This is a genomic window from Novosphingobium sp. ZW T3_23 (assembly GCF_044987305.1).
Lineage (GTDB): Bacteria > Pseudomonadota > Alphaproteobacteria > Sphingomonadales > Sphingomonadaceae > Novosphingobium.
Window position 1 is genome coordinate 1 of sequence record NZ_JBJDRF010000044.1, and the last position, 42350, is coordinate 42350.

Sequence of the window (42350 nt, forward strand, 5' to 3'; positions counted from 1 at the left end):
TTCGAGCAGCTTGTGGACCAGCGTACCGCGCCGCAGGGCATCGCGCCCGGCGCCGGGCGCGATGCCCTGCGGCGCGGTACGCTGGTCCACAAGCTGCTCGAACGCCTGCCGCAAGTTGCGGCGGACGAACGCGAGGAAGCGGGCTGGCAATGGCTGGCGCGCAATGCTGCCGATCTGCCGGAACCGTCGCGTCAGGCCATGCTGGAGAGCGCCATGGCGGTGCTCGGCCATCCCGAATGGACCGAACTGTTCGGCCCTGCCAGCCTGGCCGAAGTGCCGGTTGCGGCAGTGGTCGGCGGGCAGGTGGTGGCGGGCACGATCGACCGTCTGGTGGTGGAACCGGAGCGCGTGCGCCTGGTCGACTACAAGACCGCGCGCCGTCCGCCCGAGCGTCTGGAACAGGTGCCGCGCGGGGTGCTGCGCCAGATGGCGGCCTATGCCGCGGCGCTGGAAGTGGCCTTTCCGGGCCGCGCCGTGGAAGTGGCCTTGCTCTACACCACCGTGCCCCGCCTGATCGCGGTTCCCGCCGAAGTGCTGGCCGCCCACAAGCCGGACTTTTCCCCGGCCCAGTAAAGCTATGGCCGGGCAGGCGTTGCCTCAGGGCAATTCGTCCCTAGATTGCGTTCAACCGAGATACCCGAGGAGTTTCAATTCATGGCGACTATCGCTGTTACCGACGCCAGCTTCGAAGCGGACGTACTGAAGTCCGACAAGCCGGTGCTCGTCGATTTCTGGGCCGACTGGTGCGGTCCCTGCAAGATGATCGGCCCGGCCCTGGAAGAGATCAGCGAAGAGCTGTCCGAACAGGTGACCATCGCCAAGATGGACATCATGGCCAACACCGGCATCCCCGCCGAGATCGGCGTGAAGTCGATCCCGCTGATGGTCCTGTTCAAGGACGGCAAGCCGGTCGCCCAGAAGCTCGGCGCCGCGCCCAAGAGCGCGCTCAAGGGCTGGATCGAAGGCGAACTCTGAGGGTTCGCTTACGGTTTTAGAGCCGGAATTCAAAAACCCCTTTCGCCGTGAGGCGGAAGGGGTTTTTCGTTGCGCGGGGGCTTTTGCCGTGAACGCATGACAGCGTTGCAATTATCGACAATTCCCTCATATTTCCAAACCGTTCGCAGGCAGCGACAGGGAGGATCGGCGATGCAGTGGTACCGTGCGGTTCCGGTTTTCCTGTTGGCCGCTTCCGTCTGGTCGACACAGGCATGGTCGACTCAGGAGGTCGATGGCTCCCCGAAGGATATTGTCGTCGAAGGCCTGCGCGAGCAGAGGACGATGCAGGGCGGGGATTGGCTCGTCACGATTTCGCGCTCCTATCGCACCGGCAAGAGTATCGACCTGGGCGACACGGCCGTCGCTTTGGGCAAGGACCGCACCTGGCACTTCTGCCTTGCCGATACGCAAGTCGAGGATTTCGTTCGCCTGCTCGTCGGCGAGGGCCGTTCGCAGGCTGCGGGAACAACCCTCTGTCGTCCGCTGAAAATCCGCTTTGGCGACGGGCAACTGCGGGCGACGCAGACCTGTCAGGGCGGCTATGCGAATTCCCGGGATGAGGCGACGGGCAGGGTGGGCACCTTCCCGACGCAGCTTCGGATGCAGGTTACCGGGAGTTATGGCGGCTCGGCGTTGAAGCTCGATTTTCAGAACCACAGGGAACCGCTGGGTTACATGCCTGTTCCGCCAGCAAACGGTCAGCCAAGGACTCCGCCGGATATCATGCGGTGGTCCGTCAAGGGCGAGCGGATGGGCGCGTGTGCGCCCGGCAAGGCGCCATAGGTCCGCAAGCCGCTATCCCGGCGTTCACCCTCGAGGTACAGATTTTTCGGGGTAGCAAAGGCGCCGAGCCGAACTTAGCCCAGCGGATATGAACATGCCGGTGAACGATATTCTCTGGGGGCTTACCGAAAAGGAGAAGCAGACCCTTCGCCTGATCGTGCGCGGTCATGATGCGAAGTCGGCGGCGCGCAGTCTGGGCCTTTCCGTTCATACGATCAACGAGCGCCTGCGCGAAGCGCGGCGCAAGATGGCGGTGTCGAGCAGCCGGGAGGCCGCCCGCCTTCTGCTCGACGCGGAAGGCGAAGGCGTTCCGGCTCATCCCCCTATTTTTCTGGAGGACACGGTAATCGGGGAAGACGCGGCCCCGCCGAAGATGGATCAGCCGGGTGCGCCGTTTGGCGGCGCGGGGCGCACACATCGCCGCCCCTGGATCATCACCGGAGTATTGCTCATGTCGATTGCTCTAGGCCTTCTGGCGCTGGCCACCCTGTCTCAGGTGTCGACGACGCCGCCTCCCGTGCCGGCTACTTCGGCCGCGCCGGAAAGTTCGGAAGTGGTGCAGACGGCTCGCCAATGGCTGACCTTTATCGATCAAGGGCGCTGGGAGGAGAGTTACAAGGGCACCGGCTCGGCATTCCAGAAGCTGAATACCGGGCAAGTATGGGCCGAGACCAACGAGAAAGTGCGGGTGCCGTTGGGGGCGGTCCTTTCCCGGACGTTTCTTCGTCAGGAAAACCTTCCCGCACCGCCGCACGGTTATGAGGTGGTCAAATTTCGCACAAGCTTCGCCAACAAGGCGGACGCGATAGAGACGGTTTCGCTCTCGCACCAGAACGGCGGCTGGCGGGTCGAGGGCGTTACGATCGAATGATGTGCGTCGTCCCGGACTTGATCCGGGACCGCTGGCCGTGAACAGCCCACCGCTCGGCAAGGCGCCCTGACGCGCTCTCGCGCCTAAAGCTTCGCCAGCGGTCCCGGATCAAGTCCGGGACGACGAGTTTGCTTAATCCCCCAGTGCGGACAGGCGCGTCGCCAGGTCTTCGAACAGCGCGGGCGAGGCAGCGCCGATCAGGCCGGTGCGGCCAATCTCGTCCACCCGGTAGGCGCTGCCGTCGGGGCGGGCGCATTTGCCGCCCGCTTCGTTGAGGAACAGAGCGCCCGCCGCGTGGTCCCAGGGGAGGGTGCGTTCGAACACCGCCACGTCGTTCTGGCCGAGCGCGAGGCGGGGGTATTGCTCGGCGGCGCAGCGGGGGATGTCGACCATTCGGTAATGCGGGGCGACTTCGGCGCGCAGGCGCTCGCGGCGCGATTCCTCGGTGAAGATCAGCGAGATCGCGGCGACGGGTGGCTGTTCTCCGGTGGCGCGGGCGGTGAGGCGCTCGTCGTTCACCCAGGCGCCGCCGTTCGCGGAAGCACGGCAGAAGCGGCCGGTCAGGCAGTCGAGGATCCAGCCGCCCAGCGTTTCGCCCTTGTCGGCCAGCGCGATGAGCATGCCGAAGGGGGCCTTGCCCGAGGCGAAGTTGTTGGTGCCGTCGAGCGGGTCGACGATCCAGCACAGCCGGTCCTTGAGCTTCAGCAGTTCGCCTTCATCCGCGAAAGTCGCTTCCTCGCCCACCACCGAGGCGTCGGGCAGCAGGGCGGTGAGGCGTTCGGTGAGGATAGCCTCGCTCTCCTGGTCGGCCACGGTGACGACGTCGTTCACCGCCTTGCTGACGATCTGCTCGCTCGACAGCGACTGGTAATGCGGCAGGATCACATCGCGAGAGACCTCGCGCATGATCGTTTCGACGGCGGCGTTGAGCGTGGGCGTGATCATGCGGGAGGCCTTTTGCGGGAATCAGGTGAGCGGAATCATGACCTGCTGGGCATAGCCCTTGCGCTCACGGATGCGGGCGTACCATTCGGCAAGGGCGGGGAACTCCGGTCGCTCCAGCCCGAACTGGTCGAGCGGCAGGCTGAACCATGTATAGGCGTAGACGCCCATGGGGATGTCGCCGATGCCGAACTCGCCGCCGGAGAGCCAGGGCTTTTCCGACAAGTAGCGTTCCAGCACGGCGAGGTGGGCGGCGCAGGCCTTCACGTCGCGTGCGATGGCGGGCATGTCCCATTGTTCGCGCGGGGTACGGGCCATGGCCAGGAAGGGCAGGCGCTGGGCGTCGGCATAAGTGATCTGCCAGTCCATCCAGCGGTCTGCCAGGGCGCGGTCGATGGGGTCGCGCTGGAACCAGCGCTCGCCGCCGTATTCGGCCGCCATGTAGCGCAGGATCGCGTTCGATTCCCAGAGCGAGAGCTTGCCGTCCTCGATCATCGGCACCAGCCGGTTCGGGTTCTTCGCGAGGTACTCCTCGGTATAGCCGAACTGGCCGCCGATATCGTGGCGGACGTAGTTCAGCCCCAGTTCCTCGGCGAACCATGCGACTTTCTTGACGTTGTGGGAGTTGAGGCGACCCCAGATCGTGAACTGCGGACCGGCCATCGTCAGCTCCGGTAATCGGCGTTGATCGAGATGTAGCCGTGCGTCAGGTCGCAGGTCCACACCGTCGCGGCGCCTTCGCCAAGCCCCAGGTCGACCTCGATGGTGACGTCACGGCCCTTGAGGTGGGCGGCGACGGGGGCTTCGTCATAGTCGGCCAGCGGCAGGCCTTCGCGCGCGGCCCAGGTGCCGCCGAAACCGATGGAGAGCTTGTCGCGGTCCGCCGGTTCGCCTGCCTTGCCCACGGCCATGACCACGCGGCCCCAGTTGGCGTCCTCGCCAGCGATGGCGGTCTTCACCAGCGGCGAGTTGGCGATGGCCATGCCGACCTTCCGCGCGCTTTCGTCCGAGACGGCGCCGGAGACGGCCACTTCGATGAACTTCTGCGCGCCTTCGCCGTCGCGCACGACGAGGTGCGCAAGCTGGCGGCAGACGTCATGGATCGCGGCGGCAAAGGCATGGGCGCCGGGCGAGGCGATCGAAGAGATCGGCGCGTTGCCGGCCTTGCCGGTGGCGAAGGCGAGCACGGTGTCGCTCGTCGAGGTGTCCGAATCGACGGTGATGCAGGAAAACGTGCGGAAGTTCGCGGCGGAGAGGCACTCCTGGAGGAAGGCAGGCTCCACGGCCGCGTCGGTAAAGATGTAGCCGAGCATCGTCGCCATGTCCGGCGCGATCATGCCCGAGCCCTTGATGACGGCGGCGAGCGTGACCTTGGTGTCGCCGATCATCGCCGTGGCCGTCGCGCCCTTGGCGAAAGTGTCGGTGGTGGCGATGGTATTGGCCACCTCTTCCCACGAACATGGCTCTGCGGTGAGCGCCTTCTCCACGCCCTCGCGCGCCTTGTCCTTGGGCAGGGGCACGCCGATCACGCCGGTGGAGGATACGAAGACCTGTTCGCGCGGGCATCCTATGTGCGCGGCGACCTGGTCCATGATCTGCTCCACAGCCTCACGCCCGCGATAGCCGGTGAAGGCGTTGGAATTGCCCGCGTTGACGACGAGTGCGCGGGCGTGGCCTTGCTTCACGTTGTCCCGGCCGAGTTCCACTTCGCTGGAGCAGCACAGGTTCTTGGTGAACACGCCTGCGACGGCGGTGCCTTCGTCCAACTCCACATAAGTCAGGTCGCATCGGCCCCAGTCCTTGTACCCGGCGCGCACGACGTGCGGCGTGACGCCGGCGATCGGCGGCATGGCGGGGAAGGGCGAGGCGAGCGGGGAGGTGGGATAGGCCATGGCCGGTGCGTAGCGCGTGGGTGTGACAGGTCAAGCATCCCTGGGCGGTTTACGGAGGGAGATCGACGGGGCAGACTGCCTGGCATGATTTCCGTCCTGCTGATCGCGGCGCTGGCCGCTTCGTCTCCCCAGGGATTGCCGACGCCCGAAGGGAACCCGATCAAAACCCAGGCAATCAAGGCCGAGGCGATCAATCGGGGAGAATGGGCCTATTCGACCGATTTGCCGGTTTCCCTGAGGAACGAGCCGATCGTCAAGGTCGATTTCCGGCTGAAGATCGACACGCGGGGGCGCGTGTCCGAATGTCAGGTGACGCGAAGCAGCGGTTTCACCGATGCCGACGAGGCAGTTTGCGGCGCCGTGACGCGGCGCGCCCGCTTTCGCCCCGCGCGCGACGCCAAAGGCGCTGCCATCCCGAGCGAGTATTCTGGCTTTGTCACCTTTACGGCCTAGGGTGTGTGGGGATTCAGCCCATGCGGGCCGCGCTTCCGGTGCTCACGTACTCGAAGTACGCTGCGCTCCGGGTCGCGGAAGTCCACCATTCTCGGCTCCGCCTGAACTGAATCCCCACACACCCTAGGGCAGGTACTCGGGACGAAACTTGCGGCCCTTGCGATGGGTTGTGGACTATTCATCCTTCGCCGCTTATCTGATCCGCCATGGCAAACCGCCTGCTCCTAACCCTGCTGGCCCTGCTTACGGGTCTTGCCGCGCAGATCGGCCCTGCCGAAGCGCGCGCTTCGCAGGTGGCCAGCTTGCAGGTGGTGCTGACCGAAGCTGCCGTCGCCGCCAAGGCGCCGCGTGCCCCGGAGGCCCTTGCCCAGCTTCCCGAACCCGGATTGCGCAATACCCGCCGTCACGCGCCGCCTCTGGCGGTAGCGCCGGTTTCGCGCATGGTTCCTGCGGTTCTCACCGGGATAGACCGCGCGCGCGAGTAAGCGCGCCGCGCCATTCGCAGATTCGCGAAACCTTTCCCGTGCCTGCGCGTATCGCAGGCGCGCTCATCCGATATACGCATTCACGAAAAACAGGGATCTCCGCCATGTTCGGCGCCATCGCCAAGTCCATTTTCGGCTCGTCCAACGAGCGTTACGTCAAGTCGCTCGACAAGATCGTCGCCCAGATCAACGCTTTCGAACCCGCTTTCGAGGCCATGAGCGACGAGGAACTGGCCGGGCAGACCGCCAAGTTCCGCGAAATGCTGGCGAACGGCAGCACGCTCGACCAGATCATGCCCGAGGCGTTTGCCACCGTGCGCGAAGCCTCGAAGCGCGTGTTCGGCATGCGCCATTTCGACGTGCAGATGATCGGCGGCATGGTACTCCATCGCGGCGAAATCGCGGAAATGCGCACCGGCGAGGGCAAGACCCTGGTGGCCACCACCGCCACCTACCTCAACGCGCTTGAGGGCAAGGGCGTCCACATCGTCACCGTCAACGACTATCTGGCCCGCCGCGACGCCGAGCAGATGGGCAAGCTGCACAACTTCCTCGGCCTGACCATCGGCGTGATCGTGCCGAACCTCAACGAGTACGAACGCCGCGAGGCCTATGGCGCCGACATCACTTACGGCACCAACAACGAATTCGGCTTCGACTACCTGCGCGACAACATGAAGCACGAGCGCAGCCAGATGGTGCAGCGCCCCTTCAACTTCGCGATCGTCGACGAAGTGGACTCGATCCTCATCGACGAGGCGCGCACCCCGCTCATCATCTCGGGTCCGACTGACGACAAGTCGGAACTCTACATGCAGGTCGACGCGGTCGTTAAGCAGTTCGTCCCCGAAGACTACGAGATGGACGAGAAGACCAAGAACATCAGCCTGACCGAGGACGGCGTCGAGAAGGCCGAGCGTATGCTCGAAGCCGCCGGGCTGCTGGTCGGCTCCAATCTCTACGACGTCGAGAACACCCAGGTGGTCCACCACCTCGACCAGGCGCTCAAGGGCGTGGTCATGTTCAAGCGCGACATCGACTACATCGTCAAAGACGGCAAGGTCGTCATCATCGACGAGTTCACCGGGCGCATGATGGACGGCCGCCGCTGGTCGAACGGCCTGCACCAGGCGGTCGAGGCCAAGGAAGGAGTCCGCATCGAGCCGGAGAACCAGACGCTCGCCTCGATTACCTTCCAGAACTACTTCCGCATGTATCCCAAGCTGTCGGGCATGACGGGCACGGCGGCCACCGAGGCGGCCGAATTCTACGACATCTACAAGATGAACGTAGTCACCATCCCCACCAACGTGCCGGTGCAGCGCGTGGACGAGGAAGACGAGTTCTACAAGAACACCCACGACAAGTTCGGCGCCATCGCCAAGCTCATCCGCGAGCGTTACGAAACCGGCCAGCCGGTGCTCGTCGGCACCGTGTCGATCGAGAAGTCGGAACTGCTGTCGGACTTCCTCAACAAGGAAGGCGTCAAGCACTCGGTGCTGAACGCGCGTTTCCACGAGATGGAAGCGCACATCGTCGCGCAGGCGGGCAGCCTTGGGGCCGTGACGATCGCCACCAACATGGCCGGTCGCGGCACCGACATCCAGCTGGGCGGCAACGTCGAGTTCCGCGTCGAGGACGAGCTGCGCGACATGCCCGAGGGGCCGGAGCGCAACGAGGCCATCGCCCGCATCAAGATGGAAGTCGCCGAGCAGAAGCGCCTCGTGCTCGAAGCCGGCGGCCTCTGCGTGATCGGCACCGAGCGCCACGAAAGCCGCCGCATCGACAACCAGCTGCGCGGCCGTTCGGGCCGTCAGGGCGATCCGGGCCTTTCGAAGTTCTACCTCTGCCTGGAGGACGACCTCCTGCGCATCTTCGGCCCGGACACGCTCTTCGCCAAGATGATGAACAGCAATCTGGCCGATGGCGAGGCGATCGGTTCGAAGTGGCTGTCCAAGGCCATCGAGACCGCGCAGAAGAAGGTCGAGGCGCGCAACTACGAAGTCCGCAAGCAGGTCGTCGAATACGATGACGTGATGAATGACCAGCGCAAGGTCATCTACGAGCAGCGTGCCGACATCATGGATTCGGAAACGGTCGACGAAGTCGTGGTCGACATGCGCAACGACACCGTCAATGCGATCGTTGCCGATGCCTGCCCGGCCGGTTCCTATCCCGAACACTGGAATATCGAAGGCCTCAAGGACAGGGCGCTCGACATCCTCGGCATCGATGTGCCGCTGGAAGCGTGGATCGAGGAGAACGGGGTCGATCCCGAGCTCGTCGAGGAACGCATCGCCGCCATGGCCACCGAGCACATGAACGCGAAGATGGCGCAGGACGATCCGGCGATCTGGCGCCAGGTGGAAAAGTCGATCCTGCTCGACCGCCTCGATCACTACTGGAAGGAGCACCTTTCCACCCTCGACGCGCTGCGTCAGGTGGTGTTCCTGCGCGCCTACGCCCAGAAGACGCCGATCAACGAATACAAGACCGAGGCGTTCAGCCTGTTCGAGCGCCTGCTCGACCAGATCCGCGAAGACGTGACGCGCATCCTCTCGGTCAGCGAACTGCGCATGCCCGAGCCGTCGGGACTGCCCGAACTGCCGGACTTCCTGACCGGACACATCGATCCGCTGACCGGCCTCGACAATTCGAACGACGGGGACGGTTCGTCCTTCATGCCCGAACTGTTCGGCACGCTGGCGGGCAGCCCGCAGGCCGGTGTCGGCACGGGCGCCTCGGGCGAGAATCCCTATGCGGACCTGCCGATCAGCCGCAACGCGCCTTGCCCTTGCGGTTCGGGCCAGAAGTACAAGCACTGCCACGGCGCCCTGGCGTAACGGGGCACTGACCCCATCGTCGTCCCGGACTTGATCCGGGACCGCTGGCAAAGCCACGCGCGCTTTCGGGACAACCGGAAGCGCGCGTTTTGCTTTTTTTTTAGGGTAGTGCCTCGCGCTTAAGGTTGCGCCTAAAGTATTGCCAGCGGTCCCGGATCAGGTCCGGGACGACGGCAAGCTCATTCGCCGCCGACGCGCGCCAGCTTGGCGAACATCGCCACCGACATCGGCTGGGCGCGCAGGAAGCCCTGGAAATAGGCGCAGCCTTCGCGCGCGGCGACGTCCCGCTGTTCTTCCTCCTCGATCCCCTCGGCGATGACCTCAAGGTCCAGCGCCCGCGCCATGGCGACGATGGCGCGCAGCACCGCTACGTCGCGGCGGTCGGTGGCGACGCCTTCGATCATGGTGCGGTCCAGCTTGAGGTAGTGGATCGGCAGGACTTTGAGATAGCGGAAGTTGCAGAACCCCGCGCCGAAATCGTCCAGGGCGATGCGGATGCCCTGCGAGGAGAACTCCGCCATCATCTGTGCGGTCTGCGTGATGTCGCTGATCAGCGATTGCTCGGTGATCTCCAGCGTCAGGCGGCGCGGCGGAAAGCCGCTTTCACGCACGAGGTCCAGCATCTGGCGTACGTAAGTGCCGAAAGCGAGGTCGGCGGGCGTGACGTTGATCGAAAGGCGCAAGTCCCCCGGCCATTGCCCCGCCGCCGCCATCGCCTTGGCGGCGATGTGGCGGGACAGGGGGCCGATATGATCGGCGCGCTCGGCAATGGCGAAGAGGGCGCCCGCGCCGATACGGCCGAGCACGGGGTGGTTCCAGCGGGCAAGCGCTTCCGCGCCGGTAAGCGAATCGTCAGCAAGGCTGAACTGCGGCTGGAACAGGATCTCGATCTCGTCCCGATCGATCGCGCTGAGCAGGTCGGCTTCCAGCTGCGCGGCCGAGCGTCCCGGCACCGTGACTTCGCCATCGGCCCAGCCGAGCCGCGTGGCGGACTGGTCCTGAAGGCCTGTCAGCGCATGGCCGAGCCGGTCCAGCATCGAATCGACGCTTTCGCCGGTGAGCGCTCGAATCAGCGCAATGCGCGGAGAAAGGCGCAGCACGCCGGTGGGCAGGGCGATCGGGCGGGCAATGGCGTCGGCCAGCTGGTCGGCCACGAGATGCCAGCGTTCCCGGCTGCATGCCTCGTTGGCGGCCAACACGAAGGAGCCACCGCCCGCACGCGCGACCAGCCAGGGGCCGTCGAGTTCCTCGCCCGCGAAATGGGCGATGCGGCCTGCTACTTCCTCCAAAGCGCCGTCACCGGCCTCGGCGCCATAGGCCATGTTGATCGTGTCGAGCCGCCGCAGGGACACGAGCATGGCGTGGACATGGGCGTGCTGCGGTGCGCTTTCGGCATCGGCGCGCCATCCGGCGATGCGTTCGCGCACGGCCTCCAGGCCGGGAATCCCGGTCAGTCTGTCTTCCAGCCGGCGGGCATGGCCCCGCGGCGGACCTTTGCGTCGTTCGCCCATCGCCGCTGCTATAGCCAAAGGCCTTGCCAAACGATGCAAAATTCGAAAGGTCGCGGAGATGAAAAGGGCTTCAAAATGAGACGCGGCCTCAAGAAATCTTCCCTTTCGCGCTCCAATCCGGAGCGCGCGCCTCTTCACGTCGGGAATTGCAATGGCTGACGAACCCAAGCTGGGCCTCATCGTTTCGGACAGCGCCAAGGCGCAGGACGGAGCGGAGGAGCTGCGGCGCGCCCATGACTGGGTCGATCTGGTCGAGGCCGACGTGCTCGTGGTCGTCGGCGGGGACGGCTTCCTGCTGCATGTCCTGCATGAGATGCTGGACCGGGACTGGATCAAACCGGTCTACGGCATGAACCTGGGCACCGTGGGCTTCCTGATGAACGGCCCGCATGACGGCGTTCCGATCGCCGAGCGTATCGCAGAGGCCCATCCGGTGCCGGTGCGACCGCTTCAGATGCATGCCACCAGCCATGACGGCCGCAGCTTCGTCTACTACGCGATCAACGAAGTCTCGCTGCTGCGCGAAACCCGCCAGACGGCCAAGCTGGAAGTGACGATCAACGGCAAGGTGCGGATGGAGGAGCTTGTCGGGGACGGCGTACTGGTGGCCACTCCGGTAGGGTCCACCGCCTACAACCTGTCCGCCAACGGCCCGATCCTTCCCCTCGGTTCGCGTATGCTGGCGCTGACCCCGCTGAGCCCGTTCCGTCCGCGCCGCTGGAAGGGCGCGATCCTGCCGGAAAGCGCGGAGGTCGAATTTCGCATTCGCGAGCCCGGCAAGCGCCCCGTGGCTGCGGTGGCCGACCAGAAGGAAGTGCGCGATGTGAAAACCGTGCGCATCGTCGCCAATGCTGAGAAGGAGCTGACCCTGCTGTTCGATCCGGGCTTCACGCTGGAGGAGCGCATCTTCGCCGAGCAGTTCCAGGTCTGAGGAAATGCCCTGAAGTGGCGGTTTGCTCTGTGGAAAAGTTTTCTCGACATTTTCATGACTGAGTGCTTGCCAACCCCGATAACCCCTTTTATAGGCGCACTCCTGCCCGGCGGTGGTAACACTGACAGGCTGCTCCCCGATAGCTCAGCGGTAGAGCATTCGACTGTTAATCGAATGGCCGTAGGTTCGAATCCTACTCGGGGAGCCACTTTCTACCTTCCGGAAACCGGAAGCGGGAAAGGCGCTCTGCAAATGATGCAGATGCGGCGGACGGCTCCGCAAGTATCAAAATGTTTCTCGTCCAGACAGAACATTGACGAACGCCTCATCCGGTGAGAGCGCTCTTTCAGGACGCCCCGGCATATCGCGCAGAACAATCGGGCATCCCGCGAGAGGAAACGTGACCCGAATCAGTATTCCGCGTCTGGCAGTCCTGGCTGCGGTCGTTTTCCTCGCACTTTGCGTGGCGCAACTGATCGGCAGCCTGCTGTTCTATCAATCCATCGACCGGCAGACGATTCGCGCGGATCATGCGCGGCGGATTGCCGAGCTGATCGTGGTCAGCGATCGTATCCACGCGCTCCAGCCCAATCTCGCCGCGCCGATCATGACGACGGGGCATCTCAAGGCGGAGTTCTCGCCAGAGCCGGCGGTGCGGGGGATGGCGGATTCCGAATCGCTGCGCCGAATCGCGGGGCAGGTAATCGAATGGGAGCCGTCGCTGGCCAACCGTCCGCTCAACCTGACCATGGCGGACGCCACCGGGGGCAAAAGCGATCTTGTCGGGTCCGTCCGCCTTGCCGACGGCAAGTGGCTTAATTTCCGTTCGCGCGACATTACCTCCATGTGGCCGATCGCCTTGCGTGCCAGCGTGCTGATGCTGTGCACGGCGCTGGCCTGCATTGCGATCGGGCTTATCCTGCTGCGTCTGCTGACGAACCCGCTGCGCCGCCTGACGCGGGCGGCCGATGCGATCGGCCATGGCCAACAGGTGGAGATTCGCGAGAGCGGCCCCGAAGACTTGCGCAATCTCGCCCATTCGATGAACGTCATGCAGGAACGCATCGCGCGGTTGCTGGAAGATCAGGCGCGGTCCTTCGAGGCGATCAGTCATGACTTGCGCACGCCGCTCTCGCGCCAGCAGATTGCCGCCGACCTCATCGACGATCCGGAGATTTCCGAGATCGTGCAGGGCAGTATCGACGAGATGGAGGGCCTGCTGGCGTCCCTGCAAGGCTATCTGCGTGCCCAGCACCTTTCGTCTGAGGCAGAGCCTGTGGATCTGGGTGAACTCGTGGCCGCGGTAATCGCGCCTTACGAAGGGCGCGCGCGGCTGACACAGGCGGGCAAGGCCGTGGTCGAGAGTTTCCCCGAGCCGCTGGCGCTGGCCACGAGTGCGCTGGTGGAAAACGCGATCCGCTTCGGCGGCCGCGCGGAAGTCGCGGTTCGCCGCGAGGGGGCGGACTGGATTATCGAGGTCGAGGATACCGGGCCGGGGATTCCGCCGAGCCACTTCGAGGACGTGTTGACGCCGTTCTTCCGGCTGGACGAGGCAAGAACGCGGGATACGCCCGGATTCGGTCTCGGCATTCCCACCGCGCATCGGCTGATGATGCGCTTCGGCGGAGAGCTTTCCTTCGCGACCTCGCCCTGCGGCGGGTTGATTGCGCGGATCAAGGTGCCGGTGATGTAGGTTTGGTTGGGGGCAAAAGGCGGCGCCGACCACATACGTCATCCTGAACTCGTTTCAGGATCCATCTCGCCGATCAACCGGACGCTGATGGTCAAAAATGGGTCCTGAAACAAGTTCAGGATGACGGTGGTTTTTTGGCGAGGTGTCAGCCCTTGCGCGCTACGGCTGCCAGCCCCTTCGTCAGCTGCAGGAGCCCATTCAACCGGCTCTTCGGATCGCCCCAGGCGCGCGCGAGCACCAGCTTGTTGTCGGGCCGCAGCTTGACCGTGCCGTGGAGACGCTCGGCATAGGCGATGAGGCCGGCCGGGTTGGGGAAGCTGTCGTTGTGGAAGCTGACCAGCGTGCCGCGCGGACCGACGTCGACCTTGGCGATATGCGCCGCGATCGCCTGCCGCTTGATCTGGATGAGCTGGACGAGGTTCGCCGTGGCCGGAGGCAGGGGGCCGAAACGGTCGATCATCTCGGCCGAGAGCGATTCGATCTCGTCCTTGCTGTCGGCGTCGTTGAGGCGGCGATAGAGCGCCATGCGAACGGCCAGATCGGGGACGTAATCCTCCGGGATCATGATCGGCGCGTCGACGGTGATCTGCGGGCTGAGCCCCGATGTGTTCTTCTCAAGGCCGACGCCGCCCGCGCGGGCTTCAAGGATCGCGTCCTCCAGCATCGACTGATACAGTTCGAAGCCGACCTCGCGGATATGGCCGGACTGTTCGTCGCCCAGCAGGTTGCCCGCGCCGCGAATGTCGAGGTCGTGGCTGGCAAGCTGGAAGCCCGCGCCCAGCGAATCGAGGTCGCTCAAGACCTTGAGGCGCTTTTCGGCCACTTCGGACAGGGCTCGCCCGGCAGGCGTCGTCAGGTAGGCATAGGCGCGCAGTTTCGAGCGGCCTACGCGTCCACGCAGCTGATAGAGCTGGGCCAGGCCGAAGCGATCGGCGCGGTGGATGATAATGGTGTTGGCGCGCGGAATGTCGATGCCGCTTTCGACAATCGTGGTGGAAAGCAGTACCTCGTACTTGCCCTCGTAGAAGGCGCTCATGCGTTCTTCCACTTCGCCCGCGCTCATCTGGCCGTGGGCAGAGATGACCTTCACTTCGGGCACATGCTTGGCCAGCCATTCCTCGACTTCGGCCATGTCCGAGATGCGGGGCACGACGATGAAGCTCTGGCCGCCGCGATGGTGTTCGCGCAGCAGGGCCTCGCGCATCACCATCTCGTCCCATTCCATCACATAGGTGCGCACCGCAAGGCGGTCCACCGGCGGGGTCTGGATGGTCGAGAGTTCGCGCAGGCCCGACATCGCCATCTGAAGCGTGCGCGGGATCGGCGTGGCGGTGAGCGTCAGGACGTGGACGTCGGTGCGAAGCTGCTTGAGGCGCTCCTTGTGGTTGACGCCGAAGCGCTGCTCCTCGTCGACGATGACCAGGCCGAGCCGCTTGAAGTTGACGGACTTCGCTAGGATCGCGTGGGTTCCGCAGACGACGTCCATGGTGCCTGCGGTCAGGCCTTCGCGGGTGGTCCGGGCTTCCTTTTCCGGCACCAGTCGCGAAAGGCGGCCGACTTCCAGCGGGAATCCGTTGAAGCGTTCCGCGAAGCTCGAATAGTGTTGGCGCGCGAGCAGGGTGGTCGGCGCGACCACGGCGACCTGCTGGCCCGCCATGGCGGCGACGAAGGCCGCGCGCAGGGCGACTTCGGTCTTGCCGAAGCCGACGTCGCCGCAGACCAGGCGGTCCATCGGCTTGCCCTCGGCAAGGTCGCCCAGCACGTCGTCGATGGCGTGTTCCTGGTCCTCGGTTTCCTGCCAGGGGAAGCGATCGACGAACTGGTCGTAGGACGATTTTTCGGGCAGCAGCGCCGGCGCGACGCGCAGGGCGCGCTCGGCGGCGGTCTTCATCAGTTCGCCCGCGATCTCGCGGATGCGTTCCTTCAGCCTGGCGCGGCGCTTCTGCCAGGCTTCGCCGCCCAGTTTGTCGAGCGCGACGCCTTCCGCCTCGCTGCCGTAGCGCGAGAGGACGTCGAGGTTCTCGACGGGGATGTATAGCTTGTCGCCGCCCGCATAGGTCAGCATGACGCAATCGTGCGGGCTCTGGCCGACGGGGATCGACTGGAGGCCTTCGTAGCGCCCGATGCCGTGGTCCATGTGGACGATCAGGTCGCCCGGCGTCAGTGCCGCCAGTTCGGCTAGGAAGGCGTCGGAATCCTTCTTCTTTTTCTTCCGGCGGACCAGGCGGTCGCCCAGGATGTCCTGCTCGGTGACGACTTCGACGGACTCGTTGGTGAAGCCGGTTTCCAGCGGCAGCACCAGCGCGGCGGAGCGACCCTGAACGGCAAGGCCGAGCGCTTCCTGCCAGGTGTCGGCCAGCTTGGGTTCCGGCCCCTGAGCCTCGCCGAGGATCGAGACGAGACGCGCACGGCTGCCGGTGGAATAGGCGGCGAGGATCGCCTTGCGACCTGATTTCGCGACGGCGTGAAGATGCTTGGCGGCGGCTTCATAGGCATTGTCGCCGCGCGCGCGTTCGGGGGTGAAGTCGCGGGCGTTGCCGAAGCCGAAATCGATGACCGTCTTCGATTCGGGCTGCGCGAAGGGATCGGCGCGGTGGACCGGGAAAGCGGCAACGGCCTGCTCGAACTCGTCGCGTCCCAGATAGAGCGCGTCGGCGGCCAGCGGACGATAAGATCCCGCCTTCTGGCCCGAGGTTTCCAGGCGGGCCTTGTGATAGTCCGCGATGTCGGTGAAGCGCTCGTCCGTGGCGCCGAGCGCAGAGCTGTCGATCACCAGCAGGTCGTCGTCGGACAGGTGATCGAACAGGGTGACCAGCCTGTCCTCGAACAGCGGCAGCCAGTGCTCCATGCCCGCCAGGCGACGACCATCGCTGACCGCCTGGTAGAGCGGATCGGCCGTGGCGTTGGCGCCGAACATCTCGCGGTAGCGGCTGCGGAAGCGCTTGACGCTGTCGTCGTCGATCAGGGCTTCGCTGGCGGGGAGCAGCAGGTGCTCCGGCACTGAACCCGTGGTGCGCTGGGTGCCGGTATCGAACAGGCGCAGGGTTTCGAGTTCGTCCCCGAAGAAGTCGAGGCGCAGGCCGCCTTCCAGACCGGAGGGGACGATATCGAAGATCGAGCCGCGCACCGCGAACTCGCCCGCGTCGATCGCGGTATCGCTGCGCTGGTAGCCCTGACGGCGCAGCAATGCGATCAGGCTCTCGTGGCCGATCTCGGTATTGGGTTTCAGCAGGCGCACCGATTCGCGGATGCGGAACGGCGTGAGCACGCGCTGGAGCACGGCATTGGCGGTGGTGACCAGAAGCTGCGGGCCGCTGCGCTTGAGCTGGAGCCGGTGCAGGGCGGCAAGGCGGCGGGCGCTGACCGAAAGGGCCGGGCTGGCGCGGTCGTAGGGGAGGCAATCCCACGCCGGAAATTCGAGAACGTCCAGCTCCGGAGCGAAGAACTGCGCGGCCTCGGCCACGGCGCGCATTGCGCTTTCGTTGTCGGCGATGAAGACCGCACGGCCGGCCTTGGCGGCACTGGCTGCGGCGCGGGCGAGGTCCGCCATAACCAGCGGCTGGGCGCCGCGCGTTACCGAAGCGAGCGTGAGAGGCGAAGTCGCCGCGAGAATGCGTTGGAAATCGGTCATGCCGGCGTCAGGTCAGCCCCTGGTGAATCGGGAGTTCAGCGTGGAATTTCGACGTAATCGAGCTTCATCATGCGGTCCATCATCGGGCCGCGATAGTCTTCGGGGATGCTTTGCGTGCCCAAAGCCCACGCCATGATGTCGACATCCTCCTCGTCGATCATCCTTTCGAAGAGATCGAGGTCGGCGTCGGTCCATTCGCTGTGGAAGCGGTCGAAGAAGCAGCCGATCATGTAATCGGCCTCGCGCGTGCCGCGATGCCAGGCGCGGAACTTGAGGCGGGCGAGCCGCTCCTGCCTCTGGGGTGAAAGTTCGGTCATGCCCGCGCCGTTACGATACGGCGCGGGCATGGGCAAGTTCGGGTTGTTCAGGATCGGGCTGTTCAGGATCGGGCTGTTCAGGTTCGGGCGGGCTGGAACACCTTGATGATCTCTTCGCCGCGCCGCCCGGTCATGGTCTTGGGGACTTCGGTGAGCAGGGCGCTCTTCAGTTCCTTGTGATAGTGCCGCCGCATCTCGCCCAGCGAGCGGGGATCCGCCACGATCACGAGCTGGTCGATCTCGCGGTCGAGCACCTGTTGGTTGAGCCAACCCGCCACGGCGGCGGCATGGGCGCTTTCATCGAGCGAATCGTTGCTGCCGTCGCCCGTGCGGGCCTGGTGACGCGAGACGGCATCGTCGCGGCGGCGGAAGCCGGCGCTGAAGTTGGTGGCCTCGAGGTCCGGAGTGTCCAGCGCGGTGAGTTTCGGCGCGGCTTCGCGACCCGCGTTGCGATAGAGTTCGAAGTTTTCACCGTCGACGATCGCAAACACGGTTCCGTGCGGAAGAAGCATGCATTTCTCCTATGCTGGTGATGGGGGACATCGAACCAACGTGGCTGTCCGCAAATCCGTTCCCCAACGGTCTGGCGAAACGAGAGGTAGTCGCGCTAAGAGGCTGCCCATGCGGCCCGAAGCTCTGAATTGCCTGTTCACCGAGACCGATTCCCTGGATGGCGTGGGCCCCAAGCTCAAGCGTCCGCTGGAGAAACTAGGGCTGACCCGCATCCGGGATCTGCTCTATCATCTGCCGGATCGCTTCGTGGAGCGGCGCGCCGTCACCAATCTCGACGATGCCGGCGTGGGCGAGAACGTGATCGTCCAGCTTGCCGTGCGCGAGCATCGCTCGCCGTCAGGGCGCGGGCCATTCCGGGTAATAGCCGAGGACACGGCCGGCAACATTTGCACGATCACCTATTTCGGGCGCGCGTCCTACACGGCGAAGAAGCAGCTTCCCGTGGGCGAGACACGCTGGGTGGCCGGGCGCCTCGACCAGTATGGCCAGATGCTCCAGATGGTGCATCCCGAACATATCTCGGAAAGCAGCGCCGCGCCGGTGGGCCAGCTGTGCGAGGCGGTCTATCCGCTGTCCGAAGGGCTGACGCAGGGGCGCGTGGCGGGGCTGGTGCAGCAGGCGCTCAAGGCGGTGCCCGCACTGACCGAGTGGATCGAGCCGGGTTTGTACGACAAGATGAAGTGGCCCGGCTGGCACGAGGCCGTGCGCGAAGTCCACCGCGGCACCCATGCCCAGGCGCGAGACCGGCTCGCCTATGACGAGCTGCTGGCCAATGCGCTGGCGCTGATGTTGGTGCGGGAGAGCAACCGCAAGCAGTCCGGCACGCCGCTGAAGGGCGACGGTGCGCTGCGCGCCAGGCTGAAGCTTCCGTTCGCGCTGACCGGCGCGCAGAAGCGCTCCATTGACGAGATCGAGGGCGACGTGGCGCAGAACGCGCCGATGCTGCGTCTGCTTCAGGGAGATGTCGGCGCGGGCAAGACGGTGGTCGCGCTCAACGCCATGCTCATCGCGGTGGAGGCCGGGGCGCAGGCGGCGCTGCTCGCGCCGACCGAGATTCTCGCTCGCCAGCATTACGAGACGCTGGCCAGGATGCTCCAGGGCACCGGCGTCGAAATCGCGCTGCTGACCGGGCGCGACAAGGGCAAGGCGCGCGAGGCTATCCTGATGGGGTTGGTCGGCGGCTCCATAGATATCATCGTCGGCACTCACGCGATTTTCCAGGATACCGTGTCCTATCGCAATCTGGCGCTGGTGGTGATCGACGAGCAGCACCGCTTCGGCGTCGGCCAGCGGCTGATGCTGGCGCGCAAGGGGCGCCGGACGCCGCATACCCTGGCAATGACCGCCACGCCGATCCCCCGAACGCTGACGCTCGCCCAGTATGGAGAGATGGAAGTCTCCAAGCTCGACGAACTGCCGCCGGGGCGCCAGGCCATCGATACGCGCGTGGTATCGGTGGAGCGCATGGCCGACGTGGTAGAGGGCATCGCTCGCCATATCGAGACGGGCCAGCAGGCCTATTGGGTCTGCCCGATGGTCAGCGAAAGCGAGAACGACGATCTTGCCGCCGCCGAGGCGCGCTATGCGACACTGAAGGAGCGTTTCGGGGATCGGGTGGTGCTCGTCCACGGCCAGCTCAAGCCCGAGGCGAAAGACGCGGGCATGGAGCGTTTTTCCAGCGGCGAGGCTGCGGTGCTGGTGGCGACCACGGTGATCGAGGTTGGCGTCGACGTGCCGAATGCCACGCTCATGGTGATCGAGCAGGCCGAGCGCTTCGGCCTGGCGCAGCTTCACCAGCTACGCGGGCGCGTGGGGCGCGGCAGCGAGAAATCGACCTGCCTCCTGCTGCGCGGCCAGCAGCTCAGCGAAACCGCCCGCCAGCGCCTTGCCCTGATGCGGGAAACGCAGGACGGCTTCCGTCTGGCCGAGGAGGATCTGCAACTGCGCGGCGGCGGCGAACTGCTGGGCACGCGGCAGTCGGGCGACACCCCGTTCCGCATCGCCAGCCTGGAACAGATCACCAAACTGCTACCGCTGGCCCACGACGACGCCCGCCTGCTGATCGAACGCGACGGCGGCCTGGCCGGCCCGCGCGGCGAAGCGGCACGCTTGTTGCTCTATCTGTTCGAACGCGACTGGGGCGTGCAATTGCTGCGCGGCGGATGACGCAGTCTCGTCGTCCCGGACTTGATCCGGGACCGGTGGCCGGGCCCGCCTTGCTCGCGGCGTGGCGCCTCAAGAACTGCCAGCGGTCCCGGATCAAGTCCGGGACGACGGCTGTTCAACATCCCGTCGGCGTCACCCGTCCCGCATAAACAGGCGAAAGCGGAAAGTTCAGTTCAGCCAGCAGGGCCGCGTCGGCATGGCAGTATTTTTCCTTGGCCGGAAAGTCCTGCACCGGAGCGAAAGTGAAAGCCCCGCCCTTCCTCACCAGCGCGAAGGACTGGATGCGCGTGAGCGCGGCCTCATAGGTCGAGGCACCGATGTCGCGGCTGGCCGTCAATATATAGAGTGTCGAGACGCCGCGATATTCGCCGCGCGCGAAGCGGACGGAGCGGATCATGTCGTCACCAACGTCCGGCCTGTCCTCGATCTGCTCCCGGCCTTCGAAGCTGGCGGTGGCCTCTCCCACTTTCACCAGGAAGACATGCTGCCCGCGCACCTTGTTGTTCTGCCGCCAGAGCTGCGCGATCGACCCTGCCTCTCCGGTTCCGGCGATATCGGGCATGGGGTTGATGCCTGCCGCCAGCGTGACGGGCGTCAGCCGGACGGGAGCAGGCGGCGCTCCGGAGGCGAGAACCACGGACGGCAAAGCGAGGGCAAGGAGTCCGGGCAGGTTGCGCCGGGCCAAGGCGCTGAACGTTCGCAGATGTCGCATCGTCACTCCTGAAGCTTTTGCCGACAATGCATCCCTCGTCGCCGTTCTGCCGGGGCGGCGCGACTGCGACAATAGGGCTGGCCGAAAGGGGTAAGGTGAAGGCGGAAATCGGTCCGATTCGCCTGAATTGACGCTTCACATGACAAGATTCGCTTGGGAAAACTCACCGCCGCAGGCACGTATCGTGGAAATGCAGCCTGTGGAAATTTTTGTTTTTGCTAGGATTTTTGAGAGTTTTCGGTGCTCTGGCGGCCGTTCTTGCAGCTTGCGGGCCGATAGCCCGAACAAAAATGAGAATGGCCCCTTGCCACCCCCGGAGTCGCCCTATATAGGCGCGCTCCTGCCCAGGGCGCTCTTCGGAACGCCCACCCGGTCGGGGAATAGCTCAGCCTGGTAGAGCACTGTCTTCGGGAGGCAGGGGCCGGAGGTTCGAATCCTCTTTCCCCGACCATTTCACCTTCGGGTGAGGCTTAGAAACCCAGCGGAAACGCTGGGTTTTTTGCTGTCTGGGCTCCTTCCTCTTGTGAACCCGATGGTGCGCATGGGTCTCACCGGCGACGTCTGGCGGCCATGACCGCGGCGATCGAGCAGGTGACCACGATCGGCCCGATCCAGTCCATCCATTGGTCGAGCTTGGGCCAGACGCGAAGGTCGAATGGACCCCACCAAGGCATGTTCGCCCTCAAGCCGCCGCCGAACCACTCGATCCAGCGGTATTCGGCCTGCGCAACCTCGCGGCCGACGAAATAGGCGGAGGCCACGGCCGCTCCCGACCACCAGTTTCCGGCGGCGAGGCGCAGGACGAGCTGGATCAGGATCGCGAGAAAGGCGTGCTGCAACAGTGTCATGATATTCGAACGTGATGCCGGACGCTCATATCCCCGGTCAAGCGGGACGCTGTTCGTTTGAACCTTTCCCGCGATCGGCTAGGTTTCGCGCATGACCGAAATACTGACAGCCGATTCCACCGCTTCGATCACACCTGCCGGGCAGAAACGCCACTGGGAGTGGCAGTACCTCGATCTTATGCGCCGGATCTGGGAGGAGGGCGACGAGCGGGTGGACCGCACCGGCGTCGGCACGCGTTCGGTGTTCGGCGCGACGATCCGCTTCGACCTGTCCGGCGGCGCGATGCCCCTGCTTACCACCAAGCGCGTCTACTGGAAGACCGCCACGCGCGAAATGCTGTGGTTCCTGACCGGGGACACCAATATCCGGTCGCTCTGCGCGCAAGGCGTTGAAATCTGGACCGACTGGCCGCTGGACCGCTATCGCCGCGAAACCGGCGAGACGATCGAGCGCGCCGAATTCTCTCGCCGTATCGTCGAGGACGCGGCCTTTGCAGAGAAGTGGGGCGATCTCGGCCCGGTCTACGGCAAGCAGTGGGTCGATTGGCCGGTCTACGAGGATGCGGGCGAGGGGCTCTATCGCCGGCGCGATGCCGGGGTGAACCAGGTCGCGCAAGTGATCGAGAGCCTGAAGCAAAATCCCGGCAGCCGCCGCCACATCATCGAGGGGTGGAACGTCGCGGAGCTGGATTCGATGGCGCTGCCGCCCTGTCACAAGAGCTATCAGTTCCATGTGGCCGATGGGCGCCTTTCTTGCGCGCTCTATCAGCGCAGCTGCGATCTCGGGCTGGGTTTCGCCTTCAATATGTGGTCGCTGGCGCTGCTGACCCGCATGTTCGCGCAGCAATGCAACCTTGAGCCGGGCGAGGTCGTTTGGATGGGCGGTGATGTCCATCTCTACCTCAACCATGCCGGCCTGGTCGAAGAGCAGCTCTCGCGCCAACCCGAAGGCGAAGCGCGGCTCGAAATCGGCCGCAGGCCCGATTCGATCTTCGACTACCGGATCGAGGATTTCGTGGTTTCCGGCTACGCGCCGCAAGCGCACATCGCCGCGCCGGTGGCTGTCTAGGGCCGGTTTAGCGGCTCTCATCTGTGGATTGACATTGCCGGAGGTTGAAATAATATGACCTGACCGTGGAATTTTGAAACGCGCCAGGTTCGTCCCTTTTTCCTGGCTCGGTTCGGCTTTCCATGGCCCGGAAAGGCGGGAGAGGATAACCAGAATGGCCGAAGGCCCGGTTCGTACAGGTAAATCGCGCGGCAATTTGCCGCCACTCGATCTCTATGTCCCCGAGCCGAAGTATCGGCCCGGTGACACGGTGGATTACTCTCACCTGCAAATCCCCGAACCGGGCCTTCTGGCCCGGCCGGACGAGGCCTGCGAAGCGGGGGCCACCTGGCCGCTTACCCTCGACATGATCCGCGTGCTGGATGACGATCATCGCGCCACGGGGCCCTGGGATCCCCACCTGGACCCCGAGACGCTGCGGCGCATGCTCTCCACGATGGCGCTCACCCGCGCGTTCGACGATCGGATGTATCGCGGCCAGCGGCAGGGCAAGACCAGCTTCTACATGAAATCCACCGGCGAAGAGGCGATCTCGATCGCCTGCGCCCACGCGCTTGCGGCGGATGACATGGTGTTCCCCAGCTACCGCCAGCAGGGTATCCTGATCGCGCGCGGCTATCCGCTGGTGGAGATGGTCAACCAGATCTACTCCAACCGCGCCGACCCGCTGAAGGGCCGACAACTGCCGATCATGTATTCGGCCAAGGACTACGGGTTCTTCTCTATCTCCGGCAACCTTGCCACCCAGTTTCCGCAAGCAGTTGGCTGGGCGATGGCCAGCGCGATCAAGGGCGATACGCGCATCGCCACCAGCTTCGTGGGCGAAGGCTCCAGCGCCGAGGGCGATTTCCACGCGGCGATGACCTTCGCGGCAGTCTACAACGCCCCGGTGGTGCTCAACGTGGTCAACAACCAGTGGGCGATCTCCAGCTTCTCGGGCTTTGCCGGGGCGGAGCGCACGACCTTCGCGGCACGCGCGGCGGGCTACGGCATTGCCGGGCTGCGGGTGGACGGCAACGACATCCTTGCAGTCTATGCCGCCATGGAATGGGCCGCCAACCGCGCCCGCGCCAACAAGGGCCCGACCCTGATCGAGCACTTCACCTACCGCGCGGAAGGCCATTCGACTTCGGACGACCCCAACGCCTACCGCTCCGCGCGCGAGGCCGAGGACTGGCCGCTGGGCGATCCGATCATGCGCCTCAAGAAGCACCTGATCGCGCTTGGCGAATGGTCGGAGGAGCAGCACGAGGCGATGGACCGTGACCTTGCGGAGCAGGTCAAGGCGGCCACCAAGGAAGCCGAGAAGAACGGCATCCTCGGCCACGGCCTGCACCATCCGTTCCACACCATGTTCGAGGACGTCTTCGAGGAATTGCCCTGGCATCTCCAGGAGCAGGCCGATCAGGCGATCCGCGAGCGACAGACCAAATGGCCGGAGTGGAAGGAGTGAGGACCATGATCGAGGAAAACCCCGTCAGCCTCCACGACGCGCCGAGCCGCCCGATGAACATGATCGAGGCGATCAACGACGCGCTCGACATCATGATGGCGCGCGATCCCGATGTCGTGATCATGGGCGAGGATGTCGGCTATTTCGGCGGCGTGTTCCGCGCGACGGCGGGGCTTCAGAAGAAGTTCGGCAAGAACCGCGTTTTCGATACGCCGATCAACGAATGCGGCATCATCGGCGCCGCGGTGGGCATGGCCGCCTATGGCCTGCGCCCGGTCCCGGAAATCCAGTTCGCGGACTACATCTATCCCGGCCTCGACCAGCTCGTATCGGAAGCTGCACGCCTGCGGTATCGCTCGGCCGGTGAGTTCGTCGCGCCGATCACGGTGCGCTCGCCGTTCGGTGGCGGCATCTTCGGGGGCCAGACCCACAGCCAGAGTCCCGAGGCGCTGTTCACCCATGTCGCCGGGCTCAAGACGGTGATCCCGGCAACTCCCTATGACGCCAAGGGCCTGCTGATCGCTGCGATCGAGGACAACGATCCGGTCATCTTCTTCGAACCGAAGCGCATCTACAACGGCCCGTTCGACGGCTATTACGACCGTCCCTCCCGGCCATGGAAGGGCCTGCCCGGCAGCCAGGTGCCGGAGGGCTACTACAAGGTGCCGCTCGGCAAGGCGCGCGTGGTGCGTGAAGGCGCGGCGCTGACGGTCGTGACTTACGGCACCATGGTCCATGTGGCCGAAGCGGTGCTGGCCGAGAAGGGCATCGATGCCGAGATCATCGATCTGCGCAGCCTCGTCCCGCTCGACATCGACACTGTGGAAAAGTCGGTGGAGAAGACGGGGAAATGCTTGGTGATACACGAGGCGACGCGCACCTCTGGATTCGGTGCCGAACTCGTCACGCTCGTCCAGGAGCGCTGCTTCTATCATCTTGAAGCCCCGGTGGAGCGCGTGACGGGTTTCGACACGCCTTATCCGCACAGCCTCGAGTGGGCCTATTTCCCCGGTCCCGTCCGCATTGGCGAGGCGGTCGATCGGCTCATGAAGGATTGATCCGATGGGTCGTTTCACATTCCGCCTGCCGGACATCGGCGAAGGCATCGCCGAAGCCGAGATCGTCGCCTGGCACGTCAAGATCGGCGATACGGTCGAGGAAGACGGCCGCCTTGCCGACATGATGACCGACAAGGCGACGGTCGAGATGGAGAGCCCGGTTTCCGGCGTGATCGTCGAAGTGGCGGGCGCCGAAGGAGATGTCATCGCCATCGGCTCGCCCCTGGTGGTGATCGAGGTCGAAGGTACGGGGAACGAAGTCGACCGCGCGCCTGCGCCGAAGGCGGAAGTGGTGGAGCAGCGGATCGAGGCGGAAACGCCGGATGCTGAGGATGTCGCGCGCGTCGAGCAGGCGGTAGCGCCAGCTTCCGAGGCAAAGCCTCCCGAGCCGAAGCCCGAACCTGCGCCGGAACCCATTCCGTCTCCTGCCGCGAGCGGGGTCAAGGCACCGCAGCCTCGTCCCGCCGCGCACGCGAAAGTCATGGCCAGCCCTGCTGTTCGCAAGCGCGCCGCCGATCTCGGCATCGATCTTGGCGAAGTGCGCCCGGCCGAAGGCGGCCGCCTGCGTCACTCCGATCTCGACTCATTCCTCTCGTACAACGCCTCGGGCGGCTTCCAGCCTGCCGGACGCAAAGGGCAGGACGAGCAGGTCCGCGTGATCGGCCTGCGCCGCCGCATTGCCGAGAACATGGCGGCATCCAAGCGCCAGATCCCGCATTTCGCCTATGTCGAGGAATTCGACGTGACCGCGCTGGAGGAAACCCGCGCGCAGCTCAATGCAGGGCGAGGAGCCAATGTGGACGGGCGTCCCAAGCTGACGATGCTGCCGTTCCTGATCACCGCGATCTGCAAACTGCTGCCCAGGTATCCGATGCTCAACGCGCATTACGATGACGAGGCGGGCGTGGTGACGCGCTACGGCTCGGTCCATCTGGGCATGGCGGCGCAGACTCCTGCGGGGCTGATGGTTCCGGTGATTCGCGACGCGCAGGACCGCAATCTCTGGCAACTGGCTACCGAGATCGGCCGTCTGGGCCAGGCCGCGCGCGATGGTTCGGCCAAGTCGTCCGAGCTTTCCGGCTCGACGATCACCGTCACTTCGCTCGGGCCGATGGGCGGCGTGGCGACCACACCGGTCATCAACCGTCCGGAAGTGGCGATCATCGGCCCGAACCGCATCGTCGAGCGGCCAATGTTCGTGAAGGGCGTCGACGGGGTGGAGCGCATCGAGAAGCGCAAGATCATGAATATTTCGATGTCCTGTGATCACCGCGTGGTGGACGGCTGGGATGCCGCCAGCTTCGCGCAGGATCTCAAGAAGCTGATAGAGGCTCCCGCACTCATCCTGGCAGGTTAGGGCACATGAAAAGAGATCCGCGTGTCGATGATTATATCGCCCGATCCGCGGAATCTCTGCGCCCGCTGCTGGAACGCCTTCGCGACATGGCGCACGGCGCGCTGCCCGAGGCTGAGGAGGCCATCAAGTGGAACGTCCCGCATTTTACCGTGCGGGGCAAGAACGTCGCCGGAATGAGCGCGTTCAAGGCGCATTGCGCCTTCGGTATCCACGGCGATGCCATGTCGCGTCGTTTCATCCGCGTGACCTGCGAAGCGGATCTGCCGACGGAGGCCGAATTGGCCATGCTGTTGCGCGAGGCAGCGGATCGTATTCTCGATGGCGGCAGGCCCGCAAAAGCGCCGGCAGTGCGAAAGCCGCGTCCCGAGATCCCCATGCCTCGCGAATTTGCCGACGCGCTCGCAGCCGTCCCGGAGGCGCAGGCGGCGTTCGAGCATTTCGCTCCTTCGCATCGGCGGGACTATCTGGAATGGATCACCGAGGCGAAGACGGCTGTGACGCGGGACAAGCGCATGGCTCAGGCGGTCGCGTGGATAGCCGAAGGCAAGACCCGCAACTGGAAGTACGAGAGGCCGCGGCGCTCATCCTGACGCCCTGTTCGGAACGCGCGGCGATTCCCGTCATGGGCTCGCTCCCTTCTGATCGATGTGGGACCAGCGCTTTTCACCAATGAACGGGCTCACCTGGCGACGATGCGTCGGAGTGGCTTCTGCGATGCTCCTCAATGGTTTTCTGCCAAGTTCGAAATTTTTTCGCGTATTTTTCCTTCGACCGAACCGTCCAATCCGCTCTTTCGGGCGACGGAAAGCGCAAGATCGGCGCCAAAATCCGCCGATCTGTTAAACTGTCCACAGGCTAGTCGCGGTTCGGTCGTAAAAATCTTCAGGGCGCTGGAATATCGCGTTGACAGGCACCCGGTGCTGACATAGAGGGCGGCCTCCCAAGCGGACGCAACCGCAAGAACGCGGGTGTAGCTCAGTTGGTTAGAGTGCCGGCCTGTCACGCCGGAGGTCGCGGGTTCGAGCCCCGTCACTCGCGCCACTTGGGATTTCCTGTCTGTGACAGGCAGGAAAAATGCTGGTAGACCAGCGACTTGAGGTAGTCTGAAAACCTCACATACATTGCTGCGCGGGTGTAGCTCAGTTGGTTAGAGTGCCGGCCTGTCACGCCGGAGGTCGCGGGTTCGAGCCCCGTCACTCGCGCCACTTCCTTCAGGGAAGTGGAAAGCAATGATATGAAACAGGCCGGGCTCACGCCCGGCCTTTTCTTTTGCGCGCTGAGAGCTGTTTGGAAAAATGCCCGCAGGGGCATTTTTAAAGCGGCACCGGCCCGCGCCCCCACCCTACCACCCAACGGTAGTATCCTGCGGGTGGTAGGGTGGGGGCGCGGGCCGGTGCCGCAATTCGCGTGCCGCGAAAAAAACGCCGAAGAATCATCCCCAGCGTCCGGTCTCCATCCAGATCAGGAACCGCTTCAGCGGCAATATCCACACGATGCCGAGGGCAAGGTAGACCGGCGTCTGCAGCAGCACGTGCCAGCTTCCGATCACCGGCGACAGATATTTCGCGATCAGCAGGCCGTAGGCGCACAGGGCGAAGAGCAGGCCGAGCACCCCGATGGGGATTCGCCACGTCGGGGTTTCTCGCAAGTCAGATCTCCCCCTCGTAGATTCGGGTCGGCGTCACGATCGCGTCGAGAATGCGATCATGCGGCTCCATGGGGAGGCTTTCGGCCAACTGGCAGTCCCAGGCAAGGCCGATCGCGGGAACGTCGGGATTGGCTTCGAGCCAGCGGTCGTAATGGCCGCCGCCCTGTCCAAGGCGATGTCCTCGTGCCGTAAAGGCGATCAGGGGAACCACCACGATGGCCGGAACCACCGGCCTGGCATCCGGCAGGGGCTGGAGCGCGCCCCACGGCCCGATGGTGAGTTGTTCCTCGTCGAAGGGATTGGCCCATTCGCGGAATTCCATGGTGCTGTCGCGCGCCGCGAACCAGGGCAGGGCGATGCGGCGGTCGTGCTCCGAAAGCCAGCGCGCCCAGCCGAAGGCCGGCGCTTCGTCACCCACGGGGGCGTAGAGGCCGATGGTCAGCCCCTCGGGCATCATCTCCGCAACGGGCGCGGGCGGACGGTTCAGCACCAGCGCGCGCATGCCCTGCGGCAGCGAGGCGACATGTTCGGCGCGCGCGGCCCGGTGCATCTTGCGCAGGGCGCCTTTATCGGAGGGTGGCGAGAGAGGAGGCGACGAATCCACCGTTGGTCCCATTCTAGAATGTCGGGTCAGGAAGTTCAGAACGCGGACAATACCACCGAAGCGCCTTCGCGGCATGTCGGAATTCGGACATTTCGAGCGCCCAAAAGGTGCGGCCCGAAACAAGGCGCTGGAGGCCCGCGTAGTGGGGAGGCCTGAGTAGTGGGTGACGGGTCCACCATGGGTCGTTGCTCGAGAAATCCTCTGACGCCTCGACGTCAGGTGGGGACCATGTGTTCCGGACCAGGATCCGGGCAGGGACAGCCCCCATTGGATTGCTTATAGCCTCAGGGATGTTCGTACGGCTCGTGCCGGGCAGATCCCGTCACCCCTTATTTAGGCATTCGGAGCCTTCTGCTCAAGGAGGTCCGCAAGGTTTTCGACATGATCCGCGATCCTCGCCAGTTCCTCGACGAGAACGGCCGGAATTTCCGGAGCGGGAGGCGATGGCAGAGGAGGCGGCGGCGTGACGGCCTGCGGCGGGCGCCGGCGCAATTCGTGGAGTTCGTCCGCCAGCATCAACGACGCGAACAGGAGCATGCGCGGCTCGGTCTGGCCGACCACGCCGGCCTGGGCAAGCTTCTCGTCGATCATCCGGGCCAGGGCGGTGACGTGTGGTTCTTCGCCGTCCGCACAGGCGAGCATGAATTCGCGCCCGCCGATCGTAAGGGTGATGTTTGCCATCGCCTCAGGGTTTCCGTTCCGAGGGGAGGCGCGGCGCCAGGAGGGCGTCTATCTCTCCCAGCGTCTCCTCTACCGTTCCGCGCAGGCGGGCGTGGCGTTCCTGCAAGTCGCGATTGTGCGACACCGCGCGTTCGAGCCGCGCGAGTGCGGCCCGTATCCTGTCGACCGCCTGTTCCGTCGCGGCCTCGTTCGTCACCTTTTCCATGGTCGATGCGCTACCGTGAAATAGCCAAAAGGCAAGAAATCAGGCAGCCTTGTTCACAGGGCTTTCGATCAGCCGGGGCGAATGTGCCACCATGCGAATGGCACACATATGTACAAGCCCCATGTTCGCGGCCCATGCGTTTGGGGCCCAATCCTCCTTAGGTGAACTTGACGGGAGGCGGCCTCGGCCTAAAGGGGGTCGGCAAGTTCGAATCGTTCACTCTTTGCCGTTTCCGGAGCCTTCACGATGACCCTTGCTGCCGACCGTCTCGCGCCGATGGCCAACGCCATTCGGGCGCTGTCGATGGACGCTGTCCAGGCGGCCAACAGCGGCCACCCCGGCATGCCCATGGGCATGGCCGATGTCGCGACCGTCCTGTTCTCGAAGTTCCTCAAGTTCGATCCCGCACAGCCCAAGTGGGCCGATCGCGACCGCTTCGTGCTGTCCGCCGGCCATGGCTCGATGCTGATCTACTCGTTGCTCCACCTGACCGGCTATGCCAGCCCGACGATGGACGACATCCGGAACTTCCGCCAGCTCGGCTCGGTCTGCGCCGGCCACCCGGAAAACTTCCTGATCGAAGGCATCGAGTGCACCACCGGTCCGCTCGGCCAGGGCCTGGCCATGGCGGTTGGCATGGCGATGGCGGAACGCCAGCTCAACGCCAGCTTCGGCGACGACCTCGTCGATCACCGCACCTGGGTGATCGCCGGCGACGGCTGCCTGATGGAAGGCATCAACCACGAAGCCATCGGCCTGGCCGGCACGCTGAAGCTGGGCCGCCTGAAGGTGCTGTGGGACGACAACAAGATCACCATCGACGGTGATACCTCGCTCTCGACCAGCGAAGACATCCCGGCGCGCTATCGTGCTTCGGGCTGGGACGTGTTCGAGTGCGACGGCCATGATTTCGCCGACATCGAGCGCGCGCTGGCCGATGCCGCCGCATCGGACAAGCCCACCCTGGTCGCCTGCAAGACCGTGATCGGCAAGGGCGCCCCCAACAAGCAGGGCGGCCACGACGTCCACGGTGCTGCGCTGGGCGATGCCGAAGTGGCTGCCGCGCGCGAGTATCTGGGCTGGGCTTCGGCTCCGTTCGAAATTCCGGCGGAAATCCTGGCCGACTGGCGCTCGCTCGGTGAAAAGGGCGCGGCTGCCCATGTCGAATGGTTCGGCCGTCTGGCCGCTTCGGACAAGGGCGAGGAATTCAGCCGCCGCATGGCCGGCGAACTTCCCGAAGGCGACGCGATCCGCGCCAAGCTTGCCGAATGGCTCGAAGGCGATTCCACCGTCGCTACCCGCAAGGCCTCGGAGAACTGGCTGAACGTGCTGGCGCCCGCGATCCCCGAGATGATCGGCGGCTCGGCGGACCTCACCGGCTCGAACAACACCAAGGCCAAGTGCCAGGAGCCGTTCACCCCGGACAACTACGGCGGGCGCTACGTCTACTACGGCATCCGCGAGTTCGGCATGGCGGCGGCGATGAACGGCATGGCGCTGCACGGCGGCGTAATCCCCTACGGCGGCACGTTCCTGATCTTCTCCGACTACTGCCGCAACGCGATCCGTCTTTCTGCGCTCCAGCAGACCCGCGCCATCTACGTGCTGACCCACGATTCGATCGGCCTCGGTGAAGACGGCCCGACCCACCAGCCGGTCGAGCACGTGATGTCGATGCGCCTGATCCCCAATCTCTACGTGTTCCGCCCGGCGGACGTGATCGAGACGGCGGAGTGCTGGAACATCGCCCTCGAATCCGAGGACACGCCTTCGGTCCTGGCGCTGACCCGCCAGAACCTGCCGCAGCTGCGCAAGACCGGCGACATGCTCTCGGCCCGCGGCGCCTACACGCTTCGCCATGCCCAGGCCGACCGCAAGGTGATCCTGATCGCCACCGGCTCGGAAGTCGAACTGGCCGTCAAGGTGAAGGACGAGCTGGAATCGCAGGGCATCGGCGCCGATGTCGTCTCGATGCCGTGCATGGAGCTGTTCGCCGCCCAGGACGAAGCCTACCAGCACGAAGTGCTGCCCAATGACGCCTCGATCCTGAAGGTGTCGATCGAGGCCGGCACCACCATGGGCTGGGAGCGTTACACCGCACAGAGCCGCAACGGCGGCCTGAACATCGGTCTCGACCGCTTCGGCGCCTCGGCTCCGGCCAAGGATCTGTTTGCGCGCTTCGGCTTCACCGTCGAGGCGATCGTTCCGAAGATTCTCAACAAGCTCAGCGTTTAAAGAGGAGATTATTGCAATGGCGACCAAGGTTGCGATCAACGGTTTCGGGCGTATCGGGCGCAATGTCGCTCGCGCCATTCTCGAACGCACGGACCATGACCTCGAGCTGGTTTCGATCAACGACCTGGCGGACGCCAAGGCCAATGCTCTCCTGTTCAAGCGCGACAGCGTTCACGGCACCTTCGAAGGCACCGTGGAAGTCGACGGCACCGATCTCGTCATCAACGGCAAGCGCATCCACGTGACGGCAGAGCGCGATCCCGCGAACCTGCCGCACACCGCGCAGGGCGTGGACATCGTGCTGGAATGCACCGGCTTCTTCACCAACAAGGAATCGGCTTCCAAGCACATCGACGCGGGCGCCAAGCGCGTCCTCGTCTCGGCCCCGGCCAAGGGCGTGGACCTCACGGTCGTCTACGGCGTGAACCACAAGGAACTGACCGCCGATCACGTCGTCGTGTCGAACGCCTCGTGCACCACCAACTGCCTGGCGCCTTTCGCCAAGGTGCTGAACGAGAAGATCGGTATCGAGCGCGGTCTGATGACCACGATCCACTCGTATACCAACGACCAGAAGATCCTCGACCAGATCCACAGCGATCCGCGCCGCGCCCGCGCTGCCGCGATGAACATGATCCCCACCAGCACCGGCGCCGCCGTGGCCGTGGGCCTCGTTCTTCCCGACCTGAAGGGCAAGCTCGACGGTTCGTCGATCCGCGTGCCGACCCCGAACGTCTCGGTCGTCGACCTGACCTTCGTGCCGAAGCGCGACACCACTGCCGAGGAAGTCAACGCGCTGCTCAAGGAAGCGGCCGAGGGCGAACTCAAGGGCGTGCTGGGCTATACGGAAGAGCCGCTGGTCTCGATCGACTTCAACCACGATGCGCATTCGTCGACCATCGACAGCCTTGAGACTTCGGTTCTCGAAGGCAAGCTGGTCCGCGTCCTGTCGTGGTACGACAACGAGTGGGGCTTCTCCAATCGCATGATCGACACGGCTGGCGTGATGGCCAAGTTCCTCTGATGCACCTGCTCTGAGGACCTGATGGAGGCGGGCCGCCTTATCGGCATCGCGCGGCGGACAAGGCCGCGCGCACCGATGGAAGAATTGCGGTCCGCCGCCGTGACTGTCGCCGCGGGAGTCCAGGGGGACTTTCGCGGCGCGGTGCGTCCGGGCAGGGTGCCGCGCAGGCAGGTCTCGCTGCTTGCGGCGGAAGATTGGCTGGCGGCCTTGCGCGACCTGCGCCTGGCGGAAGGCGACTACCCGCCCTGGCATGCACGCCGTGCGAACCTCCTGGTCGAGGGATTTCGGCTGCCGCGCGAGAAAGGCTGCGTCATTGCCATCGGGCAAAGCCTGCGCATCGCAGTGACCATGGAATGCGACCCATGCAGCCGCATGGAAGAAGTGGCGCCGGGGCTCAAGGCCGCGCTCCTGCCGGACTGGCGGGGCGGCGTGCTGGGCACGGTGCTGACGGACGGCGCGATTGCCGTCGGCGACGAGATAAGGATCGAGCAATGAGCGCTTTCAAGACTCTGGATGACCTTGGTGACGTGACGGGCAAGGTCGCGCTGGTACGCGTGGACCTCAACCTGCCGATGAACGACGGGCAGGTCACCGACGATACCCGCATCCGCGCCGCCGCGCCGACCGTGCTGGAGCTTTCCGAACGGGGCGCCAAGGTGCTTCTCCTCGCGCACTTCGGTCGGCCCAAGGGCGAGCGCGTTTCCACCCAGTCGCTTTCGATGGTGGTCGGTGCCGTTGAGAAGGTATTCGGCAAGGAAGTGATGTTCGTGCCCGAGATCGCCGGTGACGTGGTCAAGCAATCAGTCGGCATCCTGCGCGCCGGTGACATCGCGATCCTGGAGAACACCCGTTTTTGGAAGGGTGAGGAAAAGAACGATCCCGAACTGGTGAAGGCGATCGCCGCCAACGCCGACTTCTACGTAAATGACGCGTTTTCGGCTGCCCACCGCGCCCACGCGACGACCGAGGGCCTTGCACACGTGCTCCCGGCCTATGCGGGCCGTTCGATGCAGGCCGAACTCGAGGCGCTCGACAAGGCGCTCGGTAGCCCGGAAAAGCCGGTCGCGGCCGTCGTCGGCGGCGCCAAGGTTTCGTCCAAGCTGGACGTGCTCAAGCACCTCGTCACCCAGGTCGATCACCTGATCATCGGCGGCGGCATGGCCAACACGTTCCTCGCCGCCAAGGGCGTGGACGTGGGCAAGTCGCTTTGCGAGCACGACCTGACCGGCACCGCGAACGAGATCCTGGAAGCCGCGGACAAGTCGGGCTGCACCGTGCACCTGCCTTACGAGGTGGTGGTGTCGAAGGAATTCGCCGCCAATCCGCCCAGCCTGCGCACCTGCAACGTCCATGAGGTTGCCGCTGACGAGATGATCCTCGATGTCGGCCCGCTGGCGGTGGAAGCCTTGGGCGACGTGCTCAAGACCTGCCGCACGCTCGTGTGGAACGGCCCGCTCGGCGCTTTCGAGACGGTTCCCTTCGACGCGGCCACCGTGGCGCTTGCGAAGACGGCCGCCGCGCTGACCCGCGAAGGTTCGCTGGTTTCCGTGGCGGGGGGCGGCGATACGGTTGCCGCGCTCAACCATGCGGGCGTGGCTGGCGACTTCTCGTACATCTCGACGGCAGGCGGCGCCTTCCTCGAATGGATGGAAGGCAAGGAACTTCCCGGCGTGGCCGCGCTTTCGGCGTAAAAAACGTCGTCCCGGACTTGATCCGGGACCGCTGGCGGTGAACAGCCCACTTCAAGGCTGGGCACTTACGCGAGAGCTATCGCCTCAAGAACTGCCAGCGGTCCCGGATCAGGTCCGGGACGACGAGAGGAAGATGTCCACTAAGACCGCGCACCCGCCCTGGCACGATCGCTATGTGACGCTCGACGGCATGCGCGGGATCGCCGCGCTGGCCGTTGCGCTGTTTCACTTCAACATCTCGCAGGCCCCGCACGGCTACGTCGCGGTGGACTTCTTCTTCGCGCTTTCGGGCTTCGTGCTCTGCACCAGCTACCTGCCACGCTGGCAGGGCGGGATGGGCACCGGCGAATTCATGACGAAGCGGCTGGTCCGGCTCTACCCGCTGTTTCTGGTGGGCATCGCGTTGACCACCACGGTCGGTCTGGCCCGCTACTACACGGGCGGCGACACCTCGCTGAGGCTTTCGACCATCGGCATCAGCACGGCGATCAATGCGCTGATGCTGCCTTCTCCGCTCACCAATACGCTGTTTCCGCTCAACGTACCGGCCTGGTCGCTGTTCTACGAGCTTGTCGCCAATCTCGTTATGGTCCTGGTGCTGTTCAGGCTGCCCCGCTTTGCGCTGGTAGCGGTATGCGCCGCCTCGGCCTGGTGGTTCGCCCCGGCGGTATTGGAGAACGGCTCTGGCAATATCGGCGCGATCTGGGGCGAGTGGGCGCTGGCGCTGGCGCGAACGCTCTATTCCTTCTGCGCCGGCATGCTCATCGCCCGGTTCCGCCAGCCCGCGCATCGGCCCGCGACGCTGGGTGGGCTGTTATGCCTGGCCGCCATAGCGGCGATGCTGCTGGCCGATCCTAAGTGGATCGCCGTCACCCACTACGACCTCGCCTGCACGCTGGTGCTTTCGCCGCTGCTGGTGTGGTTCGGTTCGCGCGTGGAACCTTCGCGCAAATTGGCGCCGGCGGCCTGGTTCGTGGGCGAGGTCTCGTTCGCGCTCTATGCCGTGCACTGGGCTTTGATAGAGCCGATGCGCTATTTCAAGGACGACCTGCAATACGATGAAGTGCTGATGGCATTCGTGTTCCTCGGCGCCTGCCTCGTCACCGCCTGGTTCTGCGTACGCTGGATAGATGTTCCCGCGCGCACGTTGCTGTCCGACATGCTGCGCCGCCGCAGGCAGGCGCGTGTCTTCGCCGGACCGGATCATCCGGTAGATGGATAGCCTTTTGCCGCAGTTGCGAAACGGAGCCTCTGAGCATAAGCCCGTTTCAGGTTGTTGATACGACTTAGGAGGAGAAAACCATGCAATTTACGGAAATGGCGGCCAAAATGGCCGACGGGAACGGCTTTATCGCTGCGCTCGACCAGAGCGGCGGCTCGACCCCGAAGGCGCTCAAGGGCTATGGCGTCGAGGAAGGTGCCTGGTCGACCGAAGAGGAGATGTTCGGGCTGATCCACCAGATGCGCGCCCGCATCATCGCCTCGCCGGCCTTCACGGGTGACAAGGTGCTCGGCGCGATCCTGTTCGAACGCACCATGGACGGCCAGGTCAATGGCGTTCCGACGCCGCAGGCCCTGATTGCCAAGGGCGTGGTTCCCTTCATCAAGGTCGACAAGGGCCTTGAAGACGAAGCCAACGGCGTGCAGCTGATGAAGCCGATGCCCACCCTCGATGCCCTGCTTGAGCGTTCCAAGGCGCTCGGCGTGTTCGGCACCAAGGAGCGCTCGGTGATCCATTCGGCCAATGCCGAGGGCATCGCCGCCGTCGTCAAGCAGCAGTTCGAGATCGGCAGCCAAGTTCTTTCGCACGGCATGATGCCGATCATCGAGCCCGAAGTGAACATCAAGAGCGAAACCCGCGCCGAGTGCGACGCGCTGCTTCTGGCCGAGATTCTCAAGAACCTTGACGCTCTGCCTGAAGGCACGCGCGTGATGCTCAAGCTGTCGTTGCCGATCGTGGCCGGCACTTTCGATCCGCTCGTCTCGCATCCCAAGGTGCTGCGCGTCGTTGCGCTTTCGGGCGGCTATGCCCGCACCGAGGCCTGCGCCGAACTGGCGAAGAACAAGGGCATCATCGCCAGCTTCAGCCGCGCGCTGCTCGAAGACCTGCGTTCGCAGATGAGCGACGCCGAATTCGACGCGGCGCTGGGCGATGCGATCGACGAAATCTTCAAGGGCTCGACCCAGAAGGTGGATGCGGCGGCCGCCGCCTGATCCGCTTCTGGATTTGCTTGAAGGAGAGGGCGGTGCCGCAGGGCGCCGCCCTTTCTTCGTTCAGAGGCCGCCCATGAAGCGGAAACCGAACTGATAGGCCAATGGCGCGGATTTGCGCCCGGCAACGGGATGGGGCAGCGCGTCCAGCAGGTCCAGCTGACCATCCGCGATCTGCACGGGCTGGCCCAGGGTCATCTCGATTTCGCGCGGGCCGGAGCCCAAATCTACGCGCACCCGTACGCGCAGGCGTCCGGCCCAGACGCATTGCGTACCCTCGGCACAGCGGCTGTCTTCGACAAGCGCCAACGGCGTCACACGCGGGCCGTCGACGTAGATCGTCTCGCCGATGCGGGTATAGGCCAGCGGCGGGCCGCTATAGGGTTCGGGCGCCGCAGGTGATTGCGGCGTGTAGAAATCGGCGGCGGCCGAGTTCTCCGGGCGAGCTTCAGGCGTGTTGTCGAAAACAGGCGGCTCGGGCGGTGTGGGCTGGTTCGGAATGCCAGGTTGGGCGGGGCCAGGCTGGACAGGGACGTGTTGGGCTTGAACGGGTCGTGCAGGCGCGCCGCCCGGCGATTCCGGAATGATCCGGCAAGCCGAAAGCGCGACCAGCACGGTCAGGAGCGGAAGGGCGGTCGATAAGGCGGGGCGTCTCATGATCCTCACACTGTCTGTCGGTCGAGCGGCAATGGCCGCAGAAAGCCGCATCGCGGCTGAACCTCGTCCTAACTATCGGCTTTCCTCGGAGGACAAAGCCTTTTCCCGGAGAAGCTTCATCGGGCCGGCCTGCATATCTTTTCTTCGCTTGCTGCATTTTCCGTGCGGTCAGGTGATTCCACCTGCGCCGAAAATGCTCTAGGGCAGCCGGCATGGAAGACATCGAACGCGAACCGACGCAGCTCTATCTGATCTCGCCGCTTGAAGTGGCCGGCGCATTTCCCGACCGCCTTGCCCGCGCGCTCGACGCAGGCCCCGTGGCGGCGTTCCAGTTCCGCGTGAAGGATCTCGATCAGCATGAGGCGGCGCGACTTGCCGAGCCTTTGCAGAAGATCTGCGGCGATCGCAGCGTGGCCTTCATCGTCAACGATTCGGTCAGCCTCGCCAAGCGCCTCGGCGCGGACGGCGTACATATCGGGCAGGAAGACGGCACCGTCGAGGAAGCCCGCCAGGCGCTGGGCCGTGACGCACAGATCGGCGTCACCTGCCACGACAGCCGCCATCTGGCCATGGACGCGGGCGAAGCCGGGGCCGATTATGTCGCCTTCGGCGCCTTCTTCCCGACCACCACCAAGCAGGTGAAGCACACGGCGGGGCTGGACCTGCTGGAATGGTGGCAGGGCATCTTCGAACTCCCCTGCGTCGCCATCGGCGGGATCACGCCGGAGAACTGCGGCCCGCTGGTTGCGGCGGGCGCGGACTTCCTGGCGGTTTCGGGCGCGGTCTGGAACGGCGACGAAGTTGCGGCCATCAAGGCTTTTCACGAAGCGATGGCGGCCATCCAGGGATAAGGGCGCGGCGTGGGGTTTCCACAAGCTATCCTCACGTCTTCCCCAGCATCTCCACCGTCCATCAACCGTTTCCGAACAGCTTATCCACAGGCTTGCCCCCAAGGAGCGGCCGGTGCAGAAACGGCGCTATGAATCTCGATCGCTACTTCGCCCGCATCGGTCTTTCCGGGGCATTTCCGGCCTCGCCCCTGAAGCTCACCGAACTGCAGGCCGCGCACCGCCGGTCCATCGGCTTCGAGAATCTGGCGATCCCGCTGGGTGAGGGCGTCCGCATCGACAGCGCCAGCGTGTTCGAGAAGCTCGTGCTGCGCGCGCGCGGCGGTTATTGCTTCGAGCAGAACCGCCTGTTCGGCGACGCGCTCGCCGCGATGGGGCTGGTCAACCGGCCCCTGCTGGCGCGCGTGCTGCTGGGGCTGGAGCCAGGCGTCGTACCGCCGCGCACCCACACCCTGCTTCTGGTGAACCTCGGCGGAGAGGCATGGATTGCCGATGCCGGTTTCGGCGGCAGCTACGTGCCGCCCCTGCCGCTGGAAGACGGCGCTCAGGCGCAGACGGACGACGGCGCGTGGCATCGTCTCCTGCGGACCGGGGAGCGCGGCGCATTGGGCGGCGAATGGCGGCTGGAGCGTGCCGGTCCTCCCGGGGCAACCGATGGCCGCGCCGCGCCGCACGGCGACTGGCAGCCGCAATATGTCTTCGACCTGAGCGACGTGGCGCAGGACGATCTGGAGATGAGCAATCACTGGACGTCGACGCGGCCCGGCACCCGTTTCACCACGCTCTGCATCGCCAGTGTGGTGCTTGCGGACGGTTTCGCCTCGCTGAGCGACCGGCAGCTCACGCTCAGCCGGAATGGTGTCAGCGAGGTGCGGCAAGTCGAGACGCCTGCCGAATATGCCGGACTTCTCGGCGATACGTTCGGTATTACGCTGGGCGCGGAAGAGGCGGCGCGGCTCCCGATCTTCCGCTGATCCCTTACTTCTCCCTGAGCCGGGGCATCAGTTCCACGAAGTTGCAGGGCCGGTTGCGGCTGTCGAGCTGCTCGGCAAGAATGCCGTCCCAGCCGTCCTTCACCGCGCCGTTCGAGCCCGGCAGCGCGAAGATATAAGTGCCGCGCGAGACGGCGGCGCAGGCGCGGGACTGAACGGTCGATGTACCGATGGTCTTGTAGGACAGCCACCGGAACAGCTCTCCAAACCCCGGAATGTCGCGCTCCTTCACGCGGTCGATCGCTTCCGGGGTGACGTCGCGTCCGGTGAGGCCGGTGCCGCCGGTGGAAACGATCGCATCCACGTTCGGATCGTCGATCCAGGCGTTCAGCCTTGCCGCGATCACGTCCGCATCGTCCTTTTCGATCGCGCGATCGGCCAGGCTGTGACCGGCGTCGCGGATGCGCTGGACGAGGATGTCGCCCGAGGTGTCGGTATCGGGGCCACGCGTATCGGAGACGGTCAGGACGGCGATCTGGATGGGCTTGAAGACGCGTTCGGGATCAACGGCCACGCAGGATAGCTCCGTTCGCTGCCATGCGGACGGCCTGCGAGCCGGCGAGTCCGGGGAAAGTCGGCCACATGTCCTGGGCGAGCGCCATGCGGCTTTCGGATTGGCCGCCGGCCTGCCGCTCGTACATCCAGTAATTGCGCAGTACGATGTTCACGTAGCCGCGCGTTTCCCAGTAGGGCAGCGATTCCATCCACAGCAGTGGGTCGCCCTGGCAGTTCACTTCGGTGTTCCAGCGGCGCACCGGCAGCGGACCGGCATTGTAGGCGGCCATGACCTTGGGCAGCAGGCCCTGGGTGCCCGAATCGTTCTTCAGCGTTTCGAGATGGCGCTGGCCGAAGGCGAGGTTCACTTCGGGCTTGTTGAGATCCGAGGCATTGCCGGAGTAGCCAAGCGATCCGGCATGATCGCGCGCGGCGGCGGGCATGATCTGCATCAGTCCGCGCGCACCGGCGGGGCTGACGACTCCGGTCTGGAAGATCGATTCCTGAAGCGCGTGGGCATAGACCAGCGCCGGATCCACCTTCCAGCCGCCGACCGGCGTCCACTTGGGCGTCGGGAAACGGCTGGCGGGTTCGGGCTTGCCGCCGAAGGGTGCGTTGTAGGCCATCCACAGCTGGGTGGAGGGCAGGCCCAGATCGCGCGCGAGCCGCGTGATCGAGGCGTACTGGTCTGCCGTGCCGATACGGGCCTGATGGCGCAGCACTTCGTCCGCCAGGCTGTCCTTGCCGATCTCGGCCAGTTCCACGGCGGTGCGGATGTTGCTGTTGGAGCGCAGCAATTGCCAGTCGTTCTGCGTGAAATCGGCGGCGGCGTGCTGTTCGGGCAGCTTCATGCCGAGCTGTTCGGCGGCGAGCATGCCGTAGAGCGTCTCGTCCCGCGCGGCGGCCAAGCGCAGTGCAGCCGAGGCCTGTTCGGGCTTGCGGCAGCGTACGAGCGCGCGGCTGCGCCAGTAGTGCGCGGCGCTGGTCAGTTCGGCGTTTTCGGAGGACTTCGCCGTCTTGTCGAAGGCCTCTACCGCGCCGTCGCAGTCGCCCAGGCGCCACGCAGCGAGGCCGGCGGTCCACCACGCTTCTCCCACCCAGGGCCCGGTGCCCATGGCGGCAAGCTGCGCAAGCTGATAGGCCTGCGCGTCCTGATTCTCGATATAGAAGCTCCAGGCCACTTTCTGGCGCCATTCGGCCCGCGCCGAAGAGCTGAGCCCCGCGTCGATGCCGTCAAGCAGCACTCTGGCGCCGGTGGGATCGTCGGCCTTGATCCGATCGTTGATGCCGTTGGCAATCATCGCCGGCATCGTGCCGTCGTCCAGCGAGGACGGGCGCACGCGCTTCGCCATGGTGGGCAGGCGCGCGAACTGCTGCTCGGCGGGAAGCGAGGGAACGGTGCTGGCCCCGCGCCTGAGGGCAAGCCGGCTGATCTGGTCGGCGCCCGGCAGGCTGGTGCCCTGGGCAAGCCAGGATTCGAGCGCGGGAAGCTCGATCTTGGGAGAGCCCGCAGCCAGGTAATAGGCGGCACGAAGCTGCTGGTGGAGCGGGCCATCGCTGCGATCCGTCAGCATGCGCTGCACGGTGGACCAGTCCTTGGCGTCCACCGCGTCGAAGGCCTGCTTGTAATAGGCGCGATCATCCTGGCTCAAGAGCGAGGGGACCGCGGTATTGTCGGCGCGCGTGCGGAAATATTCCACGGCGGCGCTGTTGGCCAAGGCCGGGCTTGCGCCCGCAGCGGAAAGGACGGTGAGAACGGCAAGGGCAGCGCCAGAGTGCGATACACCCTTGCGCCATGCTCCCTTGCGGATTCTCTCCCTGCCGGATCGTTTCAAATTCATTCCCCGCATCGTGCGACCGTTGTGCCGGGTAGGGTCGGTCTCTTCGAGACTTCCCCCAGGAACATTCAAGCTCCCGGCTCGGTTAATTTCGTTGTGTCCGTTTCGGACTTTGTCCACTCCAGCCAGGCGTTCCAGAAGCTCGCCTTTGCGCGCGGTTGTTGCGTCAGCGCGGCGAGACCCCACCCGGCCAGAAGCGGTATAACACACCCTTCATGCTGAAATTGTCTTAAAACGGCAGCGCGTTGCGGCAATTCGTGGCCGATGAGCGACAGGACGTTTCCGCCAAGCACCATGAGGCGCTGCGGCGAGACAAGGTTAACGTGGCGAGCGAGCGCGTCACCGATTCCGCGACTCCCTGCCGCGCGCCAGTCCGGCAGCGGATCGTGGCGCGGCAGGGCGCTGGCGAGATAGATTTCGTCGCGGCTGAGGCCGAACGCGGCGAGCATGGCATCGAGCAGCCTGCCTTGCGCGCCGCTCAGCAGGGCGGCGCGATCCTGCTCCTCCGGCGTCTCCACCACGATCATGAGCTTCGCCCCGGTCGGCCCCATCGGCGCCACGCGTCCGGCCGAACCGCCGTCGTCGAGCAGCGATTCGTGCATCCACCATTCCCGGAAGGCGGGGAGGTCGGCTGGCAGCAGTGCGGGATCGATGCGCGTGGGTATTGGCGGGGGCGCGTTTTCCTGCACCGGGGGGC

Annotated in this window: 40 protein-coding genes and 4 tRNA genes; 27 read left to right on the forward strand and 17 right to left on the reverse strand. The window is 65.1% G+C overall.

All coding sequences use genetic code 11. The features are described from left to right. From ACI3K3_RS18830 to ACI3K3_RS18845, 4 genes are all read left to right on the forward strand, one after another. A partial coding sequence (locus ACI3K3_RS18830) for a PD-(D/E)XK nuclease family protein (RefSeq protein WP_404916435.1) occupies nucleotides 1-573 on the forward strand: 573 nt, incomplete at its 5' end. Between the two features lie 81 nt (nucleotides 574-654). Continuing rightward, nucleotides 655-975, forward strand: coding sequence for a thioredoxin (gene trxA / locus ACI3K3_RS18835; protein WP_086493615.1), 321 nt, complete (start codon nucleotides 655-657; stop codon nucleotides 973-975). 171 nt (nucleotides 976-1146) lie between these two features. After that, nucleotides 1147-1779 carry a hypothetical protein gene (locus ACI3K3_RS18840; RefSeq protein WP_404916437.1) on the forward strand — a complete coding sequence of 211 codons (633 nt, stop codon included), beginning with the start codon at nucleotides 1147-1149 and terminating at the stop codon, nucleotides 1777-1779. An 88-nt stretch (nucleotides 1780-1867) separates the two neighbouring features. Further along, nucleotides 1868-2650, forward strand: a complete 783-nt coding sequence (locus tag ACI3K3_RS18845) for a DUF4019 domain-containing protein (protein WP_404916439.1) — start codon at nucleotides 1868-1870, stop codon at nucleotides 2648-2650. A gap of 132 nt (nucleotides 2651-2782) precedes the next feature. Here the strand turns inward: ACI3K3_RS18845 and ACI3K3_RS18850 are convergent, their stop codons facing one another. The 3 genes from ACI3K3_RS18850 to argJ are packed head-to-tail and all read right to left on the reverse strand — an operon-like array spanning nucleotide 2783 to nucleotide 5484. Further along, nucleotides 2783-3595, reverse strand: coding sequence for an inositol monophosphatase family protein (locus ACI3K3_RS18850; RefSeq protein WP_404916441.1), 813 nt, complete (start codon nucleotides 3593-3595; stop codon nucleotides 2783-2785). A gap of 21 nt (nucleotides 3596-3616) precedes the next feature. Next, a complete protein-coding gene (locus ACI3K3_RS18855) occupies nucleotides 3617-4255 on the reverse strand; it encodes a glutathione S-transferase family protein (protein WP_404916443.1) in 639 nt (212 codons plus the stop codon). A gap of 2 nt (nucleotides 4256-4257) precedes the next feature. Then, complete coding sequence (gene argJ, locus ACI3K3_RS18860) at nucleotides 4258-5484, reverse strand: bifunctional glutamate N-acetyltransferase/amino-acid acetyltransferase ArgJ (RefSeq protein ID WP_404916445.1); 1227 nt, start codon at nucleotides 5482-5484, stop codon at nucleotides 4258-4260. 84 nt (nucleotides 5485-5568) lie between these two features. On the opposite strand from argJ, the gene ACI3K3_RS18865 reads away from it, so the two are divergent. The 3 genes from ACI3K3_RS18865 to secA all read left to right on the forward strand — a co-directional run bounded on the left by ACI3K3_RS18865 (nucleotide 5569) and on the right by secA (nucleotide 9265). Next, nucleotides 5569-5937 carry an energy transducer TonB gene (locus ACI3K3_RS18865; protein ID WP_404916447.1) on the forward strand — a complete coding sequence of 123 codons (369 nt, stop codon included), beginning with the start codon at nucleotides 5569-5571 and terminating at the stop codon, nucleotides 5935-5937. A gap of 206 nt (nucleotides 5938-6143) precedes the next feature. Then, nucleotides 6144-6422 carry a hypothetical protein gene (locus ACI3K3_RS18870; protein WP_404916449.1) on the forward strand — a complete coding sequence of 93 codons (279 nt, stop codon included), beginning with the start codon at nucleotides 6144-6146 and terminating at the stop codon, nucleotides 6420-6422. A gap of 104 nt (nucleotides 6423-6526) precedes the next feature. After that, nucleotides 6527-9265, forward strand: a complete 2739-nt coding sequence (gene secA, locus ACI3K3_RS18875) for a preprotein translocase subunit SecA (RefSeq protein ID WP_404916451.1) — start codon at nucleotides 6527-6529, stop codon at nucleotides 9263-9265. 179 nt (nucleotides 9266-9444) lie between these two features. Here the strand turns inward: secA and ACI3K3_RS18880 are convergent, their stop codons facing one another. Then, nucleotides 9445-10794: an EAL domain-containing protein gene (locus tag ACI3K3_RS18880; protein ID WP_404916453.1), complete on the reverse strand. Its 1350-nt coding sequence runs from the start codon at nucleotides 10792-10794 to the stop codon at nucleotides 9445-9447. Nucleotides 10795-10927: 133 nt separating this feature from the next. Here ACI3K3_RS18880 and ACI3K3_RS18885 point away from each other — a divergent pair, with 133 nt between their 5' ends. The 3 genes from ACI3K3_RS18885 to ACI3K3_RS18895 all read left to right on the forward strand — a co-directional run bounded on the left by ACI3K3_RS18885 (nucleotide 10928) and on the right by ACI3K3_RS18895 (nucleotide 13400). Continuing rightward, nucleotides 10928-11707, forward strand: a complete 780-nt coding sequence (locus tag ACI3K3_RS18885) for an NAD kinase (protein WP_404916455.1) — start codon at nucleotides 10928-10930, stop codon at nucleotides 11705-11707. Between the two features lie 133 nt (nucleotides 11708-11840). Continuing rightward, nucleotides 11841-11915, forward strand: a tRNA-Asn gene (locus tag ACI3K3_RS18890). 192 nt (nucleotides 11916-12107) lie between these two features. Then, the gene (locus tag ACI3K3_RS18895) at nucleotides 12108-13400 is read left to right on the forward strand and encodes an ATP-binding protein (protein WP_404916457.1); all 1293 of its coding nucleotides are present in this window, start codon (nucleotides 12108-12110) and stop codon (nucleotides 13398-13400) included. 145 nt (nucleotides 13401-13545) lie between these two features. On the opposite strand, the gene mfd is transcribed toward ACI3K3_RS18895, so the two are convergent. The 3 genes from mfd to ACI3K3_RS18910 form a co-directional block, all read right to left on the reverse strand. Further along, nucleotides 13546-17031 (reverse strand): transcription-repair coupling factor, encoded by a 3486-nt coding sequence (mfd, locus tag ACI3K3_RS18900; RefSeq protein ID WP_404916459.1) that lies wholly within the window; start codon nucleotides 17029-17031, stop codon nucleotides 13546-13548. A 35-nt stretch (nucleotides 17032-17066) separates the two neighbouring features. Next, nucleotides 17067-17348: a succinate dehydrogenase assembly factor 2 gene (locus ACI3K3_RS18905; protein WP_404916461.1), complete on the reverse strand. Its 282-nt coding sequence runs from the start codon at nucleotides 17346-17348 to the stop codon at nucleotides 17067-17069. A gap of 77 nt (nucleotides 17349-17425) precedes the next feature. Then, nucleotides 17426-17860: a host attachment protein gene (locus tag ACI3K3_RS18910; protein WP_404916463.1), complete on the reverse strand. Its 435-nt coding sequence runs from the start codon at nucleotides 17858-17860 to the stop codon at nucleotides 17426-17428. Nucleotides 17861-17969: 109 nt separating this feature from the next. On the opposite strand from ACI3K3_RS18910, the gene recG reads away from it, so the two are divergent. Further along, a complete protein-coding gene (gene recG, locus ACI3K3_RS18915) occupies nucleotides 17970-20027 on the forward strand; it encodes an ATP-dependent DNA helicase RecG (RefSeq protein WP_404916465.1) in 2058 nt (685 codons plus the stop codon). Between the two features lie 115 nt (nucleotides 20028-20142). On the opposite strand, the gene ACI3K3_RS18920 is transcribed toward recG, so the two are convergent. After that, nucleotides 20143-20739, reverse strand: coding sequence for a hypothetical protein (locus ACI3K3_RS18920; protein WP_404916467.1), 597 nt, complete (start codon nucleotides 20737-20739; stop codon nucleotides 20143-20145). A gap of 374 nt (nucleotides 20740-21113) precedes the next feature. Between ACI3K3_RS18920 and ACI3K3_RS18925 the strand changes: the two genes are divergently transcribed. After that, nucleotides 21114-21190, forward strand: a tRNA-Pro gene (locus ACI3K3_RS18925). A 97-nt stretch (nucleotides 21191-21287) separates the two neighbouring features. Here the strand turns inward: ACI3K3_RS18925 and ACI3K3_RS18930 are convergent. Continuing rightward, nucleotides 21288-21587: a hypothetical protein gene (locus ACI3K3_RS18930; protein ID WP_404916469.1), complete on the reverse strand. Its 300-nt coding sequence runs from the start codon at nucleotides 21585-21587 to the stop codon at nucleotides 21288-21290. Between the two features lie 91 nt (nucleotides 21588-21678). Here ACI3K3_RS18930 and thyA point away from each other — a divergent pair, with 91 nt between their 5' ends. The 7 genes from thyA (at nucleotide 21679) to ACI3K3_RS18965 (ending at nucleotide 27729) form a co-directional block, all read left to right on the forward strand. Further along, nucleotides 21679-22656, forward strand: coding sequence for a thymidylate synthase (thyA, locus tag ACI3K3_RS18935; RefSeq protein ID WP_404916471.1), 978 nt, complete (start codon nucleotides 21679-21681; stop codon nucleotides 22654-22656). A 154-nt stretch (nucleotides 22657-22810) separates the two neighbouring features. Beyond that, the gene (locus ACI3K3_RS18940; protein WP_404916473.1) at nucleotides 22811-24109 is read left to right on the forward strand and encodes a thiamine pyrophosphate-dependent enzyme; all 1299 of its coding nucleotides are present in this window, start codon (nucleotides 22811-22813) and stop codon (nucleotides 24107-24109) included. Between the two features lie 5 nt (nucleotides 24110-24114). After that, nucleotides 24115-25167 carry an alpha-ketoacid dehydrogenase subunit beta gene (locus tag ACI3K3_RS18945; protein WP_404916475.1) on the forward strand — a complete coding sequence of 351 codons (1053 nt, stop codon included), beginning with the start codon at nucleotides 24115-24117 and terminating at the stop codon, nucleotides 25165-25167. Between the two features lie 4 nt (nucleotides 25168-25171). After that, nucleotides 25172-26524 carry a dihydrolipoamide acetyltransferase family protein gene (locus ACI3K3_RS18950; RefSeq protein ID WP_404916477.1) on the forward strand — a complete coding sequence of 451 codons (1353 nt, stop codon included), beginning with the start codon at nucleotides 25172-25174 and terminating at the stop codon, nucleotides 26522-26524. 5 nt (nucleotides 26525-26529) lie between these two features. After that, nucleotides 26530-27114, forward strand: a complete 585-nt coding sequence (locus tag ACI3K3_RS18955) for a YdeI family protein (RefSeq protein WP_404916479.1) — start codon at nucleotides 26530-26532, stop codon at nucleotides 27112-27114. A gap of 374 nt (nucleotides 27115-27488) precedes the next feature. After that, nucleotides 27489-27565, forward strand: a tRNA-Asp gene (locus tag ACI3K3_RS18960). A gap of 87 nt (nucleotides 27566-27652) precedes the next feature. Beyond that, nucleotides 27653-27729 (forward strand) — tRNA-Asp (locus ACI3K3_RS18965). A 227-nt stretch (nucleotides 27730-27956) separates the two neighbouring features. Here the strand turns inward: ACI3K3_RS18965 and ACI3K3_RS18970 are convergent. From ACI3K3_RS18970 to ACI3K3_RS18985, 4 genes are all read right to left on the reverse strand, one after another. After that, on the reverse strand, nucleotides 27957-28172 hold the full coding sequence (locus ACI3K3_RS18970) for a DUF2842 domain-containing protein (RefSeq protein WP_404916481.1): 216 nt from the start codon (nucleotides 28170-28172) through the stop codon (nucleotides 27957-27959). Nucleotide 28173: 1 nt separating this feature from the next. Then, entirely contained in the window at nucleotides 28174-28722 is a 549-nt protein-coding gene (locus ACI3K3_RS18975; protein WP_404916483.1) for a 5-formyltetrahydrofolate cyclo-ligase, read from the reverse strand. Nucleotides 28723-29109: 387 nt separating this feature from the next. Then, nucleotides 29110-29457 carry a cell division protein ZapA gene (locus ACI3K3_RS18980; protein WP_404916485.1) on the reverse strand — a complete coding sequence of 116 codons (348 nt, stop codon included), beginning with the start codon at nucleotides 29455-29457 and terminating at the stop codon, nucleotides 29110-29112. A 4-nt stretch (nucleotides 29458-29461) separates the two neighbouring features. Beyond that, nucleotides 29462-29662: a hypothetical protein gene (locus ACI3K3_RS18985; RefSeq protein WP_404916487.1), complete on the reverse strand. Its 201-nt coding sequence runs from the start codon at nucleotides 29660-29662 to the stop codon at nucleotides 29462-29464. Between the two features lie 246 nt (nucleotides 29663-29908). Between ACI3K3_RS18985 and tkt the strand changes: the two genes are divergently transcribed. The 6 genes from tkt to ACI3K3_RS19015 all read left to right on the forward strand — a co-directional run bounded on the left by tkt (nucleotide 29909) and on the right by ACI3K3_RS19015 (nucleotide 36826). After that, on the forward strand, nucleotides 29909-31897 hold the full coding sequence (tkt, locus tag ACI3K3_RS18990) for a transketolase (protein ID WP_404916489.1): 1989 nt from the start codon (nucleotides 29909-29911) through the stop codon (nucleotides 31895-31897). Nucleotides 31898-31913: 16 nt separating this feature from the next. Beyond that, nucleotides 31914-32921, forward strand: a complete 1008-nt coding sequence (gene gap / locus ACI3K3_RS18995) for a type I glyceraldehyde-3-phosphate dehydrogenase (RefSeq protein WP_404916491.1) — start codon at nucleotides 31914-31916, stop codon at nucleotides 32919-32921. Nucleotides 32922-32996: 75 nt separating this feature from the next. Beyond that, the gene (locus ACI3K3_RS19000) at nucleotides 32997-33416 is read left to right on the forward strand and encodes an MOSC domain-containing protein (protein ID WP_404916493.1); all 420 of its coding nucleotides are present in this window, start codon (nucleotides 32997-32999) and stop codon (nucleotides 33414-33416) included. After that, nucleotides 33413-34612, forward strand: coding sequence for a phosphoglycerate kinase (locus ACI3K3_RS19005; protein ID WP_404916495.1), 1200 nt, complete (start codon nucleotides 33413-33415; stop codon nucleotides 34610-34612). The genes ACI3K3_RS19000 and ACI3K3_RS19005 overlap by 4 nt, the downstream gene beginning before the upstream one ends. A 133-nt stretch (nucleotides 34613-34745) precedes the next feature. Then, complete coding sequence (locus ACI3K3_RS19010) at nucleotides 34746-35834, forward strand: acyltransferase family protein (protein ID WP_404916497.1); 1089 nt, start codon at nucleotides 34746-34748, stop codon at nucleotides 35832-35834. Nucleotides 35835-35914: 80 nt separating this feature from the next. Further along, on the forward strand, nucleotides 35915-36826 hold the full coding sequence (locus tag ACI3K3_RS19015) for a fructose bisphosphate aldolase (protein ID WP_404916499.1): 912 nt from the start codon (nucleotides 35915-35917) through the stop codon (nucleotides 36824-36826). Between the two features lie 60 nt (nucleotides 36827-36886). Here the strand turns inward: ACI3K3_RS19015 and ACI3K3_RS19020 are convergent, their stop codons facing one another. Beyond that, nucleotides 36887-37480, reverse strand: coding sequence for a hypothetical protein (locus ACI3K3_RS19020; protein WP_404916501.1), 594 nt, complete (start codon nucleotides 37478-37480; stop codon nucleotides 36887-36889). Between the two features lie 212 nt (nucleotides 37481-37692). Between ACI3K3_RS19020 and thiE the strand changes: the two genes are divergently transcribed. Next, a complete protein-coding gene (gene thiE, locus ACI3K3_RS19025; protein WP_404916503.1) occupies nucleotides 37693-38331 on the forward strand; it encodes a thiamine phosphate synthase in 639 nt (212 codons plus the stop codon). Nucleotides 38332-38459: 128 nt separating this feature from the next. Continuing rightward, entirely contained in the window at nucleotides 38460-39302 is an 843-nt protein-coding gene (locus ACI3K3_RS19030; protein ID WP_404916505.1) for an arylamine N-acetyltransferase, read from the forward strand. A gap of 4 nt (nucleotides 39303-39306) precedes the next feature. Here ACI3K3_RS19030 and moaB read toward each other — a convergent pair whose 3' ends face one another. The 3 genes from moaB to ACI3K3_RS19045 form a co-directional block, all read right to left on the reverse strand. Continuing rightward, nucleotides 39307-39834 (reverse strand): molybdenum cofactor biosynthesis protein B, encoded by a 528-nt coding sequence (gene moaB, locus ACI3K3_RS19035; protein WP_404916507.1) that lies wholly within the window; start codon nucleotides 39832-39834, stop codon nucleotides 39307-39309. Then, on the reverse strand, nucleotides 39824-41656 hold the full coding sequence (locus ACI3K3_RS19040; protein ID WP_404916509.1) for a lytic transglycosylase domain-containing protein: 1833 nt from the start codon (nucleotides 41654-41656) through the stop codon (nucleotides 39824-39826). Before ACI3K3_RS19040 ends, moaB begins: the two co-directional genes overlap by 11 nt. A gap of 65 nt (nucleotides 41657-41721) precedes the next feature. Continuing rightward, on the reverse strand, nucleotides 41722-42350 hold a 629-nt coding region (locus ACI3K3_RS19045), incomplete at its 5' end, for a uracil-DNA glycosylase family protein (RefSeq protein ID WP_404916511.1).

What these genes read in the sequence shown, in the direction of transcription:
- trxA (WP_086493615.1), top strand. Translation starts at nt 655, where the DNA reads ATGGCGACTATCGCTGTTACCGACGCCAGCTTCGAAGCGGACGTACTG.
- ACI3K3_RS18840 (WP_404916437.1), top strand. Translation starts at nt 1,147, where the DNA reads ATGCAGTGGTACCGTGCGGTTCCGGTTTTCCTGTTGGCCGCTTCCGTC.
- ACI3K3_RS18845 (WP_404916439.1), top strand. Translation starts at nt 1,868, where the DNA reads ATGAACATGCCGGTGAACGATATTCTCTGGGGGCTTACCGAAAAGGAG.
- ACI3K3_RS18850 (WP_404916441.1), bottom strand. Translation starts at nt 3,595, where the DNA reads ATGATCACGCCCACGCTCAACGCCGCCGTCGAAACGATCATGCGCGAG.
- ACI3K3_RS18855 (WP_404916443.1), bottom strand. Translation starts at nt 4,255, where the DNA reads ATGGCCGGTCCGCAGTTCACGATCTGGGGTCGCCTCAACTCCCACAAC.
- argJ (WP_404916445.1), bottom strand. Translation starts at nt 5,484, where the DNA reads ATGGCCTATCCCACCTCCCCGCTCGCCTCGCCCTTCCCCGCCATGCCG.
- ACI3K3_RS18865 (WP_404916447.1), top strand. Translation starts at nt 5,569, where the DNA reads ATGATTTCCGTCCTGCTGATCGCGGCGCTGGCCGCTTCGTCTCCCCAG.
- ACI3K3_RS18870 (WP_404916449.1), top strand. Translation starts at nt 6,144, where the DNA reads ATGGCAAACCGCCTGCTCCTAACCCTGCTGGCCCTGCTTACGGGTCTT.
- secA (WP_404916451.1), top strand. Translation starts at nt 6,527, where the DNA reads ATGTTCGGCGCCATCGCCAAGTCCATTTTCGGCTCGTCCAACGAGCGT.
- ACI3K3_RS18885 (WP_404916455.1), top strand. Translation starts at nt 10,928, where the DNA reads ATGGCTGACGAACCCAAGCTGGGCCTCATCGTTTCGGACAGCGCCAAG.
- mfd (WP_404916459.1), bottom strand. Translation starts at nt 17,031, where the DNA reads ATGACCGATTTCCAACGCATTCTCGCGGCGACTTCGCCTCTCACGCTC.
- ACI3K3_RS18905 (WP_404916461.1), bottom strand. Translation starts at nt 17,348, where the DNA reads ATGACCGAACTTTCACCCCAGAGGCAGGAGCGGCTCGCCCGCCTCAAG.
- ACI3K3_RS18910 (WP_404916463.1), bottom strand. Translation starts at nt 17,860, where the DNA reads ATGCTTCTTCCGCACGGAACCGTGTTTGCGATCGTCGACGGTGAAAAC.
- recG (WP_404916465.1), top strand. Translation starts at nt 17,970, where the DNA reads ATGCGGCCCGAAGCTCTGAATTGCCTGTTCACCGAGACCGATTCCCTG.
- ACI3K3_RS18920 (WP_404916467.1), bottom strand. Translation starts at nt 20,739, where the DNA reads ATGCGACATCTGCGAACGTTCAGCGCCTTGGCCCGGCGCAACCTGCCC.
- ACI3K3_RS18930 (WP_404916469.1), bottom strand. Translation starts at nt 21,587, where the DNA reads ATGACACTGTTGCAGCACGCCTTTCTCGCGATCCTGATCCAGCTCGTC.
- thyA (WP_404916471.1), top strand. Translation starts at nt 21,679, where the DNA reads ATGACCGAAATACTGACAGCCGATTCCACCGCTTCGATCACACCTGCC.
- ACI3K3_RS18940 (WP_404916473.1), top strand. Translation starts at nt 22,811, where the DNA reads ATGGCCGAAGGCCCGGTTCGTACAGGTAAATCGCGCGGCAATTTGCCG.
- ACI3K3_RS18945 (WP_404916475.1), top strand. Translation starts at nt 24,115, where the DNA reads ATGATCGAGGAAAACCCCGTCAGCCTCCACGACGCGCCGAGCCGCCCG.
- ACI3K3_RS18950 (WP_404916477.1), top strand. Translation starts at nt 25,172, where the DNA reads ATGGGTCGTTTCACATTCCGCCTGCCGGACATCGGCGAAGGCATCGCC.
- ACI3K3_RS18955 (WP_404916479.1), top strand. Translation starts at nt 26,530, where the DNA reads ATGAAAAGAGATCCGCGTGTCGATGATTATATCGCCCGATCCGCGGAA.
- ACI3K3_RS18975 (WP_404916483.1), bottom strand. Translation starts at nt 28,722, where the DNA reads ATGCACCGGGCCGCGCGCGCCGAACATGTCGCCTCGCTGCCGCAGGGC.
- ACI3K3_RS18980 (WP_404916485.1), bottom strand. Translation starts at nt 29,457, where the DNA reads ATGGCAAACATCACCCTTACGATCGGCGGGCGCGAATTCATGCTCGCC.
- ACI3K3_RS18985 (WP_404916487.1), bottom strand. Translation starts at nt 29,662, where the DNA reads ATGGAAAAGGTGACGAACGAGGCCGCGACGGAACAGGCGGTCGACAGG.
- tkt (WP_404916489.1), top strand. Translation starts at nt 29,909, where the DNA reads ATGACCCTTGCTGCCGACCGTCTCGCGCCGATGGCCAACGCCATTCGG.
- gap (WP_404916491.1), top strand. Translation starts at nt 31,914, where the DNA reads ATGGCGACCAAGGTTGCGATCAACGGTTTCGGGCGTATCGGGCGCAAT.
- ACI3K3_RS19000 (WP_404916493.1), top strand. Translation starts at nt 32,997, where the DNA reads ATGGAAGAATTGCGGTCCGCCGCCGTGACTGTCGCCGCGGGAGTCCAG.
- ACI3K3_RS19005 (WP_404916495.1), top strand. Translation starts at nt 33,413, where the DNA reads ATGAGCGCTTTCAAGACTCTGGATGACCTTGGTGACGTGACGGGCAAG.
- ACI3K3_RS19010 (WP_404916497.1), top strand. Translation starts at nt 34,746, where the DNA reads ATGTCCACTAAGACCGCGCACCCGCCCTGGCACGATCGCTATGTGACG.
- ACI3K3_RS19015 (WP_404916499.1), top strand. Translation starts at nt 35,915, where the DNA reads ATGCAATTTACGGAAATGGCGGCCAAAATGGCCGACGGGAACGGCTTT.
- ACI3K3_RS19020 (WP_404916501.1), bottom strand. Translation starts at nt 37,480, where the DNA reads ATGAGACGCCCCGCCTTATCGACCGCCCTTCCGCTCCTGACCGTGCTG.
- thiE (WP_404916503.1), top strand. Translation starts at nt 37,693, where the DNA reads ATGGAAGACATCGAACGCGAACCGACGCAGCTCTATCTGATCTCGCCG.
- ACI3K3_RS19030 (WP_404916505.1), top strand. Translation starts at nt 38,460, where the DNA reads ATGAATCTCGATCGCTACTTCGCCCGCATCGGTCTTTCCGGGGCATTT.
- ACI3K3_RS19040 (WP_404916509.1), bottom strand. Translation starts at nt 41,656, where the DNA reads ATGAATTTGAAACGATCCGGCAGGGAGAGAATCCGCAAGGGAGCATGG.